The sequence below is a fragment of the Candidatus Vicinibacter proximus genome, from assembly GCA_016713905.1.
Classification (GTDB): Bacteria; Bacteroidota; Bacteroidia; order Chitinophagales; family Saprospiraceae; genus Vicinibacter; species Vicinibacter proximus.
Genome location: JADJOE010000002.1, coordinates 288,356 through 346,026, shown reverse-complemented (window position 1 = coordinate 346,026; position 57,671 = coordinate 288,356). Strand labels below are relative to the sequence as shown.

19 protein-coding genes (2 of these 19 running past the window's edge) are annotated in these 57,671 nt (G+C 41.9%); 10 read left to right on the top strand and 9 right to left on the bottom strand.

Annotation, left to right across the window (positions count from 1 at the left end; all coding sequences use genetic code 11):
- Positions 1-20,739: the 3' portion of an HYR domain-containing protein gene (locus IPJ83_07720; protein ID MBK7880430.1), read on the top strand. 675 nt of this gene lie to the left of the window's left edge; the window shows 20,739 of its 21,414 coding nt (coding positions 676-21,414); its start codon lies off the left edge, out of view; the stop codon is at positions 20,737-20,739.
- 404 nt (positions 20,740-21,143) lie between these two features.
- On the opposite strand, the gene IPJ83_07715 is transcribed toward IPJ83_07720, so the two are convergent.
- Complete coding sequence (locus IPJ83_07715; protein MBK7880429.1) at positions 21,144-21,482, bottom strand: endonuclease domain-containing protein; 339 nt, start codon at positions 21,480-21,482, stop codon at positions 21,144-21,146.
- 266 nt (positions 21,483-21,748) lie between these two features.
- Here IPJ83_07715 and IPJ83_07710 point away from each other — a divergent pair, with 266 nt between their 5' ends.
- From IPJ83_07710 to IPJ83_07695, 4 genes are all read left to right on the top strand, one after another.
- The gene (locus IPJ83_07710) at positions 21,749-22,312 is read left to right on the top strand and encodes a hypothetical protein (protein ID MBK7880428.1); all 564 of its coding nucleotides are present in this window, start codon (positions 21,749-21,751) and stop codon (positions 22,310-22,312) included.
- Positions 22,313-22,590: 278 nt separating this feature from the next.
- Positions 22,591-23,250 carry a hypothetical protein gene (locus IPJ83_07705; GenBank protein ID MBK7880427.1) on the top strand — a complete coding sequence of 220 codons (660 nt, stop codon included), beginning with the start codon at positions 22,591-22,593 and terminating at the stop codon, positions 23,248-23,250.
- A 24-nt stretch (positions 23,251-23,274) separates the two neighbouring features.
- On the top strand, positions 23,275-42,327 hold the full coding sequence (locus IPJ83_07700) for an HYR domain-containing protein (GenBank protein ID MBK7880426.1): 19,053 nt from the start codon (positions 23,275-23,277) through the stop codon (positions 42,325-42,327).
- Between the two features lie 529 nt (positions 42,328-42,856).
- Complete coding sequence (locus tag IPJ83_07695; protein ID MBK7880425.1) at positions 42,857-43,009, top strand: hypothetical protein; 153 nt, start codon at positions 42,857-42,859, stop codon at positions 43,007-43,009.
- A 231-nt stretch (positions 43,010-43,240) separates the two neighbouring features.
- Here the strand turns inward: IPJ83_07695 and IPJ83_07690 are convergent, their stop codons facing one another.
- The 3 genes from IPJ83_07690 to IPJ83_07680 form a co-directional block, all read right to left on the bottom strand.
- A complete protein-coding gene (locus tag IPJ83_07690; protein ID MBK7880424.1) occupies positions 43,241-45,748 on the bottom strand; it encodes a thioredoxin family protein in 2,508 nt (835 codons plus the stop codon).
- 80 nt (positions 45,749-45,828) lie between these two features.
- Positions 45,829-46,548, bottom strand: a complete 720-nt coding sequence (purQ, locus tag IPJ83_07685) for a phosphoribosylformylglycinamidine synthase subunit PurQ (protein ID MBK7880423.1) — start codon at positions 46,546-46,548, stop codon at positions 45,829-45,831.
- Between the two features lie 2 nt (positions 46,549-46,550).
- The gene (locus IPJ83_07680; protein ID MBK7880422.1) at positions 46,551-47,579 is read right to left on the bottom strand and encodes a hypothetical protein; all 1,029 of its coding nucleotides are present in this window, start codon (positions 47,577-47,579) and stop codon (positions 46,551-46,553) included.
- Between the two features lie 68 nt (positions 47,580-47,647).
- Between IPJ83_07680 and IPJ83_07675 the strand changes: the two genes are divergently transcribed.
- The 5 genes from IPJ83_07675 (at position 47,648) to IPJ83_07655 (ending at position 51,769) form a co-directional block, all read left to right on the top strand.
- Positions 47,648-48,622, top strand: coding sequence for a polyprenyl synthetase family protein (locus tag IPJ83_07675; GenBank protein MBK7880421.1), 975 nt, complete (start codon positions 47,648-47,650; stop codon positions 48,620-48,622).
- Between the two features lie 332 nt (positions 48,623-48,954).
- Complete coding sequence (locus IPJ83_07670) at positions 48,955-49,764, top strand: GHMP kinase (GenBank protein MBK7880420.1); 810 nt, start codon at positions 48,955-48,957, stop codon at positions 49,762-49,764.
- A gap of 43 nt (positions 49,765-49,807) precedes the next feature.
- Positions 49,808-50,548 (top strand): FAD-dependent oxidoreductase, encoded by a 741-nt coding sequence (locus IPJ83_07665; GenBank protein MBK7880419.1) that lies wholly within the window; start codon positions 49,808-49,810, stop codon positions 50,546-50,548.
- A gap of 23 nt (positions 50,549-50,571) precedes the next feature.
- On the top strand, positions 50,572-51,003 hold the full coding sequence (gene mce, locus IPJ83_07660) for a methylmalonyl-CoA epimerase (GenBank protein ID MBK7880418.1): 432 nt from the start codon (positions 50,572-50,574) through the stop codon (positions 51,001-51,003).
- Positions 50,990-51,769: a sulfite exporter TauE/SafE family protein gene (locus IPJ83_07655; GenBank protein MBK7880417.1), complete on the top strand. Its 780-nt coding sequence runs from the start codon at positions 50,990-50,992 to the stop codon at positions 51,767-51,769. Before mce ends, IPJ83_07655 begins: the two co-directional genes overlap by 14 nt.
- A 5-nt stretch (positions 51,770-51,774) precedes the next feature.
- Here IPJ83_07655 and IPJ83_07650 read toward each other — a convergent pair whose 3' ends face one another.
- The 5 genes from IPJ83_07650 to IPJ83_07630 all read right to left on the bottom strand — a co-directional run.
- A complete protein-coding gene (locus IPJ83_07650; protein MBK7880416.1) occupies positions 51,775-52,563 on the bottom strand; it encodes a class I SAM-dependent methyltransferase in 789 nt (262 codons plus the stop codon).
- A 187-nt stretch (positions 52,564-52,750) separates the two neighbouring features.
- Positions 52,751-53,278 carry a hypothetical protein gene (locus IPJ83_07645; GenBank protein ID MBK7880415.1) on the bottom strand — a complete coding sequence of 176 codons (528 nt, stop codon included), beginning with the start codon at positions 53,276-53,278 and terminating at the stop codon, positions 52,751-52,753.
- Positions 53,279-53,362: 84 nt separating this feature from the next.
- On the bottom strand, positions 53,363-54,052 hold the full coding sequence (locus IPJ83_07640) for a DUF4918 family protein (GenBank protein ID MBK7880414.1): 690 nt from the start codon (positions 54,050-54,052) through the stop codon (positions 53,363-53,365).
- Between the two features lie 10 nt (positions 54,053-54,062).
- Positions 54,063-55,985, bottom strand: coding sequence for a threonine--tRNA ligase (thrS, locus tag IPJ83_07635; protein ID MBK7880413.1), 1,923 nt, complete (start codon positions 55,983-55,985; stop codon positions 54,063-54,065).
- 147 nt (positions 55,986-56,132) lie between these two features.
- Positions 56,133-57,671: the 3' end of a hypothetical protein gene (locus tag IPJ83_07630; GenBank protein MBK7880412.1), read on the bottom strand. 1,917 nt of this gene lie beyond the right edge of the window; only the last 1,539 of its 3,456 coding nucleotides appear in the window; the start codon falls outside the window, past its right edge; its stop codon occupies positions 56,133-56,135.

The window sequence follows — 57,671 nt, the reverse complement described above, 5'->3', positions numbered from 1 at the left end:
AATCTTAAGTTTGAATTTCCCAATGACCCGAATAATTTATCAAACAGCGCTGCAGCAGTAGGCCACAACATCGGCGGCAGCTGGACAAATAAAAGTACGGATGTGTCAGGTGCGGGCCCATATACCACTACCAATGTAGGCCCATATACTACCTTTTCTCCATTTGGCGTATTTGGAATGTTCCCGGTTCATAATCTGACACTAGGACTGGATTATGGAACCATTCAGGCAGCGATTGATGCTGCTAACCCAAATGACGTGATTTTGTGTGATGCTGGAAGTTATACGGAGAATATTAATATTCATAAGCCCATTACTTTAAGAGGTCCTAATATGGGAATCCCTGGGATAGGTGTACGTGTGGCTGAAGCAATTCTGTTGAATTGCACCATAGATATTAACAATGCAGGAAACACAACTTTAGATGGATTACACATCTTAAGAAATGATGGAGCAGGTGGACCAGTCAATCAAATAGAATTAGATGGAGGTGGCATAAACACAGTGAAGAATTGTATTTTTGAAAGAAATGGTTCAAATACAGGTCAAAACATTCGTGCAATTGCCACTACTACAGCAGGAGGAAATAAAGTAATTTCTAATAATAAGATCTTTGGAGATGCATCTGGCGGATTATTTAGTGGACACAAGTCTTGGAATAGTGGGATTTATGTAGACCAGGGACCTTTTACGGTATCGATCACCGGCAATACATTTTTGAATTGTCGCACTGCAATGAACATCGATGACATGAATGCAAATGTTACTGTAAGTGGTAATACTTTAAACAACAATGGCACGCATATAAGTTTTGGTGGAGCAGCATCAGGTGGATCTTTTGTACTAGGTGCAAATGATTTTATCAACAACGCAGCATCCACGATGGTTAATCTCAGTGGTGCTTTGAGTACCTTACGAATCGATATCACCTCATCCACTTTAGGGGGAGTTGCTTTTGGTGCTTTAAGCAATGCACAACTCTTTGAAGTGGAAGCTAGAATGGCTCATAAGGAGGTTACTTCAAGTAAAAAAGGTAAGGTTACGTACGTTGCTAATACACAATATGTAAATAATTTTGTAGGAAAAATTGATGTAATAAATAATTCAGTAAAGTATGCTGAAGTTGGGAACATCATAAACCTTCAATCTGGGACATATACACAGCGAGTAGTGATAGACAAAGGTTTGACCTTGCAAGGTTTAGATAGTGCTACATGCATTTTAGATGGAACAGGGTTGGGAAGTGGAAGCGGTATCGCCATCAATGGAGGAGTCACTAATGTGAGCATAAAGGAAATGAGAATTCAAAATTTTACCGGCACCTCTGGAAATTCGACCGCAGCTATTTTTGCTACAAGCTCAAATAATGATCTTACCATTCATAGGGTAACGGTTCAAAATAATCCATCCAATCATGGCATTTTTGGAGGAGCTTTATCTGGCATTAATAATGTGTCGATAACTAATTCTCGAGTTATTAATCATGGACCTGGACTTCGCGGTATTGTATTATGGGATGGATTAAAAACCAATATTACAATTTCCAATAATTTAGTATCAAACAACTCTTGTTGTGGTATTGAATTACAGGATGGCGACGCATCAGGCGTTACTGTTACAGGAAACACTCTTGACATTGGTGGAGGAGATAATGCCATTGGTTTAACCGGTTTAAATTTTTCTGTCGGAGCAAATTTGGTCAACAATAATACAATCACAGGTGGAGGTCGTTTTGGCATCGAAATTAAGAATCCTTCAGGTGGGGTAACTGTTTCCGGCAATAATGTAAAATTAATAACGGAAAATACTGATATGCGTGATCGTGCAGGTATAGCAGTCTTTCGTCGTGGTGTGCTATATAATAATGTCGATATTCCAAATGGAGTTGTTGTTTCTGGAAATACTGTTGAGGATTATCGCCAATCCGCAGGAAATGGGGAGGAAGGATTTGGAATTGTAATTGAAGGAACCAATCATACTGTATCAGGAAATACAGTTAATAATTGTGATGTGGCTATTCAGCAACAAGGAGGTTTACATCCTTTCTCTAATTATCCAGGCGATGGTTCTACTGGAACTGGAACTATGCCTGTGTTATCACCAAATTATTTTGGTCGAGGCAATTCACCTTATGCTTGTGGAAATGTTATTGATAATACAAACATTTTCAGTGCAAATACTGTAAATGTAAGAAATGTAATTTCTTCAAGTAATTACGGTCTGGTAACAAATACTAATAATGGCGAGACATTCTGTAACATACAGGCAGCAATAAATGATGCCCAGACTATTAATGGACATACAATTACAGTTGCTGCCGGAACTTATCCCGAAAATGTAACAGTAAATAAATCCCTAACCATTAACGGCCCGAACGCTGCCATCTCGCCTAATAGCGGAATGAGAGTGGCAGAGGCCATTATAGTTCCTGCGACTACAAATACAGGAAGTGGTGCTATTGTGACTATATCGGTTTCCAACGTAAATTTTAAAGGCTTCAAAGTGGATGGCGACAATCCGTCATTGCCAAATAGTGGTGTAGGATTGGGAGGTGTTCATGGTCTTTCTAACGACGCCGCACGTGGTTTATTCATCAATGCCGACGGAGTAAGCAATATTTCCATATCGAAAAACATTGCTACAAAGCTGGAGAATGGTATTCGCATTGAGCAGACAACAAATTATTTTGCATCTGGTGGTCCTGCCCAATTCTCCCACAGTATCCTGATTGATGACAACAAGGTTGAAAATGTGCGCAGTACCGGCATTCGCCTAGGTAACTCTATGTTTGCCAAAGTGACCAATAATACGGTGACGAATGCAGAGAACGGTATTGCATCCAGTTCCTTCCGAATCAAAGACATGGGAAATGCCGCAGACCGTGTGATAGCAAATAATACTATTTCGGCTCGTTTTGCGGGGATTTGGATGAACCTTTTCCATACCTCCCCGTATGCATTGAACAACAATACAATAACAGTGGCCCCTCCTGCACCGGGTGATGCCAATCCATCCTATTCTACCCGGACGACTTGGTATGGCATCCTTTACGCAACAGTATCTGCACCACAAAACTTTACAAATCAAACGAACCTGCCAATAGTTGGCACTCCTGAATACTGGACCTGTAACAACAATACAATTGATGGGGCTGCTTTAGAGGCAACCTCAATTGGGCATGGGTACTGGTTGTTCTATGTAGATAATAATCGTGATGGCAGCAACATCGATCACTATGGCCAGATATCCGGAGGCACTGTCAGCAATGTTGACGTTGGGATTTTCCTTAAAAACAAGGATACAGACCCTGCAACTAATTTTGGTACGGCAGCTGTAGGTGCCCATGCTGGTATCAGCGGTGTGTCTTTTACACTAAGAACGGGTGGAACTGGCATCAAGATGAAGGATGACGCAACCTGGACTACCATCAATCCGGCTCCACTAATCAACAAAAGAACCGTTGCCCTCAATTTGGGAGCGGGTGTGGCAATTTCCAATGGCGCCAAAGGAATTTTGCTGGACTATCCTGACTCATTGACGGTAGGATTTGTACCTTATGACGCAATAACAGGTGCTAGCTTAAATAATGTAGCTTTTGTAGGTCAAAGCGGCAATTATATTGAAATGCTCGAATACAATCGAAATCTCAACGGCATATCCGCCTCTTTTGACGGCAATACCGGTGCCACCGCAACTGTGGCTCAGTTGTACAGCATTGAAAATAAAATCCTGCATAATATTGACGATTCCGGCCTTGGTTATGTGTCGGTAAAGGCGAACACCACTTCAGTTACACAAACTAGTTTCTCAAACCCAACAACAACAACACCATCCATCCAGCGGGGTATTAACGCTTTGGGCAGTGCAGGTAGAGTAAACATAGAAGGCGGTGTTACCGCCTACACCGGCGGTGCAGATGCAACTGGTAAGACGGTTACACTTGCCCCTGGTGCAAGCCCATCTTGCGTTACGATCACAGGTAATTTGGTATTGAACAGTGGAGATATTTTGGACATTGAGGCGGATGGTACCACTGCTTGTACACTATATGATCAGTTCATAGTAAATGGAACGGTTACTTTAGGTGGAGCCACATTAAATTTAATTTTAGGTTATGTACCTGCAAACGGAGATCAATTAAAAATAATTGACAATGATTTGGCAGATGCAGTAACCGGACAATTTGCACAAGGCGGTACGATACTTGCGGGAGGAACTTTATTTGATATAAACTATAAAGGTGGAGATGGAAATGATGTAGTGCTGACAGCTTGCGGAGCAGGAAAAGTTCACAATGGTGCAAATAATTATTGCACAATTCAAGATGCAATTGATGCTGCTTCTAACGGAGATGTAATCACAGTTGATGCGGGTACTTATGCTGAAAATATTGTGGTAAATAAATCATTAACTATTAAAGGTCCAAAATTTGGGGTAGACGCATGTTTAGGTGCACGGGGAACTGGAGAAGCCATTATTATGCCTGCTACAGGTTCAACGGCTACTATAGCAGGAACAGGATCTACCTCTATCAGTGTTACTGCGCCTAACGTGACCATAGATGGATTCACAATTGATGGCGATAATTCGAGTATTACCAATCCTTTTACAGCATTTGGCGTAAATCCGGACGTTGATTATGGCATAGAATCTACCCAAGATGGCCTGATTGTAAAAAACAACATTATTCAAAATGTCTTCCAGTTTGGGGTTGCTCTTGGGAGCACAGGTGGACCTTCGAAGCAAGGAGTTGTGCAAAACAACAAGATCCAGCGCATCCCTTATTGGGCTGCTATTCTACTTTATGATGACTACTATGCGGATGTTCAGAACAATTGTGTAATAGATGCATGGAGAGGGGTCCAGACTAATAATTTCCATCTGGCAGCTCCTTCTCCTGGAAATGTAAAAATCAGTAACAATACCTTTACATTACAAAAAGTAAGTATTGCCGGTGATGCAGATTACGAGGATGTATCCGGGATTTTAATCAATCTTCACTATCAGAATGCTTCAGATTTTGAAGTAAATAACAATACCATCACAAATAGCTCATCGGTGGCAGATCGAACTGGTTCTTCCGGGGTTGAGTTTTGGAGTATCCAAACTGCAGTTGGTGTCAATACAAGTGGAAATGTCATTTCAGGATTTGAGTCCGGCTACCAAATGTGGAACTGTCCTACAACAAATACAATTTCTGTAAAAGATGGCTCAGTAACTGGATCAGATTACGGGGTTTTCGCTAATAATTATGATGGATATAATTCTGATGCAGCTTCAAGTTCTTACATTGTAGATGGTGTAGACCTCCTCAATACTACTACCGGAATTTATGTTAAAGACAACAATTCAAATTCGAATGGCTCAACTGTAGCTGTGCAGATTAAAAATAATGCTTTAATTACTGGTTCTGTTAAGGGAATTTTAATTGAAGGTGGAGACGCTAGTGCATCTTTTTCTGGTGCAACACCAGCATCTTTTGTAGGTCAAACTACTTACATTGATCAAATTTCTAATGGAACGAATGCACCATCAACAGATATTGATGCTACGGCAGTATCATTTGATGGACAAACAGGAATTACTGCAAGTTTGGCCCAATTGTATTCAATTGAAGATAAAGTAAATCATAAAATTGATCTAAACACACTTGGTTTTGTAACCGTTAAATCCAATAAATCTTACGTTACCCCTAACAGCTTTACCTCACCTAATACCACCCCATCTGTACAACGAGGAATTGATGCAGTTGCCGCAAATGGTACGGTGCATATTCAGTCCGGTACGACCTACACAGGTGGCGCAGATGCAACTGCTAAGACAGTTACACTTGCCGCTGGATCAAGTCCGTCATGTGTTACAATTACAGGTAATATGGTCCTGAATAGCGGAGATATTTTGGATATTGAGGCAAATGGTACTACAGCTTGTACTTTATATGACCAGTTCATTGTTAATGGAACGGTTACTTTAGGAGGAGCCACATTAAATTTAATTTTAGGTTATGTACCTGCAAATGGAGATCAATTAAAAATAATTGACAATGATTTGGCGGATGCAGTTTCTGGTCAGTTTGCGCAAGGAAATGTAATAACAGTAAGTGGTTATACTTTTGATATTAATTATGCCGGTGGAGATGGAAATGATGTTGTTTTGACAAAATGTGCAGGAGTGATGAATACTACCACCTTGGAAAAATTCTGCACCATACAGGCCGCTATTGATGATCCTCAGACACTTAATGGCCACACATTAATGGTTAGTGCTGGAACTTTCACTGAAAATGTGACGGTAACAAAAGAGCTTACTATTATTGGAGCTGGAAAAGGCAGCAACCCTGCAACAAACACCGTTTTGACAGCCCCTTCATCCTGTATAGGTGTTGGGATTACCATATCGGCTCCAAATGTGACGATCCAAAATATGTTTGTTACAAATTTCCAAGATGCAGTTTTATTAAATGGGGTTGTTAATCCAACCATTAATAACATGGCATTGATAGATTATTGCCGTTATGGAGTAAGCTTTGGTGGTAGTAACAGCAGCATTGACATTTTACTGACCGATATTCAAAGAACCACTTTGCTTGCTGGAACAATTGGTATGCGTGTGGGTACAGCCAATGCGGTAAATGGTTTATTCATGGATAATTGTACTATATCAGGAAATGCCTTACAAGGAATTGCTGTCTTCCAAGCTACAACACCTGTTGCATTTGATGCAATAACTATTCAAAACAGCACGATCAGTAACAACCTTCAAAAAGGTATGTACTTTGAAAAGCTAAGCAATGCCACTTTCGAAAGCCTTACAATGGCTGACAATGGGACGGATGCAAGTTATAATTTCAATAATGGTATAGATATTAACCTGAAATATGGTGCTTATTCGAATATTACGATTCAGAATTGCGATATTACGAATTCTGGCCATATCGGCACAGCTCCAGATCCTCAAAACCCTTCTGCAATTACCATTAAAGCAAGAGACGATGCTCCTTCCTACAATACAATCCCTGCATCTCTAAGTAATGTCACTATTAAAAACAACAAAATAACCGGCCCTAGAAACGGTATACGAATTGGGGAAATTGGAAAAGTAAATGCAACACCATCAAACGTTGTTATAGAAGGCAATGATCTTTCTTTTGCATTTGCTCATAAAGCAGTAATAAGCAGAATTACCAGCGATATTAATGTTGTTTGTAATTGGCATGGAACTACCGATTTAGGTATCATCCTAAATACATTTGTAGAAGGCGCAAGTGGCGACATCCTATTGGGAACAGTGCTTAGCACCGGGGTGGATGCAAGCGGGAATGTAGGATTCCAGCCCGCAGGGTCTTGTCAATGTGCCAATAATAATTTGGTTACCAACACCAACACTTCGGAAACTTTCTGCGACATACAATCTGCTATCGACGATCCTCAAACTTTAAACGGGCACACCTTAAGTGTAGGAGCAGGTACCTATGTGGAAAATATAGTTGTAAACAAACAACTTACCATACTTGGACCTAATGCCAATATTGACCCTTGTTCTGCCACACCAAGAGTCGCCGAAGCGATTGTAGTTCCTGCCACAGCAGCTATATCTTCCGGTGAAATATTCCATGTTGCGGCTTCTAATGTAACCATTAAAGGTTTCACTATTGATGGAGACAACACAGCAATTACAAGCGGGTTTTCCAGTACCAATGGGGCAGACATAGATGCAGCAGAAGGTATAACCGTATATGAGACCGGCATAAACAATTTAACAGCCAGCAACAACATTATCCAAAACCTCTCATATTTTGGTTTAACGCTTTATGATTACCCAGCAGGTGTGCCTTCTACCGGTCACACAATAAGCAATAATAAAATTCAGAATCTTGGAACTTATGATGCAGGTTCCGGTATAAATTTTTGGGGAGGTGGGGTATTACTGTACAACAATCAATATGCTGCGGTTACCAATAACTGCATGACCAATGTTAGATTGGGAATTCAAACCGGAAATTTCAGTGCGGCTAACCCGGGATCTTCTACTTATCAGAACATTTCAAATAATACCATTCAGGCTCGCCGGGTAGGTATATTTCACAATTTGGCCTATAGTAGTGCCTCTGCTTATACCCTAAATGCCAATTCAATAACTGGTTTAGCAAATGCTAATGAAACAGCTATTTGGCATGGAATCTTATTGTCTTCACTTTCCGGTGCAGTTCACACAGCATCAAATAATACCATTAATGGTTCAGCAATCATTGTACCTACCAGTACAGGGATATCTGTATGGAATGACCAAACAGCTCCTTTGATTTCAGGAGGCAATATCACGGGTGTAGATTTGGGTATAAACGTAAACAATTTTGAAGGTTACCCAACTGCCGGTTCTAATGCAGGAGGTAATACACTTGCTACTATTGATGGAGTTACCATAACGGGTGCTTCCATAGCAGGGATAAGGGTTCATGACAATCCTTCAAATTCAAATGGTGTTACTGTCTTTGCAGATATTAAAGGAAACACCAATGTGTCTGGAAGCCCAGCCGGAATATTGGTTTTGGGACCTGATGCTTCTTCAAATATTCACGACAATCCACTATCCATAAATGGCAATACCATCGGTATCGACGTTGACGGAGGCTCTGCTACAATAGAAAACAATCACATATATGACAACGGCATCGGCGTACGCTTTATAAACAGCGGTACCGGTACTGTCAAAACAAATAAGTTTTTTGAAACCGGTAAACCTAACGGAAAAGACCTACAGTTAGCTGCCTCTGCAGGTGCTGTTACGGCAACTGCCAACAACTGGTTTGCAGGTTCTACTTATGGGGTAGAAAATCTAAGTGCAACAGATGTAGATGCTACCTTAAACTATTGGAATGCAGCCAATGGTCCTGGCCCGGTTGGACCGGGTAGTGGTGCAAATATTACTACAAAGGTCTTGTATTGTCAATATCTAAATGGAATTCCTGTTCCTTTGGGAGGAACTGGGGTAGCAACCTCACCAACAGTTACAATAGCAGTGACAGAAACAAGTGGTGTTGCAAATAATGATGGTATTATCTGCGCAGGTGCAAGTGCTACCTTGGATGCAACCACTACCGGAGCAACAGCGTATTTGTGGTCTCCTGGTGGAGCAACTACTGCCAGTATTGTGGTAAGCCCGGGTATGACTACCACTTATACTGTTACTGTAACTTTCCCTGGATGTACGGTTACAGATGATCAGATAATTACAGTTGAGCCTCTTCCTGCATGTACCATCACAGGTACAAATGGTCCGGTTTGTCCTAATACTTCTAATGATTTTTCTGGACCGGCAGGTGTAAGTTATGCCTGGTCAATTTCAGGTAACGCTACCATCCCAGGAGCTACCAATGCACAAACTGTTTCAGTCTTGGCAGGTAGCTTATGTAATAATGATTTCACCTTAACTTTAGTTACCACAGATGGGAATTCTTGTACTTCTTCATGCACAAAAACGGTTAACGTATTAGATAATACGGGACCAGTAATTACTCCAGGAACAATTGCTGCATGTTATCCTACAGTAGGGGCAGCAGAAGCTGCAGCACTCGCTGCGACTTCAGCCACAGATAATTGTCCGGGATCTATTACGGAAGCAGCAAGTACTTCCGGAACTTGTAGCGCAGTTGTAACAGTAACTGAAACGGATGCATGTGGTAATGTATCCTCAACTGCTTACAATACAAGAATTGACAATGCCCCTCCGACCTTCACCAGTTGCCCTACCACAATCACGGTCAATAACGTAGTTGGCTTGTGCGGAAGATCAGTGAGTTATGCTGCGCCTACCGCCACAGACAACTGTACCGGTATGCTTACCATTCTGAAGGTGGATGGAACCGGACTGATGTCAGGAGATTTCTTCCCGGTTGGCACAACACTTCAGAAATTTGAAACTACAGATGAATGTGGAAATACTTCCACCTGTATGTTTAACGTAGTGGTGATTGACAATGAATTACCAATTATTACCGGTTGTCCGAACAACATCGTAAAAAGTACCGATCCGGGTCTTTGCACTGCATTAGTAACTTGGGTGGCACCAACTGCTTCCGACAACTGTCCGGGAGTCAGTCTTTCCTTATTACCGAACTTACCTCCGGGATCAATCTTCCCTAAGGGTACAACCAATATGACCTACACCGCAACAGATGCAAGTGGCAACACAAAATTGTGCCTCTTCTCTGTGACGGTCAACGACAATGAGTTGCCTCAGATCACTTGCCCTTCTAATATAGTAGTCAATGCAGATGCAGGTCAATGTTCTGCTGTTGTTACTTACACCACACCTGTTGGAACCGATAATTGTCCAAGTCCTATGACTACGCAGACTGCAGGTTTAGCCAGTGGAGCAGCATTCCCTGTGGGATTGACAACCAATACATTCAAAGTTACAGATGGCAGTATGAACATGGCCACTTGTAGCTTCACAGTTACCGTTAACGACAATCAGAATCCTGTAATTACAGATTGTCCGGATGACATAACTGTCTCTTGTGCGGCTGACTCTACTATTGCAAACACAGGAGGTCCTGCTATTGCTACAGATAATTGCCCGGGAGTTATTGTCTCCGTCATGAGTGAAGTTGTTACCAATAAAACTTGTGATCACAGATTTACGCTGACCAGAACTTGGAAAGCAACAGACGCTACCGGAAATACAACAACTTGCACACAAGTGGTTACTGTAAATGATGTTACGGCACCAAGCTTGACAGGTATCCCTTATGCCGGAACGACAGGAACAAATGCTTGTTTGGCTAATGCAGCGACAGCCGCACCTTTCAGCGCAACCAATGCAATATTAGGATACACAGATAATTGTACTGGTGCTTTAACAGCCACACTTACCAATACCAATGTAACTGGAACGGATTGCGGCTGGACAGTAACTTATACTTTTACAGTAAAGGATGTTTGTGGTAACGAATTAACAGGTCGTACCTATTCAAACACCGGAAGCGACCAGACCGCCCCAAGCTTGACAGGTATGCCTCATACCGGATCTTCAGGAACCAATGCATGTAAAGCTAATGCAGCCACTGCAGCTCCTTTTAATGCAACAGAAGCCATTGAAGGTTATACGGATAATTGTGGTGGAGCTGTTACAGCAACACTTACAAACACAGTCGTCACAGGAACAGATTGTGCCTGGACGGTTACCTACACATTTACCATATCAGATGTCTGCGGGAACGAACTACCAGGTCTAACCTATTCCAATACCGGTAGCGATCAGACTCCACCTGCCATAACTTGTGCCAGCGGAAGTCCGTTCACTAGAGGCACTACTTTAGGCTATTGTGGCTATATAGTAAGCGGTACAGAGTTCAACGCAACAGCTTCAGATTTGTGTGGAGGTGCAGTGACCATCACCAATAATTTCAATCTTACCAATACTTTAGCGAACGATACTTTACCTACCGGTACCACCACCATTGTATGGACTGCTACCGATGCTTGTGGTAATTCATCCTCTTGTACCATCATGGTAACAGTGACCGATGGAGAAAATCCACAGGTTTTCTGTAAGGTGGGTAAAGGCTTGGATTTTGACGGAGTAAACGAATATGTTACCGTTGCAGACAATGCAGTTCTGGAAGGAATGGGCGCACTGACTGTAATGGGATGGATGAAAATCGATGCCTTACCGGTTCAGAATTATGCACCTATTGCAAAAGAAAATGCTTATCGTCTAATTGTGGGTGCCAACGGAAGTTTCCACTTTGTGGTTGCTACCACCAGCAATGGTTGGTATTCCGCAGGAACCGTCGGATCAGGTGGCTCCAATTTACTCCCAACCAACAAATGGATTCATGTTGCTGGAGTTTACACTGGATCTAAAGTGAATGTGTATGTAAATGGTGTGCTGATGGGTACATCAACAGGAACCATCTCCGGAAATATAATTAACAACGGTAGCCCACTGACCATGGCATTTAAGACTTCTTCCAACATTGATTACTTCAATGGTAAAATGGATGAAGTGGGTGTATTCAACCAAGCCTTAACGGCATCTCAAATTAAGGCTTATCTCGGCACTTCATTACTAGGAACAGAGCCGGGATTGGTTGCCTATTATAACTTAGAACAAGGAACAGGAACCGTAGCGAATGACAATGCAGGATCTGCACAAAACGGAACCCTCGTTAACATGGAAAATGTTGACTGGATCAGAACTCCATTCGGACCTAACAATTCAATTACGGTTAATACAGATCCTGGTGTATGTAAAGCTGCCTTGATTTTTGATGTAGCCACTATTGACAATTGTGGAATCATTTCTAACCTAAACGATTTCAACAATACGAGCAATGCAAGTGGAGATTACCTTAAAGGTACCACAGTAGTTACCTGGACTGCAACAGATGCTGTACCTAATACAGGTACTTGTAGTTTCACGGTGATTGTGAATGATTCAATTAAGCCTACAATTTCTTGTCCGTTGAATCAGACAAAGAATACGGATTTGGGAGAATGTAATTATACAGTGGTAGGAACGGAATTTGATCCTACAGCATTTGATGATAATTGTCCAGGAGAGACCATCAGTAACAATTATGATATGACCAGCAGTCTTTCCGGAAGTGATTTCCCAACAGGATTGACTACAGTAATTTGGACAGTTACGGATGCAAGTGGAAATACAATGACATGTAGTTTTACGGTTACTGTAAATGATAATCAAGCGCCGACAGTAAGTTGCGTGGCCCCACAAACGAGGGGAACAGACGCACCTGCCTGTACATACACAGCGGTAGGAACGGAATTTGATCCTACCGGCAGCAATGATAATTGTGCCGTAACAAGTACGACTTATTCATTGAGTGGAGTTACGATGGGAAGCGGAAGCAATACCTTAGCAGGAGTTGTGTTTAATAAAGGAGTTACCACAGTAACCTGGACAGTATTGGATGCAGCGGGCAATATGGGCTCATGCAGCTTTACAGTTACAGTGAATGATGATGATGCACCGACAGTAAGTTGCGTGGCCCCACAAACGAGAGGAACAGACGCACCTGCCTGTACATACACAGCGGTAGGAACGGAATTTGATCCTACCGGCAGCAATGATAATTGTGCCGTAACAAGTACGACTTATTCATTGAGTGGAGTTACGATGGGAAGCGGAAGCAATACCTTAGCAGGAGTTGTGTTTAATAAAGGAGTTTCCACAGTAACCTGGACAGTATTGGATGCAGCGGGCAATATGGGCTCATGCAGCTTTACAGTTACAGTGAATGATGATGATGCACCGACAGTAAGTTGCGTGGCCCCACAAACGAGGGGAACAGACGCACCTGCCTGTACATACACAGCGGTAGGAACGGAATTTGATCCTACCGGCAGCAATGATAATTGTGCCGTAACAAGTACGACTTATTCATTGAGTGGAGTTACGATGGGAAGCGGAAGCAATACCTTAGCAGGAGTTGTGTTTAATAAAGGAGTTACCACAGTAACCTGGACAGTATTGGATGCAGCGGGCAATATGGGCTCATGCAGCTTTACAGTTACAGTGAATGATGATGATGCGCCGACTCCTGTTTGCAACAACATAAGTGTTAACTTAAATTCATCAGGAAACTATACGCTAACAACTGCTAACATTAATGCAATTGCTGCAGGTACTGTTGATAATTGTACTCCATACAATCTTTTGACTTTGGCTGTTTTGCCTAATTCATTTAATTGCAGTAATGTTGGCCCGAATACGGTAACATTAACAGTAACTGATGATGCATCACCTGCCAACTCAGCCACTTGCAATGCAATTGTAACAGTTGTAGATATTACTCCACCGGTTATTACCTGTCCTCCAAATGTCACATTAAATGCGGTATCAGGTTCCTGTGAACAAACCCATAGCTGGACCGTTCCGGTACCTACTGATGCTTGCGGAATCATGTCTTTAGTGGTCAGTACCAGTAACAATACCGTGAATGTGATTACCATAGGAACTACCGCTTTTGCATTGTTCCCTGTGGGTACCACGACAGTTACTTATACAGCAACGGATGTAAATGGAAATACAGCAGCTTGTTCGTTCACCGTTACCATCGTGGACAACCAACCACCGATCATCAGCAATTGTCCTACAAACATTGGACCATTGGGCAATGATCCCGGCCTATGCGGTCGCACCGTGTCTTGGAATGAGCCTACAGCCTCTGACAACTGTCCGGGCGTAATGCTTACCACTACACCACCGAATGCAAATGGTTCCTTCTTCCCGGTAGGAGTTCCTACACTTGTCACTTACAAGGCAACGGATGCGGGTGGATTAATGACCACTTGTAGCTTTACAGTAACTATTATAGATTCAGAAGCGCCACAGATTACTTGCCCTGCTAACATAACTGCATCCAACGATGCCGGAATGTGTTCCGCAGTGGTCAATTATACTGCACCTGTAGGTACAGACAATTGTCCAGGCTCAGTAACCGTGAAGCTATCTGGCCTTGCCAGTGGATCTAGCTTCCCGGTAGGTGTATCAACCATTGTGTACAAAGTAACAGATGTACCGGGAGCTATGGCAACTTGTAGCTTCACCGTTACGGTGAACGATACGGAATTACCGGTAATCTCTTGTCCATCTAATATTTCAGTACCAAATGATGCGAACCTCTGCTCTGCAGTAGTTAACTATACTGCTCCTGTGGGTACAGACAATTGTCCTGGAGCAAATACCATCCAGACTGCAGGTCTTGCAAGTGGAGCTGCCTTCCCTGTAGGCGTAACCACGAATACTTTCAAGGTTACAGATGCCTCAGGAAATACGGCAACTTGTAGCTTTACGGTGACGGTTACAGATGCTCAGGCACCACAGATCACTTGTCCTTCGCCAATTGTGAAGAGCAACGATCCAGGCTTGTGTTCTGCCTTGGTGACTTATACCGCACCAACCGGAACAGACAACTGTTCGGGTGCAAATACCATCCAAACTGCCGGTCAGGCGAGTGGCTCTTACTTCCCTGTAGGAGTGACGACCAATACTTTCAAAGTGACGGACGCCGGTGGATTAACTGCTACCTGTAGCTTTACGGTGACCGTAAACGATACAGAAGCACCACAAATCTCTTGTCCGAACAACATCACAGTATCTACGGATGCAGGATTATGTACTGCAGTGGTGAATTATACTACTCCTGTTGGAACAGACAACTGCCCTGGCGTTACAACCGCACGAATTGCTGGTTTGGCCAGTGGAGCTGCCTTCCCTAAAGGAACTACCAATGTAACTTATGAAGCAACAGATGCGGGCGGCGTGAAAGCTTCTTGCACATTCATTGTAACGGTGAATGACAATGAGTTACCGCAGATTACTTGTCCTGCCAATATTGTGGTATCAAATACCACTGGTCAGTGTGCTGCGGTGGTGATTTATACTGCCCCTGTTGGAACTGACAATTGTGCCGGAGCCAATACCATTCAGACAGCAGGTCTTGCCAGTGGTGCAAGCTTCCCTGTAGGTGTTACAACCAACACTTTCAAAGTAACGGATGCCATGGGCAACACGGCAACCTGTAGTTTCACGGTAACCGTAAACGACACAGAATTGCCGTTGATCACTTGTCTATCCAACATATCAGTACCTAATGACATGAACCTTTGTTCCGCAGTGGTGACTTATACGGCTCCTGTAGGAACAGACAATTGCCCTGGCCCTAATACGGTTCAGATAGCAGGTCTTGCCAGTGGAGCTGCCTTCCCTGTGGGAGTGACGACCAATACCTTTAAAGTTACGGATGCCAGTGGCAACACGGCAACTTGCAGCTTTACGGTAACGGTTAACGACACTCAATTGCCGGTGATTTCTTGTCCTGCCAATATTTCGAAGAACAACGATCCGGGATTGTGTGCTGCTTTGGTTAATTATACGGCACCAACAGGAACCGATAATTGTCCTGGAGCCAATACCATTCAGACAGCAGGCCTGGCCAGCGCTTCTTATTTCCCTGTTGGGGTGACCACCAATACTTTCAAGGTAACGGATGCCAGTGGAAACATGGCTACCTGTAGCTTTACCGTTACGGTGACCGATACTGAAGTCCCTCAGATTGTTTGTCCTGGCAACATCATAATTGCTAACGACAATGGAAACTGTTCTGCGATTGTAAATTATACTGCACCTGTTGGTACAGATAACTGCCCTGGTGCGAATACCGTTCAGACGGCTGGGCTTCCAAGTGGTTCTGCCTTCCCTGTTGGCGTGACAGTCAATACTTTCAAAGTGACGGATGGAGCTTCGAATACAGCAACCTGTAGCTTTACGATCACAGTAAACGATCAGGAAGCTCCGCAGATTAATTGCCCTGCCAACATCGTAACTACCAATACACCGGGTCTATGTTCTAAAGTGGTAACATATACCACACCAGTTGGAACCGATAATTGTCCGGGTGCCAATACCACCCAGACTGCTGGCTTGCCAAGTGGCGCTGCTTTCCCTGTAGGCGTGACGACCAATACCTTCAAGGTAGAAGATGCCGAAGGAAATATCGCCACATGTAGCTTTACGGTTACTGTGAACGATACAGAAGCACCCCAGATCACTTGCCCAACCAATATTGTGGTGGGTAACAATCCAGGCTTGTGTTCTGCATTGGTGACTTACACCGCACCTGTTGGAACGGACAACTGTCCTGGTGCAAATACCATCCAGACTGCAGGTTTGGCGAGTGGTTCTTACTTCCCTGTTGGAACTACTACGAATACCTTCAAGGTAACAGATGCGGCTGGCAATACCATGACTTGTAGCTTTACGGTAACTGTCAACGATACCGAATTGCCACAAATCAGTTGTCCAAATAACATCACAGTATCCACGGATGCAGGATTGTGTACAGCAGTAGTGAATTACGCTACACCTGTAGGCACAGACAACTGTCCTGGTGCAAATACCATTCAGACAGCTGGTTTGGCCAGTGGTGCTGCATTCCCTAAAGGAACAACAACCAATACATTTAAAGTAACGGATGCAACAGGAAATATGATGGTCTGCAGCTTTACGGTAACTGTGAATGATAATGAATTACCGCAGATCACCTGCCCTGCCAATATCATTACCAATACTACCCCTGGATTGTGTACTGCTGTGGTTAATTATACTGCCCCATCCGGAACAGATAATTGTCCTGGCGCAAATACCATTCAGACTGCCGGATTGGCAAGTGGTGCAATATTCCCTAAAGGTGTCACAACGAACACTTTCAAAGTTACAGATGCTATGGGCAATACTGCAACCTGCAGCTTTACGGTAACCGTGAACGATAACGAATTACCTCAGATAACTTGTCCTGCGAATGTAGTAGTAAGCAATGATGCCGGATACTGTTCTGCCGAAGTGAATTACACACCACCTACTGGTTCCGATAATTGTCCTGGACAAAATACCGTTCAGACATCCGGTTTAGGTAGCGGTTCTGCATTCCCTGTCGGGGTAACAACAAATACATTTAAGGTAACCGATGCAAGTGGCAATACCGCAACCTGCAGCTTTACAGTAACTGTAAATGATACGGAGGATCCTCAGATCGTTTGCCCTGCCAATATTGTGGAAGACAGCGATCCGGGTATCTGTTCTGCTTTGGTGACTTACACCGCACCTATAGGAACGGACAACTGTCCTAATCCAAACACAGTGCAGACTGCAGGTCAACCGAGTGGCACTTACTTCCCTGTTGGCGTAACTACCAACACTTTTGAAGTAACAGATGCCAGTGGAAATGCTGCTTCTTGCAGCTTCACCATAACGGTTAATGACATAGAAGACCCAATCATCCTCAATTGTCCTGAGACCCGTGCCATTGAAGGTTGCAATACAGGTGCCATAACAAGCCCTGCTTACAGTGCAACGCTTGCGACAACTACTTATGCCATTTTCTCCGGTGCGCCAAACAATGGCGATGCCATCGAGAATTGTGGCATTACCCTGGTACAGTATCAGGATGTTGCATCCGGTACTTGTCCGATCACAGTGACCAGAACCTGGACCATCAGTGATGCAGCTGGTAACTCCGATGTATGTGTACAGACGATTACCATAGACGATACTCAAAATCCGGTCATCAATGCATGTGCTGTAACCCGCAATATTGAGGGTTGCAATACAGGAGCCATCTCCGGTCCCGCCTACTCAGCAACAGAAGCCAATTCTTCTGAAGCAGAGTTTGAAAATGGTACCAACCAGGGAGACGCCAGTGATGTATGTGGTATTGCTTCTGTGAAGTATCAGGACAGTCAATCCGGAACTTGTCCAATCGTAGTAACCCGTACCTGGACCATCACGGATGCGTGTGGTAACCAAACGACTTGTACACAAACCATCAATGTGGACGATACACAGGCACCGACGATAACTGTTTGTCCTGCGACGCGCACTATTGAAGGATGTGGATTAGGATCAATTGACAATCCATCGTTCTCCATGACATGGGCAGCCAGCACGTATAGTGTCTATTCATCTGCACCAAATAATGGAGCAGCAACGGATGTATGTGGAATTGTGACAGTAGAATACAAAGATGTGGCCAGCGGCGAATGTCCGGTTGTGGTAACCCGTACCTGGAGATTAACGGATGCTTGCGGCAACAGCAGCACTTGCAACCAGACCATTTCGGTGGACGATACTCAGGCACCATCTATTTCAGTTTGTCCTGTGACCCGCAACATCAATGGTTGCAGCACAGCAGACATAACAGGACCTGTGTACTCAGCTACTACCAAAGTGTCCAGTTATGCAGTGTTCTCCAATGCAACCAACCAGGGAGCTGCAACTGATGTCTGTGGCATCAATGCAGTAACTTATAAGGATGTTGCTTCCGGAACCTGCCCGATTGTGGTGACCAGAACCTGGACGGTAAGCGATGTATGTGGTAATTCTACTACTTGTAATCAAATCATCAATGTATTGGATGTAACTGCACCGGATATTGAAGATTGTGCGGAGGCTCGAGACATCTCCGGATGCACCACAGCCGATATCACAGATCCTCCTTATTCAGCAGTAAGGACTGCATCCACCGAAGCAGTGTTTGAATCTTCTCCAAACTGGGGTAATGTTTCGGATACTTGCGGAATTGTAACGGTTGAATACAAAGATGTGGCTGTTGGATCTTGCCCGATGACGGTAACGAGGACATGGTATTTCAAAGATGCTTGCGGAAACGAAAGCTCCTGTAACCAGATCATTACTGTGGACGACAACATCAATCCGACTCCAACCTGCCCTGCAAACATCACCCAGCCAAATGCAACTGGTGTATGCGGTGCTACGGTGACCTTCAACGGATCTGCTACAGATAATTGTTCCGGTATGCCGGTCATTACCTATAGTAAAAACTCTGGAACCTTCTTCAACGTAGGCACTACAACTGTGACCATGACGGCAACAGATGGTTGTGGAAATTCTGCAACCTGCACGTTTACGGTGACGGTGAATGATACCACCAAACCTACCGTAATTACAAAACCTGTGACGTTGTATTTAAATGCTTTGGGTACTGCAACTTTGTTAACTGCTAATGTAAACAACGGCAGCTTCGACAATTGTGCCATTACGAGCTTAACCTTATCTAAGACCAGCTTTAACTGCAGCAACATTGGAGCTAATGTGGTTACTTTGACAGCAAAAGATGCTGCAAACAATATGGGCATGAATACTGCGGTCGTTACAATATTGGATACAATTAAACCAAATGTGACCTGCAAAAACATCACCGTTGATTTGGTAGGTGGAACGAAAACAATCACTCCAATTCAGGTGAGATTGACTGCAACAGATAATTGTGGTACGCCTAATTTAAGCATCAATAAATCAACATTCACCTGTGCGGATCCGATCAACAACAACGTGGTGTTAACTGCAACCGATGCTTCAGGTAATTCTAAAACATGTACATCAGTGGTAACCATCCGTTACAAGCCAACTTGCTCAATTACACTCACTCCGGCAACGGGCGCCTACACTGGTGGTATTGCAAACAACGTGTACCTCGGTTATGGTCCTCAGACTGTGTTGATGACCTGTAATCCTACAGGAGGTTCAGGTTTCACTTACAACTGGAGCCCGACTACTTACCTGATCAACTGTACCAACTGTCAGAGTCCTACTTTTGCTCCGACCGTACCTGGTAACTTTACTTACACCGTTACGGTGACCAACAGCAATGGTTGCACAACCACTTGCTCAGTTACTTTCTGTGTGAAGGATGTTAAAGTTCCTGGATCCAATGGAGGTTCGATTTATGTTTGTCATTCAGGTGTAACCACTCCGGTAACCATTGCAAGCGTACCTACTCACGTTCCAGGCCACGGAGGAGATAAAATAGGTAAGTGCGATGATCTTTGTGGTCCTCCTCCGGCCCTAGCGGGACATCTGGAAGAGCAGTGGAATGGTCACGACCACGACCATGAAGGTGGTCTGGATGATCACCACTTCGGAATCTCGGAGTTAGTCGAACCAACCAGATACGTAAAAGTGTTCCCGAACCCTACATCTTACTTCTTCAACCTGTTTATCAACAGCGATGACAAGTCTGACATAGAAATGTCTGTCTTCAACTCCTACGGTAAAATGGTTGAGAAGAGGTTCTACAAGAACCAGACCGATGCAGCCGAATTCGGAGAAAACTATCCTGATGGTGTGTACATACTCCACCTGCGTCAAGGACAATGGACAAAAACCATGAAGCTCGTAAAGCAGAATAGATAAGCTGATTCTTCAGTGGATAAAATACAAAGCCCTTCCTCATGATTGAGGAGGGGCTTTGTGTTTTAGCAATGAATAGGTGACATGTAAATTGTCCTAAAACTTTATTGACCAATACTTCAGGATAGTAAGAAAACGGGACATAACTGGACGCATTCAACTCACCCTACCCTCTCTTAAAAGAGAGGGAAAGATTGAGTGTCAAAAGTATGAATCCTCCTTTTCCCCTCTCTTTTAAGAGAGGGGCTAGGGGTGAGTTGAAACGGTATCCACGTAATTTCAACCCACACCACTTTTCCTCCCCTCTCTTTCAAGAGAGGGGGCCGGGGCCGTGCCCCCAATTTATTGGGGGGTGAGGTGAATTCTTTATTTTCATATAACTTCCAATCTTTTCAATACATCAGATCTTAATCGCTCTTCCACTTCAACCCAATTTTAATAATTTCTTCATTTTTAAATCTAATAACATGGAAACCCATTTCAACTAAATGCTGCTGCCTGAGTTCATCATAATCCTTTTGCAGAAGATGAATTGGGCCATCAATTTCTACAATTATTTTTAGAGCGTGGCAATGAAAGTCAGCAATGTAAAATCCTTTGCGACCCATTATATTGGATTTTTCAATTACAAATTGTCTGGTGAATTTTAAATCCATAAACCTTCTGTTGCGGACATGATTCCAAAAAACAGATTCTGCTAATGTTTGATTCTTCCTCAATTTCCGAGCAAGGAATGTAAAAGACATAGGGTGTTATTTTTAGGTCCGTGAAAATAGTAAAATGTTATTTGAGATTTATTTCTATTCACTTTTTTGTTTTATTTTAAAACAAAAAAGAATCAATCATGCCTTACCCAACTCACCCTGCCCTCTCTTTCAAGAAAGGGCAGGGTAAGTTGAAACGGTATCCACGTAATTTCCACCCACCCCCCATTTCCTCCCCCTCTCTTTCAAGAGAGGGCAGGGTGAGTTGAAATTCCCTTAACTTTACCCATCTAAAAAATCAGCCATCCATGTCTACCTTCAAAAACCTTATTTACTTTATTAGTTTTTTATTTATTCTTCCCTCATGTAAAAAGCAAGCTGCAGTAGTTCAGCAAAGTCATACAACCTCCGATAGTGGAAACAAGGAAGACCACAAATACAGCAAAGACGAATCCATTGCCGCTTCGGAGGCAGTGATGAAATTTGTAGAGAGCAGGCAGGATTTGACAATCTATAATCGGATGCTTAAAAACTCAAGTTCCGTGATTCCCATGTTGTATGACGACAAGAGATTAAAGGTGAGTTATTTTATTCCTGTGGATAAAGCATTTGAGACCCTCAGTGGAGATAGAAGAAAAAAGCTGGAAGATCAGGTTCCGGATGATTTTGAACTACAAATGCTCAGTAGGGGAATTGTTAAGGCTACTGATTTTTCCTGGGCTGGGGCGACAAGTCTTTCTGGTGAAAAATTCAGCTTTAGTAGTGACATGAAATCTGTCCAAATTGGTAATACTTCTGCCCAAATTATAGAGATACAGACACTTGGCAACCAAACCAGAATTTACCTTATGGATGGCTTGCTTATACAATGAAATCTAAGGATTCTGTATGCCAATTAAACTACATATACGCATAATTTCTGCACTGTATTTTAGTGAAAATCATAACAAAATATCAAGCCAAAATTAAATTTATCAAATTCTCCTAAAAAATTCTATATATTTAAAAGTGTTTTTGTTACTTTGCACTTGAGTCAATAACCAAGCTCAAGGTATTTATAAGAAAGAGGTAATTCCGGTTTGAACTGACGAAGCCATCAGCCTTCCCGTATTACACCCTTTCCATTTATTTAATCAATTAAGCGCAAGAATTGAAGCTAAGTGCTCCTTTTGCTTTAATTGACTGTAAGTCCGGGATGTATTCCCCGAATGGCAGTCCGTGCTGTGTTCAGTTTCCTCTGAATGCAGGCTTGGTTTCTATTTCTCTCATAACATTCTTCGCTTTTAATCTATTATCCTGCACTTCACAGGTAAAAAAATCTGATAAAGACATTGTAAATCAATCCCTTAACACAGACACTACAAATATTTCTAATAAATCTGCAAACTTCAAAAGTGAATTTGTTGTACCCCTTGTCAATGCTGCGCTCAAAGACAAGGCTGAGCTTGGTGAATTTACACGACTGTTGAACGACCCTACCGTTAATTTCTTTATGAACAGCCACCCTGATTTCAATTTTGTGTACTTCGCTTACCCTGACGTTTCATATCGGAAACTACCAGCTGCATTGAGAGATTCAATTGCCAGTTCAGGTTATAATGAAACCAAGTTTAAGTTTTTCGCCAACCATGTATCGATGGTTTCAAAGGGAGTAATCCTCACAGAGGGGGTTAATTTCAATGAAAAATCGGTTAAAGTAATGGATGGCAAACTAAAGTGTGGCGACCAAAACTATAAGATTGTGAAAAGCCCTGAAAATCCTAACGATCCGATCCAAATTTTTATCATCGATCATCCAATTTCTTTTTAAATGAGGCAATTTAAAATCAACCCCATGAAAACATTTTTACGAAATCCCGTAAAGGCAATGAAAACCATCACAGGAGCAATAGCACTGTTATTGTTTTTGTTTGCTCCCGGTGAAGACCTATCCGCACAAGGACCTTGTGCTCCTGGCATGAACGTTTGCGTAACCCAAGGCAATAATAATCCAATAAATGCTGCCTTAGGAGTAGGCTGTTTGTACCTGACTCCAAATGTGGCCACCGGGCATGCCTGGCAGGCAACTGCTTCCTGCATGGGCTTTACAAGAATTGGGGGTGCCACGCCAATCCAGATACCACCTGCAGGTACTCCCGGACTTGTGCCTCAATCTGGAACATGTCCGAATGGGACCTCTTTTAATGTTTCATTGGTGACCACTTATTTTAATTTTGGAACCGGTGCCTTATGTTTTATTACCAACACAGATTCCTATACGGTATCTGATGCGGTAAACCCAACACTAACCATTCCTGCAACATTGATTTTGGATATAGACAGTGGATGCACTGTTTCACTTGCTAACCTTCTAAGTGTTGTAACCGGACCAAGGGTAGCAGACAACTGTACCAGTGATCCTACTTTGATCGCCAACGCATTTATTGTGAGTGGTTTTCCTGTGCCGGATCTGGCCTGTTCGACTTCACCTAACCTGGGCACTACTGTTCAATATCGTACTGCAGATGCCTGCGGCAACTTATCCAATATTGCTTCCGTAACCATTCGTCTTCGCGATCAGGTTGCACCTATACTTTCTACCTGTCCACCTGATGCAACAGATGCCTTTGATGCCAATTGTGAATATACGGTAGCAGATTTCAGGGGACTTGCTTCTGCCACGGATGCTTGTGGTAGTCCGTTTACTTATTCTCAAAGAGTTTTGGGCGTGACCAATCCTAATGTAGGCCCTTTTATAAATAATACCTTCCCAACGATCACCGGTGGATGTGCCGGCCCAAGGGTAATTACGATAAGAATATGTGCTCAGGATTGCTTTGGCAATGGCAACCTGGATCCTGCTCCCGCCGGACCTCTTCCAAGCAATTGCTGTACTTTAACAGTTACCGTATCCGATGTAACGCCACCTGTCGGTGCTTTGTGTCCTTCTCAAGTCGTTTTACCAGTTGATGTAGCATGTTCTGCAAACGTTCCTGACATCCGAGATGCCAGTATTTTTAGCGACAATTGTTCTGTTATTGACCCATCCCAAATAGGTATGTATGCTGACTTGGATGGAAATGGGACTTATGAATTCGAATTATTCGCACCGGGTACTCCTGTGATTCCTGGTGGTAACATTCCTGTATTTGCAGGAAATATCATTTGCAATCCACTTTTCCCAAATGACGAGGTCGATGTTCAATTTTCATTTATAGATTGCAATGGCAACCCTAATGGCGGCCCGGTATTGTTTAATTGTGATAACTTATTAAGATTTCAGGATGTTACGGCACCGGATTTATTATTGGATTGCCCATTGCCGGCTCCTGTTTTCTATTTAACTATAGATCCAAATACTTGTATATATTCTACCGTTACGATACCACAAGATTGGTTTAACGGTATAGCTACCGTAAATGACAATTGCGATGGGTTTCCAATGGAAAGAAATGATGCTGCCTCTTTTGGCTGTGGCCAACTAGGACTTCAGGATATTCCAATTTGGGGAGAAGACTGTTCGGGAAATGTAAGTGGCGTTTTAGGCAACTGTCAGGTTTTGATTCAAGTGAATCCACTTGACGCTGCATGGACCAACCCCGGAACAGTATGTATGTCTGATCTACCATTAAACTTATGCGATTACCTGGATTTAGCTACTGCACAGGATTGTGGTTATTGGTCTGGAGATTTCGTGAGCCCGGCTCCACCGGACAATCGCTGTAATGGTGGTAACCCTGCCATTTTTGAGCCAACCGGTCCCGGCGTTTATACCGTAACTTATACAGTTGGCGATGCCAATTGCCATGTGGAACTTACCCGTTCCATCAAGGTAGAACAAGATTATGCTCCGCCATTCCTGGTGGATAATTTTGGAATTTGTCTGTGTCCGGATGCACAAATTGATCTTGAATCCTACTTATTACAAAATGCACCTCAGGGTGGAGAATGGACGATTTTGTCTCAGGTTCCAAATCTTGGTGGACCGGTAACTCCGGGTGTGAACATCATTCCACCAACCGGTGCCGGATATTCTCACATCGCAAAATATGATGGAGGTTGTCTTGTCTTAAATTTAAGATATACGATCACAGATTGTCAGGGAGTTGTAACCTCTGACGATATTGCCATTACCATCAACGAATGTCCTAAAGGATCATTCGATCTTCCGGATGATATGTGTCAGGATGCTACACCATTCAGCATTAACGACACCAATAGAATATTTTATGGTTGCTTTGATTATCAGGTAACTTTTGAAGTAACTTCTGGTCCTTCAGGTAACACTTTGATCGGTGGAGCGCCAGTAACAGGTACGATTAGTACGCTGCCACCTGTAATAGTAGATCCGGGCAATGTGGTAGCCGGTAACTATACCATTAAAATGACCATCAACGACCCTACAGGCGCATTGTTCGGATGTCCTGATTTTGTCTACAATCAAGTGATAACCATTTATAAAGATGGGGCAAGTCCAAATGGAATTACCCCGGTTTCTCCATTGTGTGAAGGGTCCTCTACATTCCCTGTTACTCTAAGTCTGCTTAGTGGATTGGATGAAGCAGGCAATGCTTTAGTGGATGCAGATGTAAGATGGACTGGTTCAGGGGTTACTGACGGTCCCGGTATTAATGGAACATTCCAACCGGCAGACCTTGATGGAGATGGGTGGCCTGGTCCGGGCTTGTTCACTGTGTGTGCCAGTGTTGGGGACCCAAGATGCGAAGAGAACTATTGCATTGACATTCTTATCAACAATGATATTCCGGATAACGGAAATGACCTGGTTCAGGACTTTAAAATTTGTGCAACTCCAGGTACTTTTATACCATATTCTACCTTATTAGCCAATGGGTCTGTAGGTGGTGGTACTTTCAGTGCCAGCCTTTCTGCAATTTCAATTCCTGCCATCACCGGTATCTTATTGCCAAACGGTTTCTTTTATACCGGTGGATGCGGAGATGTAAACGTGACCTATACACTCCCTCAGGATTGTAATCCGGACAATATCAACAATGATGTTATTGTGACGGTTTGTCCTAGACCCGATGTGGAGATCAATGCTCCATCAACCGTCTGTACTCGTGACAATAAAGTAATCATCACCACTAATATGGTAGGAAGATTGCCACAATGTGATCAGACAGGTGTTTGGTCTGTAACTCCGGCAACTCCGGGACTCATCGGTATGACGGATGGTACTGCTATGTTTTCTCCTGCTCTTGCCGGAGAAGGCAGCTTTGAAGTAAGTTATTCTCTAACAACTGGTGCAAACTGTACAGATGTTGACAGAGCATTTATGGTAGTGAGTGCATCCAGCGATCCTTCATTTGTAGCTCCACAGGTAACATGTGTGGATGTTGCTGCCTTAAATCTTTCTTTGACTACGCCTGACCCAAGTATTCAGGATGGTAATCCACTCAACCGAGACAATACTCAGGAAGTAATCTGGACCGCTTCATGTGGTTCCTGTCTAACAGTAAATAGCGACAGTACTACCGCTATCTTCAATCCAAGCGCTGCAGGTGCAGGCACCTATTTAATTTGTGCTACCACAGGAGATCCTTCCTGCCAGCAATCCTATTGCACCCTCATCAGGGTTAATGCAGCAAATGACGCTACATTGGTGAATTATTTAGAAAAAGGTTGTTTTGATCTTCATTATTCAGGTGTATGTGGAGATTATGTGACGGATATCAATTTATCGGAATTATATACTCCAAGCACTACTCGTGGCGGGTATTGGACAATAGTTACTCCTTACGGTTGCCGCATTCTCAATGAAACATTTGAAGCAACTCCCGGATGCCACGAATTACTTTATACGGTACCTGCAGCTTTCCCGGGCGCAACTGATGCCTGTGCAGAGGTTTCTGACAATGTGTTCCTAATGATCACAGAAGAGCCTCAGACAGATTTCGACCTGGCAGAAGAAGTTTGCTGGGATGGTATTGCTGGATCTGTTAGTTTGCCTACTTTATATACCGGAGCAACTTTCGGAACCAATGCTTCCCAAATCACATATGCCTGGACAGCCTCTACTATTTCAGGTGCAGGTCCTGCTCCGACATTCAGTGACGCAACTACTACTGAACCTAATGTAATCATCAATGGAGCGGGCACATTCAACATCTGTTTAACCGAAACCATTGAGTACGAGTTATGTGCCGATAATGCAGTAAACGCCTGCGTTAATCAACATTGTGAAATCCTTGTGGTTAATCAAACCAACGTCGAAGTAATTCCTACCTGGACTTCCGCAGGGCCTTTCTGTGTGGACGATATCTGCATTGATTTGGATGCCAGAATCACCGGAAATACGGGTGGAGTTTTCACAGGAAATGGTGTACAATTGGATCCATCCCATTCAAATTACCGTTTCTGCCCATCCGTGGCAGGTCCGGGTACTCATACAATTTGCTATACTGTGAATAATGGTGCTGGTTGTTCTGCAGTGGAATGTCACAGTTTTGTGGTTTATCCTGCGGCAACTGTTGCATGTGCAGATACCAGAGATACTCTTCAGTGTGCTACCATGCCATTAGGTCCAAACAGTAATTTATACGGACCTCATGGAGGAGTATTCTTGTTTTCTAGATACACAATAGGCACCCATCCTTTAAATTCTATGCTTTGCGCCTCTGCTACACAAGGAGGAAATTGGACGTTGGTGAGTGCGCCAGCAGCCAATACAGGTGCAGTAGCTGGCAATTTATTATACTTTACCAATCCGGGTTGTTATACCGTAAGATATACTGTTTTGTCTGGACCTGGATTAGACGGAGTATGTAGCGCTACACAGGACTTCACAGTTCATGTTGGGGAAAGGCCAAATCCAAGCTTTGATCTACCGGATGCCATCTGTTGGGATCAGGTTTCTTTGGTACAATATACCATACCTGGCAACTTTATTACCAGCCCTGCTTACAGTGGTGTAGTAGTAAGAACTTACAGAAGTACCAATCCTGCTGTTGCTACAGTTACTCCAGTTTCTGGCGTAATCACCGTTGTTGGAAATGGTACCACCAGTATTTGCATGCAAGAAAGCATTACCACATTTGCCTGTGGCGTTACATTGTCTGTTTGTCTTGAAGAAGTTTGTGAAGTCATCAGAGTTGTAAACAATACTACAGTGGCAAATCCAGATTGGTCAGTTCTTGGACCATTATGTATAGACCAGGCATGTCAAGACCTGGATGCATTAGTTACGGGTACAGCAGGTGGAATTTTCACCGGACATGGAGTCAGACCTGTACCTGGAACTGGACACCCACAATATGAGTTCTGTCCTGCATTAGCTGGGGTAGGGACTCATGTAGTGACCTATACAATAAATTCCCCTGATGGATGTTCAGCTTCATTCAGTAGAAATGTGGTTGTTTACCCGGCTCAGAATGCCAGTCTCCTAACTCCTTTTAGATCAGGATGTATTGTTCTTAATGGGTTCAATATGATTGAGTTCGATCTTACCCAAACTTATCTTTCTGGTACGACAAGAGGAGGTACTTGGACCAAAATTTCAGGACCAAATTCAGCCGGACCATTTAACGAAACCTATTATGGTGAGCCAGGGTGTCACGTACTAAGGTATACTGTACCGGCATCATTTCCTGGAGCTACAGGAGATTGCGGTGTTATGTTTATGGACCTTAACCTGACCCTATCAGAAGAACCAACACCTAGCTTCGATGTAGCTGAGGAAATTTGTTGGAATGGGGTTGCCGGGTCTGTTAGTTTAAATCCGCTTTATAATGGAAATACGTATGGTGGTGGAGCCTCCAGCCATACATATAATTGGATTGCTACATTAATTAGTGGTCCAGGCCCTGTACCAACATTCAATAACAATACGATCCAAAACCCTACAATTACTGTTCAGGGTGCTGGAATATTTGAAATTTGCCTTACTGAGACGCTTGTCTCCTGTAATAATCCTGGGTTTTCTGTAAATAGTTGTTCAGAAACCTATTGTGAACGCATTACAATCCACCAATCCAATACAGAAGTTATACCCACTTGGACCGCCATCGGACCATTCTGTGTAGATCAGGGATGTCAGGACCTGGATGTGTTAGTTACAGGTACTTCCGGTGGCGTATTTACAGGGGTAGGTGTTAGACCTGTTCCGGGAGTGGGTCATCCACAATATGAATTCTGTCCTGCAATTGCCGGCCCGGGTACGCACGCAGTAACTTATACTGTAAATAACGGTGCAGGATGTACTGCCGTTCAGACTCATAATATTACAGTTTTTCCTGCGGTTACGCTGGCCTGTTTGGACACTCGCGATACCATTCAGTGCGCCACTCGTGCAACCGGACCAAATAACAACAACTATGGTCCTTTTAATGGAGTAACGCTAAGCTCAAGATATACACATGACGTTCATAGTTTAAGCAATCTTCTTTGTGCTACTGCAACCAAAGGCGGAATCTGGTCTTATGTCAGCGGACCTACCGGAACTGCCGGAACAGTTGCCAATGGAATTCTTCATTATACTGATCCGGGATGTTATACAGTAAGGTATACTGTTTCTTCATTCCCTGGCGGAACGGGAGCTTGTACAGCTACACAGGATTTCACCATCCATGTGGGAGAGGCGCCAAATCCATCATTTGACCTTCCGGACGCAGTTTGCTGGGATCAATTGGCCGGCTCTATTACCTATGATATTACCCAATTTATCACCAGCCCTGCTTATACAGGATCCGTGGTAAGAAATTACAGAAGCACCAATACTTCAGTGGTAACTGTATCAGCTGGCGGTTTAATTACCGTCGTTGGAAATGGTACAGCATACATCTGCATGGAAGAAGTAATTACCACCATTGCTTGCAGTGGAGTGAGTACCACATGTACTGCAGAAATTTGTGAAGCCATTAGGGTTGTGAACAATACAACTGTTACTAATCCTAATTGGTCTGTTCTTGGACCATTGTGCATTGACCAGGCATGTCAGGATCTGGATGCTTTGGTAACCGGTACACCTGGTGGAATTTTCACAGGACATGGGGTAAGACCTGTACCTGGAACCGGACATCCACAGTATGAATTCTGTCCTTCTTTGGCCGGAGTTGGAACTCATGTATTGACTTATACAGTCAATTCTCCTGACGGATGCTCTGCATCTTTCAGCAGATTGGTAACTGTTTTCCCTGCCAACAATGCTTCATTGGTTGTAGATGTTGCTATTGGATGTATTAATCTGGACAGATTTAATCCATTTTTCCTTGATTTAAGTCAATATTACACTTCCGCTACCACTCGAGGTGGTACCTGGTCATATATCTCTGGCCCTGGAAATAATTCAGGTAATCCAATTATCAGAAATGAAACTGCCCGTTTGGCTGATGGTTGTCATCAGTTAAGATATACCGTAGGTCCAGCCTTCCCGGGTGGAGTCAATGCTTGTGGTACTATGTCAGATGACATTTTCATTTTAATTGGTCAAGAGCCTCAACCTGATTTTGATTTGGCTGAAGAAGCTTGTTGGAATGGTATTGATGGATCTTTATCCCTTCCTACTCTTTACAACGGAACAACTTTTCCACCTAACAATGGTACCCTAACTTATAATTGGACAGTGAGTGCCATCAGTGGTGGTCCAGTGCCAACATTTAGCAGTACTTCAGCCCAGCAGCCTAACGTGATAGTGCATGGTGCGGGAACATTCAGGGTTTGTTTAACAGAGACCACGGATTATGATAACTGTGGAACTCTGGTGGGTAATTTTAACTGTACTGAAACCAAATGTCAAATCTTAACCATCCATCAATCCAACACAGAGGTCCTTCCTACCTGGACCCCGATTGGTCCTTTCTGCGTGGATCAGCCATGCCAGGATCTGGATGCTTTGGTTACCGGTACACCAAATGGCGTATTTACCGGAGTAGGTGTTAGACCTGTTCCGGGTGTAGGTCATCCTCAATATGAATTCTGTCCTGGTATTGCAGGCCCTGGAACTCACTCTGTAACTTATACAGTTCAGAATGGAGCAGGATGTACTGCCGTACAAACTCATAATATCGTGGTTTATCCAGCGGTAATGGTTAATTGTACCGATACAAGGGATACTTTACAGTGTGCTACTCAGGCAAAAGGACCTAACACCAATACATACGGACCTTTCAATGGGGTTACACTGGCTTCAAGATATACATTGGGAAGTCATAATCTGACAGATCTGCTTTGTCCTACAGCGACACGCGGTGGAACATGGTCATTTGTAAGCGGCCCTGCTGCCAGTACCGGTGCTGTTGTGGAAAATACTTTGCACTTTACAAATCCAGGATGTTATACAGTACGATATACTGTACGTTCATTCCCTGGCGCTACCGGTGCTTGTTTGGCCACACAGGACTTTACTGTACACGTTGGCGAAATGCCAAATCCTTCCTTTGATTTGCCGGATGCAATCTGTTGGAATCAATTGGCCGGATCGGTCACTTATGATATCAACAACTTTATTACCAGCCCTGCATACAGCGGCTCAGTAGTAAGAAATTATAGAAGCACCAATACTTCAGTGGTGACCATCAATGCAGCAGGAATTATTACTGTGGTAGGTAATGGAACCGCTTCCATTTGTATGGAAGAAGTGATAACCACCACTGCTTGTGGCTTGAGTACTACTTGCCGTGCAGAGGTATGCGAAGTGATTCGGGTTGTAAATAGTGTTACGGTTAACAATCCGGAATGGGGACCACTAGGTCCATTGTGTATTGACATGCCATGTCAGGATCTGGATGCCCTTGTTCTTGGAACAACCGGCGGTGTGTTTACCGGAAGAGGCGTTAGACCTGTTCCTGGAGTAGGCCATCCACAGTATGAATTCTGCCCTGCTATTGCAGGAGTAGGCATTCATGCGGTAACGTATACGGTTAATTCACCAGATGGATGTAGTGCAACCTTTACCAGAAATGTTGAAGTAAAACGTGGATTAATTCCTAATATCGGACCAGATGTGGTTAGGGGATGTTATGATTTCAGTGCAGGGTCTCCTAATCCTTTCACAGATTTCGATCTTTCCGAATTATATTTAGATACCACGACCAGAGGAGGGACTTGGACTCATTTGTCCGGCCCTGCTTTTGTGATCCGAAATGAGACCATGTCGGCAATGCCTGGTTGTCATCAAGTAGTGTATACTGTACCTGCTTCTTATCCGGGTGCAACCGGAGCTTGCGGTCCAAAATCCGATACGGCTTTTGTATTGTTGACAGAAGAACCGCAGCCTAACTTTGATGCCCAGGATGCTGTTTGTTGGGAGCCATTGGCTACAGTTACCATCACTCCATTCTTGAATTCCGACACTTGGGGCAACAACGGAACATTGACCAGGACCTGGTCCTTAGTTCCTCCCGCTCCTGCCGGAGTAACTATAAATGCTTCAACGGGTGTTGTTACAATTGGACCAGCTCCACCGGTAACACCATCCACATTTAGTATATGTCTTACAGAAAGAATTACTTATGCCTCTTGCGGAACAAATCCTGCAGGCAGCTTCTGCGAAGCAGTTAAATGCCATCAGATAAAAATTGAATCAGGAACTCCATTGATCTCTTGCTTCACCGCCAGCGCAGATTCCGTTTGTGTTGGAACTCCTATCACATTAACTCCACTTGCCACACCAAATGATGGAATTTGGACATCCGCTGACACGGTTGGTGGTAGGGCTACTTTGGTTAGAAATGCCAATGGAACAGCAGTCTTCACGCCTAGAGTTTGTGGAATTTTTGTAGTGACATATACCCGTTCTACGCCAAATGGTTGTACCAATACTTGTAGCAGAACCATCAGAACTGACCTTACTCCACCGGTGGTTATTACCCCTGGACCATTGACGGTTGAATGCGATGGTACGCCTCAAACTGCAAGAATGACTGCTTGGGCCAACACGGCTAGATTTACCGACAACTGTGCAGGTGGAAGTCTGAGCTGGTTGGTATTTGACAGAAGATCCGGATGTAGCCAATATACTGGCAAATATATTTTCGAATTCACTGCACGTGATTCCTGTGGAAATACGGCTACAGCTTACGACACTTTCACCATTTTGGATAGAATAGCCCCTGCAATCACAGGTGGTGCAGATCTTACCATCAATTGTGGGGTACCTACAACATACGGTCAGTTAGACGGTTGGTTAAACACCAATGCTGGCGCATCTGCAACAGATGCATGTTCAAGAGTAAGATGGACCAACAATTTTAATAGAAATTCATTGCGATTGGAGTGTAACAACCCAACCGGTACACCGGTAATATTTACTGCAACGGATGAATGTGGTAATTTCAGTACGGTTACTTTTAGAGTATTCCTGATCGACAACAACAATCCTGTCTGGAATGTACGACCGGTTAACTTGACCATTGAATGCGATGGAACCAACGATCCTTACGCTCAGATTTCAGCATGGTTGTTGAAAAATGGTGATGGGGTTGCAACCGATTCCTGTTCCACTGAGATTTTCTATTCTAACAATTATACCGGCCTTTCAAATGGTTGTACCAGAACCACAGGATCTGCTACAGTGACTTTCACAGCCAGAGATTTCTGTGGCAACAGTGTTTCTGCAGTTGCTACGGTTACAGTTGTGGACAGAACTCCACCTGAAATCGCTTCCCCTGCAAAGGATACAGTAGTAGAATGTGATGGAACCGGTAATGTTAATGATTTTGCTTCATGGATCGCCAATCATGGAGGAGCCAGGGCAATTGATTTGTGTAGTGGTGTTTCATGTGGCCCATTATCAGGTGCACGTGCGGCTCTTGTAACGGATCCTTCTTTCCCTTGGGGAGGCGGACCATCTTACAATGATTACACAACTTCCATGAATCAGATTTTTGGAGCTGGAAACTGGGATCAACTTAATTTTGGTACCCCAGCCTCTACCATTTTCTCCAGAAATTATAGATTTATATACATTGATGGAAGTGATGGTTCTGCCAATGCCTTTAACACTTTTGTAAATGCCAACAGGGCGGCAATGGAGGCTTGGGTGGCTTGCGGAGGAAGATTATTATTGAATTCTGCACCAAATCAAGGTGGCAATATTGATCTTGGATTTGGAGGGGTACAGATTCTCTATACACCAGGATCTACTTATGTTGGGAATGTAATTGCCTCAGGTCCAATCGTAACTGGGCCATATCTGCCAACTGGCGCTAATTACACCGGAGGGTTATTTGGACACTCCATTGTAGGTCCTCCATCCATGAGTGTCATGATTCGTGAAAATGGAGGTGCCAACAGACCGGTACTTGCTCAATCCCTTTGGGGAAGTGGGGTGGTGATGTTTGGTGGAATGACCGCATCTGGTTTCCACAATCCTCAACCTAATGCCAGAAATTTGAAATGGAATATTCTGAATCACTTGAATTCATTGCCATTACAGACAGATATCAACAGTCTCACGGATGGAATTTTTGCATGGGATACTACATTAATGCGTACTCAGGTAACCTGTGGTCAGAATCGAATTCTTACCTACATGTTCAATGCTTTGGATTCCTGTGGAAACATCTCTCTGGGAACCATAGCCAGATTTATTGTACGGGATACCACGCCGCCTGTTTGGTTGGTAAATCCTGCAAATGAAGTGGTGGATTGCGACAGCAGAGGAAATATTGCACAATTGAACGCTTGGTTGGCAGCAAATGGAAGGGGAGTCGTACTTGATGATCCATGCAATGGAACGGTCAGATATGAACATGACCTCATTCGTGAGTACGATCGATGCAGCAATACAGATAGTGTTATCTATCGATTCACTGCCACAGATTGTTCAGGAAATACAAGCTTCCGTGAAGCAACTTTCCATATTCGTGACGTCACACCACCAGTAATTACCGGTGGATACAATAAACTTACAGAATGTGATCAATCCGGTGCAGGTAACGATGATGAAATTACCGCATGGCTGGATTCACTTGGTGGTTTGTCTGCAACTGATATGTGCAGTGACAACATCACCTGGAGACATAATTTTAGTGATAACAGATGGGTTCGCGGTTGTGGGGATACCAGATTCCAGGATGTAACATTTACAGCAACGGATGATTGTGGCAATTTCTCCACAAGAACTTTGCGTATTGGGACAACAGATACGACAAAACCAGTATTCTTCAATTGTCCAAGACCACCAATCGTAGTGGCAGCAGAAACTTTCCATTGCGATGCATATGTGAATTTCTCACCAATGGCAGCTTTCGACAATTGTAGTACCCCAACTGTAAGACAAATCGACAAGACCGGCCTGAAATCAGGAAGCAGATTCCCTGTAGGAACAACTGTCCTTGTTTTTGAAGCAGCTGACCCTTGCGGAAATAAGGATACTTGTACCTTGAAGATTGTAGTAAACGATTTCTGGGATCTTCCTTCCATTACTTGTCCATCAGCCAAAACTTTTGATGCGGCTTTGGATTCATGCGGTCGTACCCTTACTTCTGCAGATGGTATTGATCCTACCGGAATTAAAGACAACTGTCCAAACACTTTGGTGAGTTATACTATTACTGACAGCACTGGAACAGTGATAAAGTCAGGATTTAACTCTGCAGCAGGAAGTTTCTTCCCTGTCGGTGTAGATACCATTACTTACTGTGTTACAGATCAGCCATTGTTGAAAATCACGGAAGTGACACAACAATTGGGTACGCCTATAGCTGGTGGAACGATTACAATTGGAAGAACAAATCCGGTACCGGGATTCATCACCACTGATTTAGTGGATGGAGATTACCTCGAGATTGGAAACTATGGTGGTGGAATAATTGACCTCACTTGCTTGAGTATTGAAATAGTCGGGCCTGCAGGTTCAATCTGTAATTATACACTTCCTCCGGCCTTCGCTTTGATGCCAATGCATTTCCTTGCTCCTGGTCAGGTAGCGACCTTCCACATCGGTTCCGGTGTTGACGTTCCAGCCAGCAGATTCTTCCACATGAATTGTACCCAGGCAGGCATCAACGATCAGCGTGCTTACATCTTAAGATTGGTTGATCGTGTGATCGATGTGGTGGCTACCAATGGATTTAATCCTGTTGGACGAGGTACCAGTGCTGTAGTACTTGCTGCAGATTGGGCCGGTGCTACAAATCCACATTTCTGCCGTGGATCCTACTACAGAAAAGATCATATTGATAACAATAGAAGTTCCGATTGGGAATTAGCGGAGTCTTGTAATGCAGCTTCTATCGGAAGCTGGAATCCTGGAAACTTGTTCTCTACTGCAAATCTGGATACAGTATCCATGCAGTCTATCGTTCATCCACCGGTTTGTTGCAAAGTGCCAATTACTATCCTGGACAAACAAGCACCGATATGTGGAAGACTGGATTCGCTCAGCAGTGGAATTCCTACCAACCTTAACGTAGCATTTACACAAGGTCAGTGCTTTGCATCTACCGTGAATATTGCCAACAATTGTATCGTTGGTGGAGTAAGAATTCTCAACATGACTGGTACTTCCAGCCAGGATTTAGGTGACTGGGAAGTTACCTTGATCAGCCCAAGAGGAACAAGAGTCAAATTGTGGGAGAATGTTTGTAATTCTTCTACTGCTTTTAATTTGAACTTTGGAACCCTTGACAATAAGGGCGGAACGTTTGGAAGTATTAACGGAGCAGCCTGCGTGCCTAATTTTGGCAATGGTGGTTTCTATATTCCGCAAGAGAGCTTTAACAAATTCTACGGAGAGCAGGGTCAAGGCATCTGGAGATTGGAGATTGAGGACAACAGCTGTTTTAATTCTGCTATTTCCAATGTACTTACCAACTGGAGATTACAGGTACTTTGCAAAGGGCCTTCTAATCTAAGAGATACTACAATTACCGCTGATTTCAGACAGTGCCGTAAGAAATTCTTATGGTTCCATCCGCAAATCAATGACAATTGTCAGGGAGGTACAATGGTAATGGAATATGTTACTACTTGTACAACAGCCAGAACTGGGGTTGTAACTACCGTACTTGGTCCGATTACCAAAAATGTAACTCCGGGAGCTTGTGATTCTTTAGTTCTTCCAATCGGAACAACCAAGATAACTTATACACTCAGGGATCTTTCAGGCAATCAGGGAATGTGCATGTTTACAGTGAATGTTAAGGATATCAACGGTCCGGTAATCACTGCAATGAAAGATCTTGTCATCAGAGCAGAACCGGGTGAATGTGGTAAATTCTACTACTTCACTCCAAATGTAGAAGACTCATGTGGGCTGGATACTGTGTATTCAATACCTCCTAGTGGAACTTTCTTCCCGGTTGGTAAAAACAGGGTTTGCATTTACGGAATAGACAAGAGTGGAAACAGAGACTCTTCTTGCTTCACCTTGACTGTAGAACCTTACGTGCCTAGTTCAGGCGAACTGGCATGTAATGATCTGATCAATCTATCATTGGATGCCTCATGTACGGCAGTACTTAATCCTGACATGATTCTTGAAGGTGGTAACCATTGGTGCTACAATGATTATGAAATTATAGTAACTGATGATAGAGGAGTTCCTCATGCAAGCACCTTCACCTACAACGATGTGGGTAAGTGTTTCAAAGTAACCATCAGAGACCCACGTACAGGTAACTCCTGTTGGGGAAGGGTTTGTATTGAAGACAAACAAAAACCAAAATTGTCTTGTCCTCGTGATACTGTTGTAAGTTGTATTTCTACTCTGGATCCAAATGATTTGGGTCGTGCGGTAGTTACAAATTGTGAACCTACAGCTGTAATCACATACTTTGATGAAGTTGCAGAATTAGGAGAATGTGCTGTGCCGTATGTAGCTGTTGTGAACCGTTGGTGGTTTGTAGAGGATGCTTATGGAAACAGAGATTCTTGCGCACAGATTATATCTATTGAAAGAATGGATCTTACCAAGATCAGATGGCCAAGAAGCTATGATGATCTTGATCTTCCTCATTTGGAGTGTTCTCAGAGAATTAATGACAAGGATATTTCAGGACACTTTTTGGCTTATCCTGATTGTGTAGATGGATATTTGCTTGATTCAGTGCATTGGAAAGCAACTGGTGGAACAATTGCCGGCGGAGATTTGTCCGGTGAGCGTTTACCGAAAGCTTTGGGTTGGAATGATATTACTTCCGGAAAATTTGCCGGACATCCAAATCCTTATCCTGTTTACTATCAACCACATCCTAACTGGAACACAAATCAGAATTTCTGTTGGGGACCTGATGAGGTGGTTAGATGGATTGGAACAGGAGTCCCTACAATTGATGACATTGACTTGTATAAGAGAGGAAGATGTGCCTTATCCATCAGATATGATGATGAGGTTTACGATATCTGTGAAAACAGTTACGAGATCCTTCGTTATTGGAAAGTCAGAAACATGTGCTTGCCAGTAATCGCAGGGGTGAACCCGATCGAGTATATTCAAGTCATTCAGGTATTGGATAAAAAAGGACCTGAAATTGCTTACCCGGATACGATATCCCTATCTACAGGTGCATTTGATTGTAAAGCAATTTGGGATGTTGCAAGTCCTTGGTTAAAGGATGATTGTTCAGATAGCATTAATTATGTAATCAAAATGAAAGTGGGTAATCCGGTTCAGTTGGCTAATGGCCAGTGGATTATTTACAACCTTCCAGAAGGTCTTCATGCAGCCGAGTTAATTGCTTCTGACAATTGTGGTAATAAGACCATAAAGAAGATGATGGTGAATGTATTTGATGGAACACCTCCGGTACCGGTTTGCCGCACAAAAACGGTAGTATCTATCACTGGAAATCAATCTCCTGGTCAAAACATTGCTACTGTATATGCTGAATCATTCGACGAAGGTTCATTCGACAACTGTAAAGACCACATCTACTACAAAGTCATTCAAATGGCTGAATTGTTGGGTACCAACAACGGTAGCAATGCCAACAATACAGTTGCTTGCAATGGTTTGAATGGTGACGATAATTCTTCACTCACTGGAAACCAGGTTTACTTTGACGATGCAACATCATTCTGTTGTACCAACACTGCGCAAAGTGTAATGGTGGTTTTAAGAGTGTTTGATGTTGACCCTGGAGCAGGTCCTGTTGCACCAAACAGAATGAACAACAGAACAAGTCCATTGTATGGAAGATTCAACGATTGTATGGTTGAAGTGGAAGTTCAAAGTAAAAATCCACCAACTGTAGTTGCGCCACCGAATATTGTGGTGAGTTGCTGGTTCTGGTTTGACATCAATAAGATCACTGATCCAAATGACCCTACTTTTGGTCGAGTGGTAAGTGACTTGAGCGACAGAAAGAAAGTGGTAACCCAGGATTTGGTTTGTGCTAAATTCTGTGAAAGAAATGACATCACTGGATATCCTGGGTATGTTGCGACCAACACAGTTCCTAAACCTGCACCAAACCAGGCTTGTGAGTATTACTACAAATATTTTGATACAGCGCATTGGGATCGCAAATATGAATTGCAATGGGGTTTTGATGGATATGTCCTAAGCAACTGCGGAGCGAATTATACCATTACGGTTAATGACCTTCGTGAATGTGGTCAAGGTGTTATACAGAGAATTATTTCTGCACAAGGACCTAATAACCTGAACATCACAGCGATTCAGACCATCTGGGTGGTTGATTGTGATCCTTTCTATGTGGATGACGTGACTTGCAATGATCCTAGATACACTGACTTATTGTGGCCAAACGGTATTTGTACGCAGACTCCAGTTACTATAGAAGGTTGTGGCGCAGACATCAGTCCGGACAATCCTCAATTAGGTAGACCTACTGTAATCAATAATGCAAACGACAACTGTTCTTTGATTTCTATTGAACATTTTGATGAAATATTCACCATTGAGCCGGATGCTTGTTTCAAAGTCTTGAGGAAGTGGGTGGTAATCGACTGGTGTCAGTATGATCCATTCATCGACCCTACAAAAGGCAGATGGGAAAGAACCCAAATCATCAAAGTAAGAGATCAGGACAAACCGGTAGTGACCTGCAATGTTGGTCCTTGTGAACCTGCAGTTGTAAATGCAAAATTAGGTGTTTGTGTTGGACACATCAGTCTGACATCATCCGCAACTGATAAATGTACTCCTGAGGACTGGTTGTTCTACGAGTACAAAATCGATGCATACAATGACAAAGTTGGAGTTCATGGTGGATGGGATTTCAGAGTAGGAAGTCTTACCAAAAAGCAATATGCTCAGGGAGATACAGTGGAATTCAGTCACAATCCGTTTGCGGATGATCCTAAGAATCCTTTTGATGCAAGTGGTACATACCCTATTGGTATTCACAGAATCAGTTGGTTCGTAGAAGATGGTTGTGGAAACGTTGGGGTGTGTGAAACTTTATTTGAAGTTAAAGACTGCAAAGCGCCAACACCTTATTGCCACACAGGAATCATTACTGTGCCAATGCCTTCTTCAGGTTGTGTGGATATCTGGGCAAAAGATTTGGATTTGGGCAGCTACGATAACTGTACTTCCAAGGACAAATTGAAATTCTATTTTGACGGTGATCCTACTAAAGCTTCTGTAACTGTTTGTTGTGATGATTTTGTGAATGCAAAGGCGAACGATGAATTGAAACTTGAAGTGGAAATGTGGGTCGAAGATGAAGAAGGCAATAAAGACTACTGTAAAACAACAGTGATAGTCCAGGATAATCAAAATATTTGTCCGGACAACTTTAACAACAAAGCAAGAATTTCAGGGGATCTAAAGACTGAAAAAGGTGATCTGGTTGTACCTGTAAATGTTAGTCTGTTTAAAGGAACTAATCTGTTGATACAGAGACTTGGAAATCCGTATTTGTTTGGAGACCTGGAAATGGGCGTCAACTATACCGTTGATCCGGATAGAAATGACGATCACAAAAATGGCGTATCCACTCAGGACGTTGTTTTGATTCAAAAACATATCTTGGGTCAGGCTGCCTTGAATTCTCCGTACAAAATGATTGCTGCGGATGTAAATAACAGTGGAAGCATAACTGCTGCTGACCTCGCTGAAATACGGAAGTTGATATTAGGTATCAACAGTGAATTTGCAAAAGTTAGATCCTGGACATTCATTCCTTCTGAATATGTGTTCGCAGATCCAATGAATCCATATGGCGCACCAAGAAAATCAACAGTTTATCTTGATTCAAACAGAATTGTGGACTTCATCGGAGTGAAAATGGGGGATGTAAATGGCAATGCTCAAGCGAATAATCTCCAAGTCATCAACAACAGAACCAATGGAGATCTTTCCCTGGAGATCGATCAGGAAGACCTCATCCCGGGTGAGTTGGTTAAGGTTCATTTCCGTTCTTCTGACTTCAACCAGATAACAGGCTATCAGTTTACTTTGAAGTTTGATGAGAAGAGTCTGGCCTTCGAAGGAATTGAAAATGGTGCTGTTGGCGTTACTGAAGCCAACTTCGGTACCATGGCATTGTCCAGTGGTTATTTAACTACAAGCTGGAATTCCTCTAAGGGTGAAACCATTGCACCAGATCAGATCTTGTATACGCTGACTTTCAGAGCTTTGGGATCCGGCAAGTTAGTACAGAAATTAGGTATCACCAGTGACATTACCCGTGCAGAAGCATATAATGCCCAAGGACAGGAATTGAACATTAAGCTTGGTACCCGAACAGCGAAAGGATTTGAAGAAACAGGTGTATTCGAATTGTATCAAAACGAACCGAATCCATTCAGCAAGCAGACTTTAGTGAATTATAGATTGCCAAAAGCAGGTGCAGTTAAAATGACCATTTATGACCTTTCAGGAAAAGTACTGAGAGTGTACGAACTCAAAGGACAGAAAGGTCTCAACAGTATCCAGCTTAAACGCGAAGATTTGAATGCGGATGGAATTCTGTATTATCAATTGGATGCGGACGATCATACAGCCACTAAGCGAATGATTTTAACGAGATAATCCAATATCAGATTAACCTAAAAAATACCCCCGTGCTTAAATGTGCGGGGGTATTTTTTTTTGTTCTTTTTGTATTAATACAAAAAAAGAACAAGGATACTAAGATGGGATTTAGGACAACTTAAGTGAAAAGCGTGGTTCGCAATACTGGTTTTTCCCCAAATTATTAGCATGACCCAACAAACAATAAGTCAAAATCTGAAAACTATTGTTTGATTTAGGTTTGAAGAAATCAAAGTACACAACGTTTAACACAATTAATGCTTTAAGGCGCTATGGGATAAAAGAGAAAGAACATAACGGAACAAGCGTTCCATCGAATGAACCCTCTGTGATCATCAACAAAGCAATGAGCGACTTTTCCATAAGTAAATGATTTGTCCGACCAATAACAAACGTGGCGACTTTTAGCGCTACCCTGACTCACTGCTTCCAGCTTGTAGGTCCGTTTAACTACATGTAACAGACAGGCCAAGCCGATGGAGTCATCAGGCGAGATGCGAAAGTTTGAGAGTTAGGATTACCAACCATGGTGGATCTTTTGTTGCAGGTGTCCGATCACAATCCGACTTTTGGATTGGTCAAACTTACAATGGTTGCAAGTGAAGGAGATCTCTCCCCTCAGGTGGAAAGTGTGCAACTTTTGGCACTCCTCCAGGAGGTAGGTGCGAAAGCGGCATAGTATATATTTAGAGGTGTTTGGACTAAGAATCAAAATTCTAATGCAAAGAACAGGTTAAATTTATAGAGGATCCTATTCACTACTTTTTAAAAGTTATAAGGCGAATGACAATCAATATTTTAAATGGGCATTTTAGAATAGACAGACCTTGCCTGGATGATTTTTAAGCTTTTCTAAAATGATTGTGATCCGAAAAATTATTCTTCAATCGGGTTCTGATTAAAAAGGTTTTTAATGCGCCCCTACTTTGCCTTGTTCATTTCTAAAAGCTTCAAGGCCGCAGTCCAGAAATTGATTATATGATTCTACTCCTTCTCGGTATCCTCTTGGCTTGGCTAAAATTTTTTCATCAGGACTCATCATCACATATAGCGGTTGTGAATTTTGATTAAAGTTTACGATTTGAAAATCTGCCCATTTGTTGCCAATGTTGCGGATTGGATTCTTGGTAACAGAAGAAACCAATTGAGCGTCCAACGGAGCTCTGTCGTCAACATATAAAGAGACCAAAACAAAATCTTCAATCAACTTCTTACGAATCTTGTCATTCACCCAAATGTGTTCTTCAGTCTTGCGACAATTGACACAGCCATAACCGGTAAAATCCACAAAAAGGGGTTTGCCGGTTTCTTTAGCATAGGCAAGGCCTTCATGGTAATCCTTAAAACAATCAATATTGTTTGCACATTTGGTGTAAGAAGGATATTTCGATTTAATGTCTGAGTTGATTACTGGTGGAGGTAAAAAATAATTGTATGTGGATGGAGGTGCAAGACCGCTCATCATAGACAAAGAATGGTAAGAACTATACTCCGGAACGTATCTAAAACCGCTGCCAAGGTAAAATGTAAGAAACAAAGCACCAAGTGCAAAAGCCCATCTTACAGGTCCCAGTTTTTTCACCGGACTATCGTGTGGAAATTTTATAAAACCAAATAGATAAATGGTCATCAGTGCAAATATCAATACCCATAAACCCATAAAAATCTCATAACCCAATATTCCCCAATGTTTAGTCATGTCTGCGACAGATAAAAATTTTAAGGCCAGAGCCAACTCAAGAAATCCCAGTACAACTTTTACACTGGACATCCAGGATCCGGACTTAGGAAGACTGTTCAACCAGGCAGGGAATGCAGCAAATAAACCAAATGGCAAAGCAAGGGCAAGCGAAAAGCCAAACATGACTATGGCAGGACCCACAGGGTCTTTTGCAGATTCAACAATAGCCGATCCAATAATAGGGCCTGTGCAGGAAAAGGATACAATGGCTAAAGTAAATGCCATGAAAAAGGTTCCGATCAAACCACCTTTGTCCGCCATGGAATCTGTTTTGTTTGACCAACTGCTGGGTAGCGTGATTTCGAAATAACCAAAAAATGAAAATGCAAAAATCACAAAAATGATAAAAAATAATACGTTGGCAATCCAGTTGGTGGATAATTCATTTAGTGCCGTAGCGCCAAAAATTGCGGTAATTAATAATCCTATGGCTACATAAATTACAATGATGCTTAATCCATAAATTAATCCATTCTTTACACCTGATTTACGATCCTTGCTACCTTTTGTGAAAAAGGAAACGGTCAATGGAATCATTGGAAAAACACATGGAGTAAGCAAAGCAAGCAAGCCCCCCAGAAATCCAAATAACAATGTCCAGAAATAATTTGTGCCTCTTACCCTTTCTTCGCCGCAATTGCCGACTGGATTAGCTAAAGTACTTGCAATGCTTGGAATGGTCTGATCTATATTGTTTCCGTCAATTATGGATCCGGTAGAACTTCCGGCACCTTCAAGCATAATTTTTACATTCTTCGGATCTATTTCAAATCCTAAACTTTTAGGTGGCAGACACTTGGTTGCATCACAAGTCTGGTATGTGAATACTCCCTTAATGGCCTGTGCAGGATCACTTATTTCAATATTTTGAGAAAAGACAACATGTTCCTTGTATTTGATCAATTCCATTTCAAAGATGTCATCAAATCCTTTAATCTGGTGCTCACTTGTTTCTTGAAGATCTCCTGATTTTTTATAAGATGTTGCGGCCTCCCAGTCAATGGATGAAGGAATAGGTCCCTCATCACCGATTTTATTGGAATAAATGAACCAACCCTGGTCAATTTTTACATCCAATTCAATTTGGTAAGATGTCTCATTTAACTTTTTTATCCTGGCTACTACTTTTACCGGGTCATATATTTCGTTGGAACCGCTTTGTCCATTCATTGTAACGGCCACTGGTGCAATGCCTGCTGGGCTTTCATCCGTTGAAGCAGTGGTGCCTTCCAGATTAAAAACAAATTCTTTTGGAGTGGGGGGAATACATTGTTCGCTGTCACAACTCATGTAATAAACAGATGCCTTAATAGGCTTAGAGGGATCTTTGATTTTTACCTTCTGCACAAAATCTACATGGTCGTAATATTTGCTGACAATTTTATTTTCGAACAAAGGTTCAGGGCCTTCTTTCTTTTTTCCAATTTCCTGGGTTTTCCCCAAAACTTCAAAATGGGCACCATTGGTAAAAGTTACCTCTGTAGGGGATGCTGCTTCCGGATCAGAGGTTTGGCTATAAATGGCCCAGCCTTTGTCCAGTTTGGCTTTAAAAATAAGTTCGTATTCTTTGTCGCTTACTTTTTTGGTCTCAGTTGTCCAATGCACAGGATTCAAGATTTGTGCATAAGAAATCATGCAATAATTCAAAAGAAACATCAAGCTGAGAGATAACCGCATAAATTTTGTTTTTACAAATTTAGAATAAAACAGAAAGGGAGACGAATCCGGTCCGCGCTTTTAACGGTTAATTAACCAGTCTAAGCTATGAGCGCATAATGTTCTTTGAGCCAGGAGAAAAGGCTGTGAAACAAAAACTTACCATCCGTATTACCCAATGCTTCTTCTGAAGCTCGTTCTGGATGTGGCATCATTCCACAAACGTTTCTATTTTCATTACAGATTCCCGCAATGTTCAGGCATGCTCCATTAACGTTTGAAGATGCGGATACTTTTCCATCTTCATCACAATATTGGAAAAGGATTTGATTGTTTTTTTGTAAATCGCTTAAAGTCTTTTCATCTGCGTAATATCTTCCTTCCGCATGAGCTATTGGAATTTTATAAGCCCGGTGGAGATCTAGGTCGTAGGTCAGAGGACTATCCTTGGTTGCGGCCTTCAAGTAAACATTCTTACATATAAAATGCTGGTTTTCGTTAAGCAGCAATTGTCCCGGCAAAAGTCCGGCTTCACAGAGTATTTGAAACCCATTGCAAATGCCAATAACCATCCCCCCATTTCGTGCAAAGCGAATAACATCTTCCATGATAGGGCTAAATCTTGCAATTGCTCCACATCTGAGATAATCACCAAAAGAAAATCCCCCGGGTATAAAAATGCAATCTCCGGGATTGAACCCTTCTAGTTTGGTTTCTTTATGCCAAATGTGAACAACTTTATATCCAAAAACTTGCCCAAGGACGTACAACATGTCATCATCACAATTGGAACCCGGGAAAGTGATTACACCAAATTTCATAATTACCAGTTTTGAAGTTGCAAAAATAAGGCTGAAAAGACAAAGATCAGATGAAGGGTTTCTAAAATTAAAGGATTTTTAATTTTGGTCACCAATAATCCTATAAGAAAACAAATTGGCGTAATCAGTATGATAAGATGACTGACGCTGCTGACATCCAAAAACAACATTGAAAAAAACGAAATTAACAAGGCCCAAAAAATCAGATCGTAATATTTCTGAATAATAATGGAGCGTCTAATTTGAAAAAAATTATATTGTACCAAAACGGTGCATAGCATTAGAATCATCATTCCAAAGTGCACAAAACCTTTGGATCCTATTTGAAATGAAAATATGTAAGGTCTGAAAAAACCGTTTGCTTCAGATGGAAAAAATACATGTTCCGTTCTAATAAAATATAAACAGGTAAACAATAAAAAGTAAACGTTAAAAAATCCTGCAATAATTTGAAGAACTTCCCTGAGAGAAAGGCCTCTTAAAAGGATAATGGCTACAATACCTAAAAAAATAAAGATGTAATAAGGCATGTAAAAAAGACTGGCAAGTCCAATAAAAAGGCCGAAATTAAATAATTGAAGAGGAACAGTTTTCTTTACATAGATGTCCAGAATGTTCCCAAGAGCAAGAATAAAAAATAAGTTTGCTAAGAGTACGGGACTAAAATTTATGGTATCCTGATGGAAACTGCAAAACAAAATAAAAATAACTCCTGGGAACAGCTGAGCATCCTGGTTCATCCTGAATTTATTTACGATTCGGTTGATCAAAATAGCCTGAAATGCTATTAATATGGAGGATGAAAAAAAAGTAAAGGAAAGGTCTTGAATATAATCTCTAAAAATCAGATTAAAAAACCAGGATTTTGATTCAATGATCAAGGGAAATGGTCTAAACCATGCGCCCAAGTGTAAAATAAAAGCATACGGAATAATCAGGAGCACATTGAAAAGCATATTTTTCCTGAAAAGCTGCAGCACTAGGTAATATTTTTGTGCAAGATAGGCTATTCTGCTCAAACCGGGGTTCATGACCCCGTCCAAATGATGAGAAGAATTGTTTATTCATCATTTGATTACCCTATCTTTGGGCCAAGATCATGAAAGCTAGTCTCGAGGAAATTAAGTTGCCAATAAAAGAGGAACTCAAGCAATTTGGAACCCATTTTAAGGCCGCCATTGCAAGTAAAGTTCCATTGCTGGATAAGATCAGTTACTACATTGTAAAAACCAAGGGCAAGCAATTCAGACCGCTTATCAGTTTGCTATCTGCAAAAGTATTTGGTCCGATCAATGCGCAATCTTTTGCAGCGGCAACCATGGTAGAACTATTGCATACGGCAACTTTAGTGCATGATGATGTTGTCGACGATTCCGAACAGAGAAGAGGTTTTTTTTCGATCAATGCGCTTTGGAAAAATAAAATCGCCGTGCTTGTAGGGGATTATCTTTTGTCCAGAGGTTTATTGGTAGCATTGGAAAGAGATCAGTTTTCTATGTTGAAAATATTGTCTCAGGCAGTTACAGACATGAGCGAGGGTGAATTGTTGCAATTGGAAAAAGCCCGAAGGCTGGATATCAATGAAGATATTTATTACCGCATCATTCGACAGAAGACTGCCTCATTGATTGCCGCTTCGGTCAGCTGTGGGGTATTGAGTACCAGTGAAGATCCTGAAATGCTAAAGCTGATGCATCAGTTTGGATCCGATTTAGGCATGGCTTTCCAGATAAAGGACGATCTCATGGATTTGTCGGAAGAAAGTGTAGGAAAACCCAGGATCAATGACATCAAGGAAAAAAAAATGACACTTCCTCTGATTATCGCTTTGAAAAACGCACCTTCACAAAAATCCAGGCAATTAATCAATCAGATTCGTGCAAACTCTGAAGACCCAAAGGTAATTCAAGCTGCGATACGTTTTATTCTTGACCATAATGGTGTAATTGAAGCATCTAAAAGCATGATGGATTTTCGTGACAAGGCACTGGGTTCTCTGAAGACATTACCGGATAATGAAGCACGTGCGTCTCTTGAAAAAGTATGCTATTTTGTAACGGAGAGAAATAATTAACAAGATTTAATACCGCCATATAGCGAAAAGAGTCATTCCTCTTTTTATCCCCAATGCTTTTTTAAATATTTGTTTATACAACCCAGTCGACTTTTGTTCATTAATGATTTAAGATCAGAATATTCTTCAGGTCAAAACACTTAAAAGATATCTGCGAAAAAAGCCCCTAAAGTTGACATATTTAATTTTACAATGTATCTTCGCAACGATTTTAAAAATTTATATATATTAAAGCTGAATATTTCTCTAGGGGTAAAGTATTACTAAGTGCAGAATACTTGGTTTTACATGGCGCAACTTGCCTGGCTCTCCCTACGAAATTAGGGCAAAGGATGAAGGTTCAGGAACTATCCGGTTCTGAAGTGCTCTGGAATTCATACGATAACAATGGAAAAAAATGGTTTGAAGCAGAGATAGACCTGATGGGTCTTGATGTAGTCAAATCCACGGACGAAGTTGCCGCCAAATACTTGAGGAAGATCTTTAAAGCTTGCTGCAATAACAATTCTGAATTTCTTTCCCACTGGAAAAAATATAAAGTGGATCATTATCTCGACTTTCCACTAAACTGGGGTCTGGGATCCTCTTCTACACTCATCAACAACATGGCTTCCTGGGCAGATGTAAACCCTTATCATCTTTATTTTGACATAGAGAATGGTTCCGGTTATGATGTCGCTTGTGCCAATTCTGAAGGTCCAATTCTCTATACTCTTGGAGACGGCAGCATAGATCTGGAAGAAGTCGACTTTCATCCGGGATTTGCAGGTCAACTTTATTTTCTGCCTTTGCAAACAAAAGTAAATTCTCGGGAAGCTGTCAAAGCAGCTCGCACCAAGAATCCGGATAAAGGTTTAATTAAGAAAGCCAGCGACATGACGGAGAAGTTGTTAGACCTAAAATCGCTTACCGGTTTTGAAAATTGGGTCAATGAACATGAAAAAATGGTGTCAGATTACCTAGGAGAAACAAAAGTCAAAGATCGGTTGTTCCCTGACTATTGGGGTGCTGTAAAAAGTCTTGGTGCCTGGGGTGGCGACATGGTTCTAGTCTCCAGTGATAAGAATCAAAAGGAAACCGAAGATTATTTTGCAAGCAAAGGATATTCAAAGCTCATCCCATTTAAAGATTTGGTGCCCTAGGAGTTACTTTTACTTTATTATTTAATCTAATGCTAACCTAAATATGCAATGGCATGAAGCTGAATATATTGGTCAGAAAATAGAATCTGCAACCACCCGTAGGTTTTGGTTTAAGATAAAATCAGAACAAGCATTGCCTTATGCTGCCGGACAGTTTTTTACTTTTGATTTACCAATGGGTCAGAAACGTGCAGAGCGTTGGAGGAGTTATTCCGTTGCAAATGCTTGGGATGGAAGTAACATGATTGAATTGTGCATTTCTTATAAAAAGGGCGGGTTGGCAAGCAGATATTTTTTTGAAGATATCAATAAAGGGGATGTGTTGAAATTTAAAGGTCCGGATGGAGGTTTTATTCTTCCCTCTAATGTCGGAAGTACCTTGAACATGATCTGTACCGGAGCAGGAATTGTACCTTTTCGTTCCATGATCCAGGAGGTAGAGAAAAATGGGATGAAGCATGAAGGCATCCATCTGATATTTGGAGTCAGAAAAGAAAAAGATATTTTATACTATGAGGAAATAGTAGACTGGGCAAAGTATCTGAAAAATTTTAAGGCCAGTATTTGTTTGTCGCGGGAAACAAAATTGCCACCAAATGCAGAAAACCTGACTTTTCATAAAGGATATGTGCATCCTGTTTATTTGAATGAAAAGTATCGCGCACTTAAGGAAAACATATTTATGATTTGTGGCTGGACAGAAATTATTGATGAAACCGTGTTGCATCTTATAAATGAATTAAAGGTTGATCGCGGACAAATAAAATATGAACTTTTTGGCTAAGCAACTTTCATTTAAATCGATATATGATCTCCCGATTAAAAAAAATTGAACACTTAGGCATTGCTGTAAAAAATATTGCAGAATCAAATGACTTATATGCCAATTTGCTAGGGGTTAATCCTTATAAGGAGGAAGAGGTGGAATCAGAAAAAGTGTTGACCTCTTTTTTTAAAATAGGAGAAAGCAAAATAGAATTATTGCAAGGACTAGACGACAATTCTCCGATCACAAAGTTTATTGAAAAAAGGGGTGAAGGCATTCATCATGTTGCTTTTGAAGTAGACGATATTTATGCAGAAATGGCCAGATTAAAAGCGGAAGGATTTATTTTGTTAAATGATCAACCTAAAAGGGGAGCAGACAATAAACTCATTTGTTTTGTTCATCCTAAATCTAGCCATGGTGTGCTGGTAGAATTGTGTCAGGAAATCAAGGAAGAAAATGACGTCCTATGAGATATTTCTGGCTATAATAGGTGGTTTTATCGCCGGTTGCATAAACACCCTTGCCGGTAATGGATCTGTTCTCACTTTAGGCTTCTTAACTGAAATCATGGGAATGCCTGGTAATTTGGCCAACGGAACAAACAGAATCGGGATATTTATACAAGGCCTGGCCAGTCTAGAAGCTTTCCAAAGAAATAAAAAAATTCCATTAAAAGAAACCTGGCACTACTTGGTAATTGGCATTATTGGGGCCATTATCGGGGCTCTTGTGGCGATCCGTATAAGTCCGGATGGATTCAAAGAAGTCTACAAATATCTGGTGCTATCCTTGTTGATCCTGATGATCATTCAATCAAAAAAATGGACAAGCAAAGTAATGTTTGCATCTGGTCTAAAACCATGGATTTACATACCTGTTTTTCTTGCATTGGGATTTTATGGTGGCTTTATTCAAATGGGCATGGGGATTTTTTTTCTTGCTGTAATGGTATACGTTGCAAAGCTGCCGATCATTGAAGCCAATGCCGTAAAAGTACTTATGGTCACTTCATACACCATAATTGTAATTGGAATTTTTCATGTTATGGGTTATGTAGATTGGAAAATAGGGGGAACCATTGCTTTGGGTCAGGGGGCAGGCGGTTGGATAACCGCGCACACGGTCAGTAAAATTCCTAATGCAGACAAGGTGGCTTATTATTTTTTAATCGCCATCATGATATTTACCTTACTGCATTTATTTGGTGTATTTGGTATGCTTGGAATCCATCTCTAATTTGACTAAAGTTTCTTTTTCGCCACACAATAAACAGCGGTGGTGTAAAAATCACACAACCATGGGATTTTGAATATTGATGGCAACATTCGTGGAGCTAAATTAAATTTAATCTCATAGTTTGGATTGATCAAATAATGATTCTCTCGGGCAATTTCAAAACCGGATGTTCTTAAATATCGAAAGAATTCATGAATACTGATTCCTGTTTCTTTTACCTCTTTCAACCCATCAATAAGAGCCTTACTTTCTCCAAAAGATTTCAAAACAGAGGCATATAAAAACTGTGGTAGTAAATGAAAGTATGGAAGCTTGGATAGAAGCTTGTGTTGGCATACCTGCTGATGTCCGCCAAAAGGCATTCTCCAAGGAGGAAAACCAAAAAATATTACACCATCATCCTTTAAAAAGGATTTAATGAAATGCATAAATTTTTGCTGATCCGGAATGTGTTCAATTACGTCTCTTAGAAAAATAACATCGAAGGAAGGAAGATCTTCCGGCTTGATTTTGTAAATATCTTGTGCAATTAAATTTAAATTATGATGCATGGGATGATGTGCAAAAATTTCCCTGGCAATTTGAATTTGATGATCCAAAATATCAATGCCATAAACTTTGCACCCCATTTTTAAAAATGGCTCCAAATTTCCTCCTTCTCCACAACCCACTTCAAGGATAAAAGAGCTGGCATCAAATTTTCTGATTTCCTGTATGTAAGGGATGACATACTTTTCTGTCGTGGCAGATTGTTCGTTGAAATAGAGTTTCCGGTCTTTATGTCTTTCCTGCATGAACTTGCTAAGTTTTTTGTTGAAGTGTTGGAATGATGCAAATATAGAGGGCTTTTACTAATTCATCTAGATACTTAAGGGAAGTAAGCTACGCTAAAGGGAAACAAATTACTGTATAAAGCTTGAGACATGAAAAAAAAAGGGGACGATAATTCGTCCCCTTATATTTTACAATATTGGTTGAAGATTACTTCGCCATCATTGTTTGTTTGAATGCATCATAAGCTTTCATTGCAGCTTCTTTTGCACTCATAGTGCTTGAATTCCAACCATCAACCATGCTTGCAGCAGAAGCAGCAGATGTTTTTAATTCATTGATTTTTGCCATTACATCTCCTTCCAATTTACCTTCTTTAAGACCTGTGCTTAAAGCATCAACTTCAGCAGTCATTGTAGCCCATTTTTCAGAAAATCCTGCGATTTCTGTACTTAAATTTCCTAAACCTTGAACTTGAGCCATGAAGGTGTTTTTGATGCTGTCCAGTACGGTTACTGTAGCAGGTTTAAGCTTAAGTGCAGGATCAATCATCATACTGTCCTGAAGTGCAGTAAGAGAAGAAGCAACAGCGCTTACTTGAGTACCAGCATCCGTTACAGCAGTACCTGCTTTAGACCACTCAGCAGTAAGTGCCTCAATTGGTGCTCTGAATTGGTCTACATTTTTACATGCTACTACCACAAGAAAAGAAACGAATAGAATTGATAATTTTTTCATTTTGTATTTTTTAATATTTGTGCAAAAATAGACAAAGTGATTTTAAGGCTTGTTAAAGGAGATTAACATTTAGTCAACGCATCGTTAATATTCAGAGAGTGCTTGCAGGTACTTTTGAATAAATTTGCTTTTTTCCTTTCTTTTATATTGCATGATGAATCTAGGGTGGGGAAGTGGATAAATTTGACTGAACCACTTATGCTGCTCATTAAGGGTGACCAAAAATTTATAGTTTTTACCTTCTCCAAGACAATAGATTTTTTCTTTGTCTAATGGCAGTTTTATAAGTCGGTTCATTTGGTGAACTATATATTCCGTCAATCTATTGGTAAATTCTTGATCATCATAATAATTAAAATTCTTTCCCATTTTAGTAAACCCCAGTGGGCTGACAGAAGAAATAAAAAACTGTTGATAAAAAATATCCGCACCTCCAAAAGATTGCATCATCTCATACATGAATTGAGCAGACAATTCTTTACTATTAATTGTGTTTGGAATGTTGCAATCTGTGTTTAAATGAATGCCATCAGTAAATGGTATACCGGTTGTTCCTGAACCATGCCTTCCGGGATTGATACCGAGAATTAATTTTCTTTTTTTATTATCTGAATAGAATGTTGAATAAAACTGTCGAATTAATGGATCTGCCGAAGATCCTACAGATGTTTCGATGAGATTTATACCGTCTGGAAGTACTGGCAACTTTTCATAAACTCCGGATAAAAATTCCAGTACCTGATCTTGAAAATCATGTGCACGATCCGGAATCAATACAGGAAGTTTAAAGTTGGCTTTTAATCAGGTTAACAAATTCCGGCACTGTCTGGCTTCCTTGATCTCCCGAACCTTGTTTTCTAACCGCAATGGTTTGATCATTGTGCTCTTTTTCACCAACAATCAACATAAAAGGAATTTTCTTTACTTCATTATCCCTGATTTTCTTACCAATCGATTCTACCCGGTCATCGATAAATCCGCGTAGTCCCTGATCTTGCAACAAACTATGGACAGATTCAGCATATTCCTGATACTTATCACTGACGGTAAGTATGCCATATTGTTCAGGAGCCAGCCAAAGTGGAAATTTACCGGCACAATGTTCGGTCAAAACCCCTATGAATCGCTCCATCGAACCAAAGGGAGCCCTATGTATCATTACGGGACGATGTTTGGAATTGTCTGCGCCAATGTATTCCAACTGGAAGCGTTCAGGAAGATTGTAATCCACCTGAATAGTGCCTAATTGCCAGCTACGACCCAAAGCATCCTTTACCATGAAGTCCAGTTTTGGACCATAAAAGGCGGCTTCCCCTAATTCTGTAGTGGTTGGAAGGCCAACCTCCTTGGTCGCATCAATAATAGCCTGTTCTGCTTTACTCCAATTTTCGTCTGAACCCAGGTATTTTTCTTTGTTTTCCGGATCCCTAAGGCTTATCTGAGCAGTAAAATGCTCAAATCCAAGCTTTTTGATGACATACATGGTGAGATCCAAAACATTTAAAAATTCTGCCTTTACCTGATCATCCGTACAAAAAATATGTGCATCGTCCTGGGTGAAACAACGCACCCTGGTTAATCCATGCAACTCCCCACTCTGTTCATATCGATAAACGGTACCAAACTCTGCGATCCTGATGGGTAATTCTTTGTAGGACCTTGGCTTATGCCCAAAAACTTCACAATGGTGCGGGCAGTTCATGGGTTTTAAGAGAAACTCTTCACCTTCCCTGGGAGTAAGTATCGGCTGAAAAGAATCTTTCCCGTATTTCTCCCAGTGACCGCTTGTAATGTAAAGATTCTTATGGCCAATGTGCGGAGTAATTACTGGCGTATAGCCTCTCTTGATTTGTTCAGCCTTAAGGAAATCCTCGAGTCTTTGCCTGAGCGCTGTTCCTTTAGGTAACCATATTGGCAGACCGGCTCCGACACGATCGGAAAACATAAACAACTCCAATTCCTGTCCAAGTTTGCGGTGGTCTCTTTTCTTGGCCTCCTCCAGCAAAATGAGGTATTCATCCAATTCTTTTTGCTTTGGAAAAGTGATGCCGTAAATTCTAGTCATCTGGGGCCTGGTCTCATCCCCACGCCAATAAGCGCCTGCCACATTGGTTAATTTGGCAGCTTTAATAAATCCCGTATTTGGTATGTGCGGACCGCGGCATAAATCTGTAAAGTTCCCCTGTGTATAAAAAGTGATCTGTCCATCTTGAAGGCCCTCCAAAAGCTCCAGTTTATAAGGGTCTTTCTTTTCCGTAAAATAAGCAATGGCGTCTGATTTACCGATCTCTTTTCGGATATAATCCGATTTTTGCTGTGCAAGAGAAATCATTTTGGATTCAATCTGAGCAAGATCATGACCCGACAATTGTTTTCCCTGAGTATCTATATCATAATAGAATCCATTTTCAATCGCTGGTCCAATACCAAACAACGTACCCGGATAAAGCGCCTCAATTGCTTCTGCCATGAGATGCGCGGAAGAATGCCAATAGGTGGATTTTCCTTCTTTATCATTCCAGGTGAGCAATTGCAAAGTGCAGTCCGTTGAAATCGGTCTTGTAGCGTCAATAACCTCTCCATTTACTTTGGCAGATAAAACGTTGCGGGCAAGACCTTCACTAATGGATAGTGCCACCTGAAGAGCACTAACTCCCTGAGGATATTCCTGTACTCTGCCATCCGGAAATGTAATATTAATATTCATCAAAATAAATTTTGGGCTGCAAAGTTAGCATTTTGTTGGGCAATAGAGATTAATTGACAGAAATGTAATCGGGTTTGTTTATCGTTTTTCCATCTAAATTCTTCATCTAGTTTGGTGAAATGGAATCGAGTTGATCCTTAGATTCATTTAGAAATTAGCCCTGATCGAAGCCCGTCCTGTTTGGATAGGCGTAGACTCGGCAGATTTTCTAACGAAGTAACTAAATTGCGCTGTGATGACATCTGAAAACTTAATATCCAGATAATATTCCATGCTTAAATTGTTTCCATCTTTAAATCCATCCAGCATGATGTATTCTACTGCAGTACCTGAATTACCTCTATAATCGATAATGATCCATTTGACTTCAGAACGCAAGGAGATTTTTTTTCGAATGGTACTTTGACCACCAATTTGAAATTGTTTAATACCGGCTTTTTCAAAACTGGTCTCCAGCTCTTTGTAATTTCGGTATAAAAAGGATCCGTTTATTCTGTGGTTTTGATGGATTCGATACACCAGATTACCTTCAAATTTGGAAGACTCAATCAGATAGTTTTGTAACGCATATGATTCGGTAAATTTCTTTTCGTTTCTAAAGTTGTAGGTAAATATCCAATCCATTTTTGAAAATGTAGTCAGTCGTGATTTTGATTGAAATTCAAGAATGGTTCTTTCGTCCACACCTGAAGTAAGCAGTTGACGATTACTGCTGCTAAGTATGGAGTGTTGAATTTCATATCGTGGATTTGCTCTGTTGACATACAAATGTTGTTGGGAAAATTTCTGAAAAGCTAATGACTTTTCTCCCAATTGATTTAAAACAAAGGGATTAATTTGTTGATACCATTCAGTTTCTGGGCTTAGTTTCGAATTAAATCTAAGGATAGACTCAAAGTATAATTTGCGCAAAAAATTCTTTGGATGAAGCGAAGGCAGCAAGCGGTTAAAATCCACCTGAACAACCTGATTCAACAAAGATTGGAATGTCTGAATGTACTCAGAATTAAACAATTGAATTCGGACAAATCTAGCGGTGTCCACTTCAGGTGCAAATACGTATTCCTGAATTTGGCGAATACCATCTCCATTGAAATCCATAAAAATGTAATCACCATCCCCAGGTCTGCGCTCTTCAAAAATAAACTCTACTCTTGGCTCAGCCCCGGATTGAATGGAATAGACATTCTTGATGCGAATTGAGTTTTTTTGAAGCGATAGAGAATGATCCATTTGACCAAGAAAATAATATTGTCCAAGCGAATCATTCAAAGTTGGATTTGAATAACTGATGTTTCTAACACTCAGTTGTCCATCCCATTGTCCTGTTTTAGATTTTGGAATGCTCGAACTAAAAGTGAGTTCATCAGAAATACTGAATTTTTGAAAGTTTTTTCCTTCTGAAATTTGGTCCGTTCTACGACGAAAATCCAGTTTCTGAATCCAGGCTGAACTGCTCTCATATTTAAAATTTGCTCCGTAAACATTAAAGTAAAAACTCGAGAGAAAAAGACTGTCTTGTTGGGTTGATCTCCTTGAATTTACTTCCTGCTCAAAATAAGTTTGTACACTAATTTTTTTTCCAAATTGCCTGGAGAATTTAAAACCGGGACGGTTATAGTTAGTTTTTTCCAATTCAGCTTTTGTTTGTAGGAAATCCAGTTTTAATTGAAATGACTGCAGGCC

What these genes read in the sequence shown, in the direction of transcription:
- IPJ83_07680 (MBK7880422.1), bottom strand. Translation starts at nt 47,579, where the DNA reads ATGAACCCCGGTTTGAGCAGAATAGCCTATCTTGCACAAAAATATTAC.
- IPJ83_07670 (MBK7880420.1), top strand. Translation starts at nt 48,955, where the DNA reads ATGAAGGTTCAGGAACTATCCGGTTCTGAAGTGCTCTGGAATTCATAC.
- IPJ83_07695 (MBK7880425.1), top strand. Translation starts at nt 42,857, where the DNA reads ATGGTGGATCTTTTGTTGCAGGTGTCCGATCACAATCCGACTTTTGGA.
- mce (MBK7880418.1), top strand. Translation starts at nt 50,572, where the DNA reads ATGATCTCCCGATTAAAAAAAATTGAACACTTAGGCATTGCTGTAAAA.
- IPJ83_07675 (MBK7880421.1), top strand. Translation starts at nt 47,648, where the DNA reads ATGAAAGCTAGTCTCGAGGAAATTAAGTTGCCAATAAAAGAGGAACTC.
- IPJ83_07650 (MBK7880416.1), bottom strand. Translation starts at nt 52,563, where the DNA reads ATGCAGGAAAGACATAAAGACCGGAAACTCTATTTCAACGAACAATCT.
- purQ (MBK7880423.1), bottom strand. Translation starts at nt 46,548, where the DNA reads ATGAAATTTGGTGTAATCACTTTCCCGGGTTCCAATTGTGATGATGAC.
- thrS (MBK7880413.1), bottom strand. Translation starts at nt 55,985, where the DNA reads ATGAATATTAATATTACATTTCCGGATGGCAGAGTACAGGAATATCCT.
- IPJ83_07715 (MBK7880429.1), bottom strand. Translation starts at nt 21,482, where the DNA reads ATGTCTTTTACATTCCTTGCTCGGAAATTGAGGAAGAATCAAACATTA.
- IPJ83_07655 (MBK7880417.1), top strand. Translation starts at nt 50,990, where the DNA reads ATGACGTCCTATGAGATATTTCTGGCTATAATAGGTGGTTTTATCGCC.
- IPJ83_07645 (MBK7880415.1), bottom strand. Translation starts at nt 53,278, where the DNA reads ATGAAAAAATTATCAATTCTATTCGTTTCTTTTCTTGTGGTAGTAGCA.
- IPJ83_07710 (MBK7880428.1), top strand. Translation starts at nt 21,749, where the DNA reads ATGTCTACCTTCAAAAACCTTATTTACTTTATTAGTTTTTTATTTATT.
- IPJ83_07690 (MBK7880424.1), bottom strand. Translation starts at nt 45,748, where the DNA reads ATGCGGTTATCTCTCAGCTTGATGTTTCTTTTGAATTATTGCATGATT.
- IPJ83_07700 (MBK7880426.1), top strand. Translation starts at nt 23,275, where the DNA reads ATGAAAACATTTTTACGAAATCCCGTAAAGGCAATGAAAACCATCACA.
- IPJ83_07665 (MBK7880419.1), top strand. Translation starts at nt 49,808, where the DNA reads ATGCAATGGCATGAAGCTGAATATATTGGTCAGAAAATAGAATCTGCA.